Genomic DNA, 57,671 nt, shown 5'->3' on the forward strand with positions numbered 1-57,671 from the left:
TGCGCGCGAGGATCTGCGCGACGGGTTGATGGAATATCTTCAGGACCTTTTGCATGTGGACAGGGCGGCGCAGTAAGCCCGCGTTCCGGGCCGGAGGGCAATCGTGACGACAGTTCTGGTAACGGGCGGAGCGGGTTATATCGGCTCGTAATGGAGTGGCAAATTGGCGGGCACGGAGCGTTGGGTACTTATTCTTCTGTGGAGCTTGCGGGAGGAGTTATGATGAAAGTTCACATTCGGGTCGGCTTTTGTCACTGGGGAGTGGAAAGAACGTGGGGATTAGGTGTTCAGTCCCGGCATCTGGTGGATCGGATTTAGGATGAAACGATCTGGCTCTGAAGTCCAGATCTTGCAGATGTATTCGTAGGGCGTGAGGCCGCTGAGCGTCTTGAGTCTGCGAGCGAAGTTGTATGCGTCCATGAAGTCGCCGAGGTGGGTGCGCAACTGGTCGTGACTGTCGTAGTGGAAGCGTTTGATGGTCGCGTCTTTGATCGTGCGGTTCATCCGCTCGACCTGGCCGTTGGTCCATGGGTGGTTTGGCTTCGTCAGCCGATGCTCGATCCCATTCGCCTCGCAGATCATGTCGAACCGCATCTGCCTTGAATATGCGGTGTTGCGGTTCCGGGGCTGATCGGCGAACTGGATCCCGTTATCGGTCAAGATCGTCTGGATCCGGTAAGGGACCATCTCCAACAGGTGTTCCAGGGACTCCCAGGCCGTCCGCCTATCGGCTTTCTCGACCAGTTAGGTGACCGCGAACTTGCTGGTCCGGTCGATGGCAACGAAAAGATAGAGCTTGCCCTCCGCGGTTTGTACCTCTGCGATGTCGATGTGGAAAAAGCCGATAGGGTAGCGCTTGAACTGCCGCCGCTTTGGCTTGTCACCCTCGACATCTGGCAAGCGCGAGATGCCATGCCGCTGAAGACACCGATGCAGTGCCGACCGTGTCAGGTGGGGGATAGACGGCTGAAGAGCATAGAGGCAATCATCCAGCGGCAGTAGTGTGTGCCGCCGGAATGCGACGATCATTGCCTCCTTCCGCTTCGGTGAGAACGGTCGAACGAGGCTCCTTAGGCCCGGTCTTCAAGTCCTCGACCGTCGCACGCTTGCGCCACTTTGCGACGGTTTTGGAGTTGATGCCCAGCTCCTTGCTCAGTTGCGCGAGCGAAGCTTGCCCCTCTCGGGATCATGCTGCGCATAACCCTGCCGGGCAGTGAATCGCTGTATTGCAGCTCTGACGGCGTGCGTGGTCGTGGCGCTCCCGTGACGAACTTGTCCCATAATGCTTCCTTCCAAGCCTGAGAAAGGATCGCACCATCAAACCGTGGGATCAAACATCTAGGTCGCCTGGCTGATCCCGGCTTTCCGACAGATCTCGGCAACCGGCGTGCCTTCCTCGCCCTGCTTGATGATGAGCGCCTTCTGCACGTCCGAAAACTTCGATACTTTCATGTGATTCCGCTCCTCTTCCAGCGGGGAAACCATAGCGGAAAACTCCAGCATCAAACGGTCCAGTTTTTGGGGATCAGATCACACCTCAATGGCTACCCGGGATTAAAGCTGGCGGCAGCGAAATTAAACCAGCTACTCGGACACTACCCCGAGCGACAGTACGGAAAACTCGCGTCATTGGCGATAAGAATTGTCCGCCAAGTGGACATGCATGGATCGTGTCTTTTCAGGCTTAGCATCATTTCTCCATGATTTATCCAAGAGGAGATGCCATGCTAGACAACAAAAAGCACTCACACGCCGAATACGATGTCGATCTCTATTCGGATGACGCGATCCTGAACCCTTACGACCACTACCGGGAAATTCGTGAGAGAGGGCCTGCTGTCTGGTTGCCTCGCCACAATCTCTGGGCAATCGGACGCCACGCCGATGTCCGCGCGGCCCTGGCGGCGAATGATGTGCTGATTTCCGGTCGAGGCGTCGCCGCCAACGGCAAGGTCAACGAGATCGCGAACAACAATATCCTTGCCACCGACGAGCCGACACACGGTGAACTGCGCAAGGTCATCGCGGCCCCCGTGATGCCACGCGGTCTGGCCGCGGTGAAGGAACGCATCGTGACTACGGCGCAGGAGATGGTCGCCGGGCTCGTCGAGCGAGACGGCTTCGACGGCATGCGCGACCTTGCGCAGATCCTGCCGCTCACGGTCGTCTCGGAACTGCTGGGTCTACCGGAGTCGGGACGGCAGAACATGCTCCGCTGGGCTGCCGCATCGTTCGACGCACTTGGCGGGGCCAACGAAAGGCGCGACGCGGCCTTTCCGACGATCCTTGAGCTGCGCGAGTTCTGCAACAACGGGGCGACGCGGGCGGCGGTAAAACCCGGCAGTTGGGTGGCCGGGCTTTACGACGCGGCAGACGCTGGACTGATTGACCCAGACCTCGTTCCGCAGTTCACCCGCGATTATATCGCGCCCAGCCTTGATACCACGATCTTCGCCACCGGCCATCTGATGTATCATCTGGGCCAGAATCCCGATCAATGGGACGCGCTGCGCGCCAAGCCCCGACTGATCGCCAACGCGATCAACGAGGCAGTGCGGATCGAGGCCCCCATCCGCGGCTTCACCCGCTATGTGGTTGAGGATTACGACGTCGATGGCACGGTCATTCCGAAGGGCGATCGGGTCATCGTTCTTTTTGCGTCGGCCAACCGTGACGAGAGACGTTGGGACACCCCCGAAAAGTTCGACGTGCACCGCGTCGTGACCGATCATGTCGGTTTCGGGCATGGCGTGCATCAATGCATGGGGATGCAATTGGCCCGGCTGGAGATGCGCTCCATCCTTGAGGCCATGATCGACCACGTGGCCCGGATCGAAACCGGCGAACCAGTGTTCGAGATCAACAACGTCCTGCGTGGATATCGGGAATTGCCGATGCGGTTCATTTCCGCTTGAGGTCGCCGCAGCGACGGGCATGTCGGGGACCGCTCAAACAGGGGGGCACGGCCCATGCTGACGTTCTTTCATTCTCCAGGGAGTTGTTCCAACGGAATCCTCTACCTGCTGCACGAGGTTGGAGCGAAATTCCACTACACGATTGTAGATCTGCGCCGGGGCGACCAGCGTCAGGAGAGCTATCTTGCGCTGAATCCCAAGGGCAAGGTTCCGGCGCTGCGTATTCCGGGCGGTGCCGTATTGACCGAGTTCCAGGCCATCGCCACTTGGCTGGCGGACGCCTATCCCAAGGCCGGGCTTCAGCCATCCGATCCGCTGGGAAAGGCCCGGATGATCGAGGCCCTGGATTTCATTGTCGGCTCGGTCCACATGCGCGGGTTCACCTTTGTGAAGATGCCAGGCAAGTTCCATGCCGATCCTGAAGCCCAGGCTGCGATCAAGGCGCATGGACGCGCGGAAGTCGACAACGGCCTGTCCCTGTTGTCCAAATATCTGGGCGAGAAGGATTACCTGCTTGGGCATTTTTCGGCCGCGGACGCGGGGCTGCTCTACATACTCATATGGGCAGAGGAAGAGGGTTTTGCCCTGCCGCCGAACCTTGCCGCCTGCCTGACACGGCTACGCGCCCGGCCCGCATTTACGGCCGCCAAGCCCAGCCTACACCGTCCCTCTGCCCTGTCCGCCCAGTGAACATCTCTGGGGCGTCGATGGACACGCGCATCCGGAGGAGCCGAAAAAGGGGGGGCAAGACCTCCGAATAAGACGAAAGGCAAAGCGATGTCCCAATTCCCGAGCGAGGTTCCGGTGGTGATCGTGGGCGCAGGTCCGACAGGCCTGACAGCAGCGAACCTGCTGGCGGCCTACGGCGTTAGATGCCTGTTGCTGGAACGGGATGCTGGACCGATGAACCTACCACGGGCCATCGTAATCGACGACGAGGGGGCGCGGACCCTGCAAGTCTTCGGGCTGGACCGAAGCTACCTCAGGGATCCGGTGGAGGGGAATGGCTCGCGCTACTACGACGATGCCGGCCAGTGCTTTGCTGCGACGGGGCAGGGGCCCCGCAATTTCGGTTTCGCCAAGCGGATGTTCATCTTTCAGCCTGAACTGGAGGCCGCGTTGCGCGAGCGGCTGGACGAGCAGGCCCCCGAAACGCTGCGCTTCGGCGCGGAGGTGACAGCAATCGAGCAGGCAGAAGATTACGCGATAGTCGAGGCGGTCGAGTTCGACGGGAAGGTGCACCGCATCCGCACGCAATGGGTGTTGGCATGCGACGGGGGGCGCAGCCCGATCCGCGAGAGGCTGGCCATCCCGATGTCAGGCAACACCTACGAGGAGGATTGGATTGTCGTCGACACGTTGAACGATACCGACGATACGCTTTTCTCCAAGTTCTTCTGTAGCGATGTCCGCCCCACGGTCAGCGTGCCCGCGCCGAATGGCGGTCGGCGCTACGAATTCATGCTGTTGCCCGGCGAAACACGCGAGAAGGTACTGGAGGACGCGTTCCTCGAAAAGCTTTTGGCGCCGCTGAGACCGTGGCGGCCGACGGATATCCTGCGGCGGACGGTCTACACCTTTCATGCCCGCATGGCGGAGCGGTTCCGCGAAGGGCGAATCCTGCTAATGGGCGATGCCGCGCACCTGACGCCGCCCTTTGCCGGGCAGGGCATGAACGCCGGACTCCGCGACGCGCACAATGTGGCTTGGAAGCTGGCCTGCATTGTCGGAGGCGGTGCTGCGGACGTGATGGACAGCTACGAGACGGAGCGCCGCAAGCCTGCCTGGGACATGATCCAGCTGGCCGTCGCCATGGGCAGCATCGTGATGCCCGCCGGGCGCGACCAAGTGATGTTCCGCGATCTGCTTCTGCAGGCGCTGGAGCCGTTTCCGAACGTCCGGGACTACTTGATTCACATGCGGTTCAAGCCCAAGCCGCGCTATGGGGCGGGGTTGTTCCTCGGGCTGGAAGCGCCGGAATTCGTCGCCTCGCTGGTAGGCGAGATGATCCCGCAGCCGTTGCTCGCCTCCGACGGGCGACTGGACGACACGCTTGGACCGGGCTTCGCACTGATTGCGCAGGACGAGGCGGGCGCGGCGGCTTTGAAGGCCGTCAGGCACGACAGTTTCATGGGCCTGCCGTTGGCACGGGTTCACCTGGACACGGCGGGCAGGGGGGCCGCGCTGGCGCCGGCCGACCCGGTCATTGCCCGGCCGTTCCGCACGCACCGCGACCAGTTGCTGCTGGTCCGGCCTGACCGCTACTGCGCCGCCGCCTTCGCCCCCGGTGATGTCGAGACGGCGCTCGAAACCTATGCCGCTCGCCTGAAAGCGGCGGGAGCTGTGCGGAAGGTCGATGGCCTGCCGACCTGAGCGTCGGCGGGGTCCATGCCGATCGGCCAGAGCTTGCGCGGCGGGGAGGCCGCGCCAAAGGAGAAAGACGGGGAGGAGAAAGCATGAACATGATTTGGACGCGATCTTTGGGGCTGGCGCTGGTAGGCTTCACCGGGCTTCTTGTACTGGCACTGATGACCACGCTCGACGTGCTTCTGCGCTGGCTCTTCAAGGCGCCGCTGCAGGGGGTAAACGATGTGAGTTCCGTCGTGATGGCGGTGGTGATTGCCGCCTGCATCCCCGCCAACCTCGCGATGAAGCAGAACATCCGGGTGGAGGTTTTCGGAGCGCTTGGCGGACGCTTGGTGCACAAACTTCTCGAAACTCTGTCGAGCGCCCTGACCCTCTTCTTCATCCTGTTGATCGCGTGGCAGTTCGTGCCCTACGCAGCCTCTCTCAAGGCCAACGGCGACCGGACATGGGTGCTTGGCTGGCCGGTTTGGCCGTGGTGGAGCGTGGCCGCCGTGATGATGTGGCTGGCCGCCTTCGTGCAGGCAATGGTTTTTGCCATCGACGCCGCCGCCCTGTTCCGCCGGAGCGACGAGTCACCGTCGCATAACGACACGCCGTCCGCCGCGTGACTGGCTCAAGAGACTCAGGGACATAGACATGGATCCTCTCATCCTCGCCTTGCTGGGCTGCTGCGCCATGATGCTGCTGATTGTGTTGCACGTGCCAATCGGCATCTCCATGGCCCTCGTCGGTGTCGTCGGTTTCGCGCAGGTCGTGGGCTGGGGGCCGGCGTTGTCGCTCATGGCCAGCGAACCCGCCTCGGCGATGAGCTCACTTGACCTCGCCGTCATCCCACTCTTCATGCTTATGGGCAGCCTCGCCGCGGCGGGAGGCTTGGCCACGGACGTCTACGACATGGCGGGCGCGCTCTTTGGGCACAGGCGGGGCGGTCTTGCTACCACAACCGTTGTTGCCAGCGCGGGTTTCGGCGCAATCTGCGGATCGGGAGTTGCGACAACCGCGACCTTCGGTCGGGTCGCCATGCCGGAGATGCTGGCGCACAAGTACCGCCCAGGCCTCGCCTCGGGCGCCATCGCGGCAGGGGGGACGCTGGGTATCATCGTGCCACCCTCGGCGATGATGATCCTATATGCGGTGCTGACCGAGCAATCAGTGCTGGAGCTCTTCAGCGCCGCGATCATTCCGGCGATTCTGGCCGTGGTATTTTATACCGTCGCGGTGCAAGTCACGGTTTGGCGCGATCCGGACGCTGCCCCGAAATCTGAAAAACTGCCGCTTCGCGACAGGCTGGCGGCTATAGGCCGGGCCTGGGGCGTGATCCTGCTGGCCGTGGTGGTGTTGGGCGGGATCTATTCCGGCATCTTCACCGTGAACGAGGCGGCGGCGATAGGCGTCGTCATTGCCTTTTTCTTTGCGCTTCTGCGCAAGCGGCTGGACAGGTCGACCTTTCTGCGGGTGATGGCCGAGGCGAGCGGTTCGACTGCGATGATCTACCTGATGGTTTTCGGCGCGACGATCTTTTCTTACTTCATTTCCGTCACTGGGGGCGCGCACTTCATAGTCTCGGCGATTTCGGACAGTTCGGTCTCGCCGCTTGCGGTAATCCTCGGCATCCTGCTGCTATACATATGTCTTGGCGCCTTCTTCGACGAGGTCGCCGCCATGGTCATTACGCTGCCCTTCGTGATCCCGGTGATCCAGGGCTTCGGCTATGACCTGGTCTGGTGGGGCATCGTCAACGTCGTGGTGATCGGCATCGGAATGATCACCCCGCCGATCGGAATCAACGTGATGCTGCTGAACTCGATGTATCGGGACATCCGCATCACCACGATCTACCGCGGGATCGTGCCTTTCCTGCTGGCAGACCTCGCGAGGCTGATAGTGCTCGTACTGTTCCCGCCGCTCACCCTTTGGTTGCCCGCCATTATCGGATGAAAACTGTTCGCCAGGCGGACAATTTCCACTCGACCGTCGATAGGCTGTCGGGCTGCGGACAAGCTGAAATGCACAAGGAACAGGGAGGAAGACATGAAATTCTTCAACATCGCCATAGCAGCGGCACTGGCGGGTGGCCTGGCCACCTCGGCCAGCCCGGAAGTGCTCCGGTTCTCGAGCTTCGAGCCGCCGGTTGCGCACATCACCAAGAACATCCTCACGGTATGGGCCGAGGATGTGACCGCTGCCTCCGAAGGCGAGCTGGATGTCCAGATGTTTCCGGGCGGTACGCTCGGCCGAAATCCGGCGCAGCAACTGAAGCTGGTCGAAGACGGCGTGGCCGACATTGCCTGGGTGATCCCCGGCTACACCCCTGGTCGATTCAACGAGGGCACGGTGGCCGAGCTACCTTTTCTCGTAGAGAATTCTACGGTCGGGTCGAACGCCATGTGGGCACTTTTCGAATCCGGTCTGTTGAAAGGCGATTACGAGAACTTCAAGTTGATCGGGGTCATGGCCTCGCCGCCCAACGGACTCGCCAGCGCCGTCGAGATGCGCGCGCCCCGTGATCTGCAGGGCCAGAACATCCGCGCGCCTGGTCCCACGATGCTTTCGGCGATCAAGTCGCTCGACGCAGTGCCGGTCGGGGGCATCACGGGGCCGACCCTGGCAGAAAGCCTCAGCCGAGGGCTGATCTCCGGAACTTTCACGCAGTGGGGTGCGCTCGAGACATTCAGCGCCGGCGGGGTCATTGACCACTTCCTAGAGCTGCCGCTCGGTGCGACGCCTATGCTGATCGTCATGAACAAGACGAAGTACGAGAGCCTGTCGGACATGGCGAAGACGGCCATTGACGAGCATTCCGGCGCCGCCTTCTCTGACCGCTTCGGCCGATCCTTCGACGAATACCTGATTGAGGCGAAGGATCGCATCCTGGCCGAGAACGAGATTGCAATCATCGAGCCGGACGAGGCCCTGACCTCTCAATGGCAGGAGGCGATGTCCGTAGCGGCCGACGATTGGATCACGCAGACCGAGAACGGGCAGGTGCTCTACGATACGTTCAAGGCCGAGCTTGAAAAAGCCGCTGCCTCAAACTGAAAGGAACGCGCGGCGCGAGAGTCTCTTCGCGCCGCATGGCTTTGAAGGGCGCGGCATGGCAGACGGCTTTGGCGACATCGTCGCAATCACGCAATTGATCCAGGCATGGGGTCATTGCCGCGACCAGGGCCGCTGGGGCGATCTTGCGCGGACCTTCACCCCGGACGGAACGATCAACGTTACTTGGTTCACCGGTGCCTTTTCTGATTTCGTCGGTGCCTCGCGCAAGGTGCACCAACCGCGGTCGCCTCGGATCAAGCACCTGATCGGCCTTCCGAGCGTTAATCTGCAGGGCGACAGGGCACTGGCTGAGACTAATATTCAGATCCTCGGGCGTTTCCGCTTAGACAACACCGACGTAGATTACACCTCTTACGCCCGTTTCCTCGATCGTTTGGTCCGCACCGCTGACGGCTGGAAAATCTCCGCCCGTACAGCGATCTACGAAAAGGACCGACTCGACCCCGCCGTCCCCTCGGAGGACTTCGTGCGGACCATGTCCGAAACGGATTTCTCGGGGGTGCCTGAACCGTATCGCTACCTCGGGTACCGATTGCTGATCTCGGGCCGACAGCTGCATCCGGACATCATTTGCGACGGCTCGCCGGAGATGGGCCGCCTGCTGTCGAATGCACGACAATGGCTTGCTGTCGGAGGCTAACCTACTGGCAGGTGTGCTCCGCGAGGGCGCGGGAAATCCGTTGCGTCGTTTTCAGAAGCCTGGACCGGTAGAGTTCGATCGCATTGTCGAAGGAAAGGGCACTTGCGGTCCATATGATGGTCAGGCAGGCCACCACGCGGTCCCCGCTCAAAATCGGGGCCGACATGCTCTTGGTTGCCGACCGGAACCCCTCTTTCCGATATCCCACTCCAAGATCTCGCGCCTGCGCCAGAATGTAGTCCAGCGGGCCGTCCTGAAGGACGATCGGTCTCTTCAGGCCAAGCTGGGCCTCCAGCCCCGCAAGCGTCCGTTCGCGCTCTTTGTCGGGGGAAAAGGCCAGGTAGGTACGCCCGCCCGATGTGTCGAGCACGGGCAGTTTCAACCCGACCATCCCATGATCGATGGAATAGGGACTTATGTTGTGGGTCGACTCGCGGATCTCCATTTGGTGGTCGTTGAAGGTGACAAGATCGAGCGGCCAGAGGATCTCCCGGCCCAGCCGGACCATTTCGGGCACCGCGCTCTGGGTCACCCAGTCCTTGTCACGGAACCCGGAGCTGAGCGACTTGGCCTGCAGTGTAGGTCGCCACTTTTCCGACGAATGATCGCGGCTGACAAAGCCCAGCCCCTCGAGCGTTTCCAGCAGGCGATAGACCGTCGGCCGGGGAATGCTGGTATCGACCGCGATCTCGGCTGCCTTGAGGCCGTTGCGCTGGTTTACGGCCTGTAGCACCTGCAGGCCACGCTCAAGCGCTCTGACTGATCCAAACCCCGATATAGCAACTCCTCCCGTTCTAAGTGGTTCGATTTGGTAGATTCACCTAGGCTGTCTGGCAAGTATGTAGCCACATATTTGTCCATACATCGGACAGTCTGGACATCGGCGGAGCGTCCGGGCGTGTAATGGCGTAGCCTGGGGGCAATTACTGCGGCTGTATGCCCGCATGTCCGACTGGAGATACCAGATGGCACTTTCATCGCTCGGCTACATCGGCGTCCGCTCTGCCAGGACGGAGGATTGGAGCGGCTTCGCCACCGGCCTTCTCGGCATGCAGGAGGTCGACCGCGGCGGCAGTTCGCGCACCTTTCGCATGGATGATCGCAAGCAACGCTTGCTGGTTACGGGCGATGGGGACGAAGGGCTCGACTTTCTCGGCTGGGAGGTCGACAGCGCAGAAGAACTCGACCGTCTCGCGGGGCGGTTGGAAGATGCGGGCGTTGCCGTGAAACTTGAAGCGGCGGCTCTGGCCGACCAGCGGCTGGTGGGCCGGCTGATTTCCTTCAAGGACCCGGACGGCAATCATATAGAGGTTTTCTGTAAGCCGCAGGTGGCGAGCGATCCCTTCGTGCCGGGCCGCCCGATCTCGGGCTTCAAAACCGGGACGTTGGGCATGGGGCACGCTGTGTTGCATGTCGAGGACGCGCAGGCGCTGCTTCCCTTCTACCGCGACTTGCTGGGCTTCAACGTGACCGATTACGGGCTGACGCCCTTTCCGCTCTATTTCTTCCACTTGAACGGGCGGCACCACAGCTTTGCCATGGTAGGCTCCGGCCGGAAGGGACTGCATCATTTCATGGTCGAACTGCAATCGCTTGATGATGTCGGACAGGGCTATGACATCGCACAGGCCGAAGACGGACGCGTGGCCTACACACTGGGGCGGCATTCCAACGATCACATGACCAGCTTCTACGCGCACAGCCCCTCTGGCTTCTTCGTGGAATATGGCTGGGGCGCGCGGGTCATCGAGCCTGAGACTTGGGAGCCGCACGAGACCACGGACGGACCGAGCTACTGGGGGCATGAGCGCGTGCACCTGCCCGAAGGCGACCCGGGCCGCGAGCGGATGCGCGAGATGCGAATGGACGCCGCACGGCGCGGCATGCGCGCGGCGGACCCGGTGCCGAACTGTGCCTGGCTCGACAGCGTCGTGAACCGGGAGTAACCGCCGGCCTTGACCGGCCGATCATTCGGAGGCGCGGCCGTGGGCCGCGTGTAGCCATGAACGATGACCAAACCATCCCCCGCGACCAAACCGCGATCGTCATTTCTGCCGCGGGCGGGCCCGAGGTCCTTCAGCCTGCGCAGGTGATCTTGCCGCGGCCGGGGCCGGGGCAGGTTCTGATCCGCGTGGCGGCGGCCGGGATCAACCGACACGACTGCATCCAACGCACGGCCGGGATACACCATGACGGCAGCCCCGTGCCGGGGCTCGAAGCGGCGGGCGAGGTGGTTGGGTGCGGGCCGGATGTGATCGCGTTCAACCGAGGTGACCGGGTGATGGCGCTGCTTCAGGGCGGCGGCTATGCCGAATATGCGGTCGCGGATGCTGCGGTGACAATGCCGGTGCCCGAGGGGCTGACGCTGTGCGAGGCGGCCGCGCTGCCCGAGGCGCTCTTCACCACCTGGTGGAACTTCTTTTCCCTCATGAACCTGCAACCCGACGAATTCGCCCTGCTCCACGGCGGCACCAGCGGCGTCGGACATATCGCCCTACAGGCGATGTCAGCGCTCGGTCATCGAGTCGTGGCGACAAGCGGCACTGCGTCAAAGATCGAGGCATCCAGGCGCTTCGGCGCCTTCGCGGCGTTTGGCTATGCTGACTCGGCCCTCGCAGCCCAGGTGCTCGAGGCGACCGGCGGGCAGGGGATCAGCGCACTGATGGATGTCTCCGCAGGGGCCCATATCTCGGCGGATTTAGAGATGATGGCGCCGGACGGACAGATTGCGCACTTGTCCGCCGGGGGCGGCGCGCATCTGAACGTGCCGCTAAAACCGCTCATGGCCAAGCGCATCCGTATCACCGGATCGCTGCTGCGGCCCCTTGAAGCCGCGCGCAAGGCAGCGGTGGCTGAGATGCTGCGCCGGGATGTCTGGCCTCTTCTTGGGGATCGCGTCCGCCCTGCCATAGCATCCCGTTTTCCTCTCTCCGAAGCGGCGGCTGCGCATCGCGAGATGGAGAAGGGCGCACATGTCGGAAAGATATTGCTCGACGTTCACGGGTAGTGGCCTGTCCACGTCGTGGACAGGCGCGGCGCGGCAAAAGCCTGCGGGCGCGTTCTACGATAGGAAACACATCAAACATTCAGCCAGGAGTCAGGATATGCGCATTGCCTCTTACATCACTTCGGACGGCACGGCCTCTTACGGCGTGGCGGAGAACGGTCGGTTAAAGGATGTCGGCGCGGCGTTTCGGGGGACATACCCCGACCTGCGCGCGGTGCTTGCCGCCGGCTCGCTGGACGAGCTTGCCGCGACTGCGGGGCAGGGGGGCGAGCTGGCCGAGGACGACGTCATGCTGATCTCGCCCTTGCCGAACCCGGACAAGATCATTTGCATCGGTCTCAACTACATGACCCACATCCAGGAGACCGGCCGCGACAAGCCCGCGAAGCCGTCGATCTTCACGCGCTACCCATCCTCGGTGACGGGGCACGGGCAGCCGATGATCCGGCCGAAGGCCTCCGACTGGTTCGATTTCGAGGGCGAGCTAGCGGTGATCATCGGGACGCCCGGGCGCGACATCGCCGAGGCCGACGCAATGAAACACGTGGCGGGCTATAGCTGTTTCAACGACGGATCCATCCGCGACTACCAACGCCACACCTCCCAATTCTGGGCCGGCAAGAACTTTGTCGATAGCGGTGCGATGGGGCCCTGGCTGGTCACGGCGGACGAGCTGACGGCTCCGGCGGCACAGACTATGGAAACGCGGCTGAATGGTGAGGTCATGCAATCGACGCCGATCAGCGACCTGGCCTTCAACATCCCCGAGCTGATCGCCTACCTTTCAATCGTGACCGAGTTGCTGCCGGGTGACGTGATTGCGACCGGCACGCCGAGCGGCGTGGGCCTCTTCCGCGAGCCCAAGCTGTTCATGAAGGATGGAGACCGGATCGAGGTCGAGATTTCCGGCATCGGTACCCTGTCCAATCTGATCCGCGATCAGGCCTGAACGGACGGGCGATAGACGCCCGCACAGGCCTCCGCTTCCTGAGTTATGAGGACCCGAGAATGATCAAAGTGACATTCATCGAGCATGACGGAACCGAAACCACTGCCGAAGGCGACCACGGAGACAGCGTGATGAGCCTCGCCGTGGCCCAGGGCGTCGATGGCATCGTCGCGGAATGCGGCGGCGGGATGATGTGCGCGACGTGCCACTGCTATGTCGATGACGCATGGTTCGGCAAGACGGGACCGCGATCCGAGGGCGAGGAAGACATGCTTGAAAGCGCGGTGACCGAGGTCAAGCCGACCTCGCGTCTGTCCTGCCAGATCACGCTGAGCGACGACCTCGATGGCCTCGTCGTCCGCCTGCCGGAGGTGCAGGTTTGAGCGACGGGCATGTGGTCATCGTCGGGGCGGGACAGGGCGGCCTGCAGGCGGCGATGTCACTGCGGCAGGAAGGCCATGCAGGGCCGGTCACGCTGATCGGCGCCGAGGACGGGCTGCCCTACCAGCGCCCCCCGCTGTCGAAGGATTACCTCAAGACCGGGCAGGCCGAAAAGCTGGTGCTGCGACCTGCGGGTTTCTTCGACAGGAAAGCGATCGACCTGCGGACCGGCATCAAGGTCGACGCGGTCGACCGGGCGGCGAAGAGGGTCCGCATGGGTGACGAAACCCTTGCCTTCGACACACTTATTCTGGCGACCGGAACGCGCAACCTGATCCCGCCGATAGCGGGCATTAGCCGCGCGCTCGGGTTGCGGACACTGGCGGATGCCCAACGGCTTCGGGGCAGCCTTACTAGACCCCGCCGCGTTGCCGTGATCGGCGGTGGGTTCATAGGGCTGGAGTTCGCCGCGGTTGCACGAAGCTTCGGGCATGAGGTTCACATTGCGGAAGCGGCGCCGCGCCTGATGTCACGGGTCGTCTCGCCCGAGATGTCCGCGCGTTTCCGGGCCAAGCACGAGGCTCTCGGCACCCGTCTTCACCTCGGCAATGGCGTGATCGAGGTTACAGAGATCGGCGTGGTACTGGCCAACGGGATGGAGATCGTGGCAGATCTTGTCCTGCTCGCCGCCGGCGTGCGCCCGAATACAGAGCTGGCAGAGGCGGCTGGGCTCACCGTGGACAATGGTGTTGTGGTTGATCCCTTCCTGCGCACGGCCGATCCGCATATCTACGCCCTCGGCGACTGCTGCGCCTTTTCCGATTCACGCAGTGGCATCATGGTGCGCCTGGAAAGCGTTCAGGCGGCGACAGACCATGCGCGCGCCATTGCCAGGACCATCGTGAACGGCCACCAGGCACCTTATGCCGCTGTTCCCTGGTTCTGGTCCGATCAGGCTGACTGGAAGCTCCAGATCGCGGGGCTGGCTGTGCCCGGCGCCACCAGTGTCACGATTGGAGAGGACACCGTCCTGCGGTTTTCCGCAGATCGACTGTCCGCCGTCGAGACAATCAACAACCCCAAGGTTCACATGAAGGCGCGCAAGCTTTTGGCGCAAGAGACGGTTCCGACCTACAGCGACTTGGCCGCCCGAAATTTCGACCTTGCGATGTTCTGAGCAAGCAGGCCGCACATCGTTTGGACCCGTTCACCTGCTCAACGAGCGGATGGGCATGACCTCATTCAGGGCCAATGGGCTCCCGGCGTCATCGCTGTAACGGTTGATCACTGCCGTCCACTTGATGAACATGGGAGCGGTTTTCAGTGACTGACGTTCTCTGGGAATGAAACATGAGACTGGAACTCAGGAGGACAGAGCTTGAATAAACGCATACTGACATGTGCCGTGCTGGGGAACTTCACCAGCCGCACAATGAATCCGAATCTGCCAATCACCCCGGCCGAGATTGCGAGTGATTGCCTCGCAGCAGCCGAAGAGGGCGCGGCAATCGTCCATGTTCACGTCCGAGACCCTGGGACGGAACTTCCGTCGATGGAGGTCGCGCACTACTCCGAGGTCGTCTCGCGCATCCGCGACGCCAATTCCGATCTGATCATCAATCTCACGACCGGTAACGGCGGGCGGTTCGACCCGACGGAAGGCGATCCGGTGAAACCCGGTCCGAAGACCAATCTCCTACCACCGGAACAGCGCGTTCTTCATGTCCAGAAGATCAAACCGGATATCGCGACTCTCGACCTGAACACGATGGTGTTCGGCGGTGAGGTGGTGATCAATTCTCCGGCTTCCATTCGCCGGATGGGTGAATTGATCATGGCAGCCGGATCCAAACCTGAGATCGAGTTGTTCGATTCCGGCGATATCGCGCTTCTCAAGGCGCTACAGAAAGATGGCAATCTTCCCGCCGCACCGCTGTGTTCAATTGTTATGGGTGTGAAATTTGGTTTCGCACCGTCGCCCGAAACTGTCCTCTATGCGCGGGGACTGCTGCCACCGGGTGCGCAATGGACGGCCTTCGGCACAGGTCGGTTCGCCTTTCCGATGGTGGCGCAGTCGCTGCTGGCTGGTGGCCATGTTCGCATCGGATTGGAGGATGCGACAAAGTTGGACGCGAATACAATCGCGCCATCCAATGCGGCTATGGTCGCCAAGGCACGGCGGATGATGGAGGACTTGGGCCACCCACCTATGATCCCGGTCGAGGCGCGGAAGATATTGGCTCTATGATCTACTCTGTTTGTCGGGATTGAAGACTGAGCGTGAACCAGAACGCTCCTGGTGTAGTTCGCTATGGCGGGGCTGAGCGATATTGCGGCAGCTGAGGCGCAAAGACTGAGAGGCGCTTTTGTTTCTACGACGATCACCTATAAATCTCCCCCGCCAACACCGCTCGCCTGTGTACAAACTAGGTACCTGAGGTCACGCCTGTCTCCTCGGTGGTGTCTGTCTGATGGCGCATCTTCTGGTTCCTCTGTTTGATCTGACCCGATTTGGATGGGGCGATAACAGGACCGGCGGCGACTGGGCCGCATCCGCAAGGATCGCAGCGCAGCGGAGAATGCGCCGCGGGCCGGAAAATTGTTCCCGCGAGGAATGCCCTGCCACGGCCATGTGGTCGGGCAGGGGAATTTTCCGGGTCACGAGGCATTGCTGCCCGGGCGAGGGGCGCTTTGCCCCGACCCGCCGGTCCATTGCTCCCGCAATCCAAACGGGATCAGATCGAACCCGCAGACCCTTTGCCCCGTCGGGCACCGCCGAGGGGACTAGCGCTTACCCGCCCTCAATCTCCAGACCTTACACTTTCATGGCCTTCAAAAGGGACCGGCGTAGCACGTCTTTGCCGAATGCCCGCAGACCGCCATAGACGTTCGGGTGATTGTCTAAACTACACTCAAAATGGGTCGAAACGATCCACCAGACGACGCGACTGAACACCCGCCCATGGCAAGGTTAGACCGCGATAATACGCAAAATTCTATTTCGCAAAGTATCTTGCGCCCATTTTTGTTTGAAAACCTGTCACCCCGGTTTTTGAGCCAACTGCTCGCAACAGGCTTAAATACAAACAGAATAGGCTCGACTTTCGGCCCCTGAAATCGTGCGCCGTCACTAAAAGGGGTTTTCAGCCTTGCGAAATGATATTTCGTGCTTCAAGGTAATATGCTATTCTGGACGCCATGGATCGAGTATAGCTGCGAGAGGAATAATGATGAATAGCATGAATGTCCGGCGTCGACGTCCGGTCTCGGAAACGCAGGCCCAGGGGAGGTCGGGCAGCTCGCAGGCATCGGAGGAGGACGGCGGTCGGCAGTTCATCGGGGCGCTGGCGCGTGGGCTCGAGGTTCTCTCGGCCTTCAGGGAGAACGACCGGCAGCTTGGCAATCACGAGCTTGCCGAGCGGACAGGGATTTCGAAGCCGACCGTTTCACGGATCACCTATACGCTTACCCAGTTGGGCTATCTGGTTCACAGCCCGCGGTTCAACACCTACGAACTGGGTGGTAAATCCTTCGCACTGGGCCATGTCGCGCTGGCCAGTCTTGATGTCCGCGAAGTCGCGAAGGACCTGATGACCGATATCGCAACCCGGACTGGCCTGACGGTCAGCCTTGCCGTGCGCGACAAGCTTTCAATGCTGAACCTCGAGGCGCAGGACAGCGATGAGCTGGTTGGGATACGTCTTTATCCCGGTTCGCGGGTGCCGATCGTCAATACTGCGGGTGGTCGTGCATACCTTGCCGTGGCGTCCGAGGACGACCGGCAGGAGATTTTCGAGGGCGTGAAAGACAGCTATGGCGAAGAGTGGCCGTCTCTGCTGCGCGCAGTCGACAGGGCGGCTTTGGAGATCAAAAAGCGCGGATTCTGTATGTGCATTGGTGACTGGCGAAAGGATGTGAACAGTGCCGGTGCCGTCATAGAGATGCCGGACGGACGGGGCATCTATAGCCTAAATGTCGGCGGTCCAGCCTATCTTGTCCCGCAGGAAGACATCGAGATGACCGTGGGTCCAATGCTGGCCGAGGCAGCCGACGAGATGCGAAGACGGCTGGGCTGTGAGGTGTAGCAGCTTCAACGACTTGCGGGTCCCGCCGGACCGGGCAACCTCGGGCTGAACCATGGTCGTCCACCGCTTCACGCTTCCAGAGCACTCGATGCTCGCCTTGCGGGATCAGATTTGCGACGTGATCGGCAAGGCGATCGCCGATGGCGGCCTGGGACAGGGGCAGGCTCTGCCGTCGTGCAGGGTCCTTTCGCGCCAACTCCGTGTGTCGCGCAGCACGGTCTTTCAGGCCTATTCCCGGATGGTCGAGATGGGGATGATCGAAGCCCGCGACCGCAGCGGCTATGTTGTTTCGCACCAGACGAAGACGTCTTCCTTTGGAGCGCGCTCGGAGCCGGATGCCGCGACGCATGTGCCGATCCTCGCCGGTCGCGGCTTGCCGTCCGACCTGCGCAAGATCGACACGCCAGCGGACTGGAGCCGCTACAAGTACCCGTTCATCTACAGCCAGATCGACACGCGCACTTTTCCGATACAGGGGTGGCGGGAATGCATGCGGCTGGCGCTGAATGTCAATCGCATGCCGAACTGGGCCGGCGATGCAAGCGGCAGCGACAGCGAACTGCTGATCGAGCAATTGCGGCAGCGATTGCTTGGCTATCGTGGTATCCGGGCCGGGGCGGACGAAATCATCGTCACCGCGGGGGCGCAGAATGCGCTCTATATCGTCGGGGCGCTTCTGGGGGGCGCGCGCGGTGCCATCGCGATGGAGGATCCGGGCTATCCCGAGGCCCGCAACGCCTTTGCCTTGACCGGAAACAGCTTGATTGGAATCCCGGTGGACCGATACGGCATGAGGGTTGATGATATTCCCGAAACCTGTTCCGCGGTATATGTGACACCCAGCCACCAGTTTCCCACTACCGTAACTCTGGTAATGGAGCGGCGGAAATCTCTGATCGCGATGGCCGTCCGGCGCGACATGCTCATCATCGAGGACGATTACGAGTCCGAGCGCAACTTCATGCGAGACGAGCGCCCGCCAATCCGGTCGCTCGCCCCGTCCGAGAATACCGTTTATGTCGGGTCGTTGTCCAAGGCGCTCTCGCCCGGCCTTCGGCTGGGTTACATGGTGGCACATCCGGCGATCATCCGCGAGGCCCGGGCGATCCGCCGGGCAATGATGCGCAACCCGACTGCCCTCTTGCAGGACGCCATGGCGCATTTTCTCGCGCTTGGTCATCAGGACGCGCACCTGCGCAGCCTGCATCGCCGGTTCCGGCGGCGGTGGGGGGCGATGCGCGTGGCGCTGGCCGAGCATCTGCCGGGTATTCCGGTCGGCGCTGGGCAGGGTGGATCGTCCTTCTGGATCGCTGCGCCGCCGCGCCTTGATGTCTTCCAATTGCAGGCGCGTCTGCAGACCCGGGGCGTCCTGATCGACAATGGCGGACCGTTCTTCATGAACCCGGCGGATGCGGATGGCCAGTTCCGGCTGAGTTTCGGGGCACTGCCTACGGCCGCGATTTCGCCGGGCATTGCCATTGTGGCACAGGAGGTGCGGGCTCTGATCTGATCGCCCGAAACTGTCCATCATTTTTCACGCGACTGTCTCTTACCGGTTGATTTTCTCCGGCCTAGCCTGATGCTGCCGCCCGCGTTTCGCGGTTGGCAGGCAGATATGCAGGAGAACGCAATCGATGAACGAGACTCAAGCAACAACGGTGCCGGTGACCTGGTCGACCGAAGAGATCATTGCGAAACGCAACCGATATTACGCTGCATCACAGCGCGCCTTCGTTCCCTATGAAAAACCGCTGATCATCCGGCGCGGGCAGGGGCAATACGTATGGGACGAACTGGGCAACCGGCTGATCGACCTGCTGGGGATGAACCTTTGCATCAGCGTCGGCCACGCCCATCCCCGCATCGTCGCGGCGGTCAAGGCGCAGGTTGAGGAACTGACCCATTGCACCACCATGTTCTATCACCCGGTTCCTGCCCATTTTGCCGAGGAACTGGCGCGGACGATGCCTGCGGGACACGATTGGGTGGTGCATTTCACCAATTCCGGGGCCGAGGCGATCGACTTGGCACTGATGATGGCACGGATTGCGACGGGCAACCAGGATCTGATCGCGCTGAGGAATTCGTATCACGGCGCAACCTATGGGGCACAGGGTGTGACCGGGGTGATGAACTTCCGCCACAATACCGGGCAACTTTCCAACATCACCTTCACCGCCGAGCCGAACCAGTATCGCGGTGCGTTCGGGTCGGGCACACAGCCCTATCTTGACGATCTGGATCGAGTGATCCGGCACACCACGAGTGGACAGCTTGCCGGGCTTCTGATCGAGCCGGTGCAGGGTTATGGCGGCATCGTGCCAATGCCCGAGGGCTATATGAAGGGCGCCTTCGAGAGGGTCCGCGCGCATGGCGGTCTGTGCATCGTGGACGAGGTGCAGTCCGGCTTTGGCAAGACCGGCGACGCAATGTGGTGCTTCGACGCCCATGACGTGGTGCCCGACATTGTGGTTCTGGCCAAGGGTATAGGCAATGGTTTACCGTTGGGCGCGGTGGTGGCGAAACGCGATGTGGCGAAGGCGATGGACGGAAAGTTCCTGTTCCACACCTATGGTGCCAACCCAGTGGCCTGCGCCGCAGGGCGCGAGGTGCTCCGGGTCATCGAGGACGAGAAACTGATCGAGAACGCCCGCGACGTGGGCGCCAGGTTGCACGAGGGGCTGATGGATCTGAAGGCGCGTTTCTCGATCATCGGGGATGTCCGGGGCCGCGGTTTCATGCAGGCGGTCGAACTGGTGCGCGACCGTGGCACGAAGGAACCGGCGCCGGAGGAGACCGCCTATGTCTTCGAACGCACGCGCGTCCATGGGCTGGTCCTGTCGAAATCGGGCAACGACAAGAACATCCTGCGCATGGTGCCACCGCTCTGCCTAGCGATGGAGGATGTCGAGCCCGTCATCGACGCATTCGCCCAAAGCTTTGCTGACCTGGCGGCGCGGTAGGGTCCGATGTGGCGATCCGTTTATTCATGCATGTCGCGTGGACTGCCCGCCCGGCCCGGTTCGGAGGCGGGACCGGGCGGACCATCGGGTCAGTAGATCGCCTCGATGCCCTCGGCCTTGGCGCCGGTCGCGCGCACCGTCTCGACCGCGTCGCGCAGGTCAGAGAGGTATTCGTCAAGTACCGGGTGGTGAACCAGCGACATCAGCCGGTGAATCGCCTTCGGCTCCTTCAACAGGCCCGGCAGCCAACCGTTGCGCGACATCAGCTCGGCCACGCGGAAGAGATCGACCTCGTCCGAGGTGAAGGCGACGACCGAAAGATGGGGGTCCGCCAGCACCTTCAACCCGGGGATGGCCTTGATCCCCGCACGGTAGTCGTCGACAAACTCCATCAACTCGGTCGCGATGCGTTTGTAACCGTCCAGCCCAAGGTGATGGAATACGGCCCAGGCGGCGGCAATGGCGCCGGCGGGGCGGGTGCCGCAGATCGTGGTCGTATAAAAGCGGCCACTGGGCCAGTTGTCGAAATCGAAGGCGTGGAACTCGGCGCATGTCGTGTCGCGGTAATAGACGGTCGAGGCGGGTTTGGGGCAGAAGCCATATTTGTGCAGGTCTGCGGAGATGGAGCAGACGCCCGGAACCTCGAAATCGAAGGCCGGGATGCTGCGGCCGATCATGCGGGCGAACGGGGCGACATAGCCGCCGACGCAGGCATCGACATGCAGCCAGACGCTGCGTCGTTGCGCCAGCGCGCCCAGGTCAGCGATCGGGTCGATCACGCCGTAGGGGAAGCAGGGGGCCGAGCCGACCAGCATCATGGTGTCGTCATCCATCAACGCCTCAATGGCCTCCGGGTCGGCTCGGTAGTCGGCGCCGACCGGTGCGCGGCGCACCTCGATGTCCATCAGTCGGGCGGCCTTGTCGAAGGCGGGATGAGCCGATGTCGCGGTGACAATGTTGCCGCGAAACGCTGGCTCGCCCCGGTCATGGCGCGTGCGATTTCGGCAGGACTGCACGGCCTGGATAATGCTCTCGGTGCCGCCCGTGGTCATGAAGCCGCATGCGTCCGGGCCGCCGTGCAGCAAGTCGAGGCTCATGTCGACGATGTCGTTCTCCATCTTCAGGACGCTGGGAAAGGCCCGATTCTTGCCCAGTGCGTTCTCCTTGAAGAACTCGAAAAAGGCCGCGCGGCCCATTTCGTAAACGTCGTCTCCGGCATCGAAAACATACAGCGGCGTGCGGCCACGTTTCCAGTCGATATCGTTTTTTCGCAAGGACTTGAGGATATCCAGAACCTCTGTCCTGGACTGGCCTGTTTCGGGAAAGGTTGCTCGGGTCATGGCGTACTCCACTTTAAAATAAGTCTTGACGCAAAAAAGAACTGTCCGCTAGAGTTAGTCAATGAAAAATATTAGTTCACCAAAGGCTAACAATACGCAGACACGGGCCCGATCCGGTCTCAACACCGGTCTGGACGTGATCGAAGTGATCGCCGCGCATGGCCGACCGATGAGCATGACAGAGGTGGCGGGCGCCACCGGCCTGACCAAGGCTAGCATCCACAAGACCCTTGCCACGCTCGAGATACGCCACTTCGTGCGCCGACTCGAGGATCAGCGCTATGTGATCGGGATCAAGGCCTGGGAAATCGGATGCATCGCCGCCCCGTTCGAGATCACGCGACTGGCCACGCCACACATGATCCGCTTGGTGCGGGGGATCGGGGACGGTGTGTCGCTGGGCGTGCTGTCGGGGTCCGAGATGCTGTCGATCCAGTTGATCGAGAGCGACCAGGCGGTTCGGGTTCATGAGAACATCGGCGACCGGACTCCGGTGTACACGCTTTCAAGTGGCCTGGCCTACCTGTCGCTGCTCGACGACGAGGAGATCATGGCGATCCTGCCGCCGGTGCTTGAGCAACGGACCGAACTGACAGTGACCGACCACGCAAAGCTGCTTGGCATGATCCACGAGGTGCGCGCGCGCGGTTATGCGGTGTGCCATGGCATGTGCCGCGCGGATGCGTCGGGCGTGGCAGCGGTGGCGAGGGGGCCCGACGGTCGCCCGGCGGCGACATTGTGCGTCGCGCTGCCGACCTTCCGCGCCACCCCCGAGCGCGTGGCCGAGGTGGTGCCGCAAGTGCTGCATGCGGTCCGGGCCATCGAGCGCGACTTCGGCGCGCCGGACAGCGATTGATGCGCCGGGGCGACCGCCCCGGGACCAAGGAGCAAGACTAAAGACCAGAAACCAGACCTAAACCGACAGGGATCAGACCAATGACAAAGACCGGCCAACTGACCCGGCGCGACTTCGCCCGGATTTCCACGAATTTCGGCATTGCAACGATGGCAGCATCAGTTGCAAGCCTGCCCGGCATGGCGCTTGCGGCCAGCGCCGAGGCGCGACTTGGGCATTTCTCCTCGACCAATCAGCAGAACTATGCGCGGGCCATCGGGTCGATGGAAAAGGTCATGGGGCCGGATGTTGAGGTGACGCATGTCGGTGTCAGCGCAGGACCACAGATCCTCACCGCGATGGCATCAAACGAGATGGATCTGTGCAACCTGGGGTCCAGCCCAATGATCGTCGGCTTTGCCAAGGGGCTGCCGATCACGATGGTTTCGATCCACAAGATCATCAAGGCGGCCGAAGCCCTGGTGGTGAAGCCCGATCAGGGGATCGAGACCATCGCCGATATCAAGGGCAAGCGGATCGGTCTGCCGTTCAACACTACGGTGCATTTCGCGTTGCTCGCCGGGATGAAGACGGTGGGCTTGACCGCGGCAGACGTGACATTGATCAATCTCAAGACCGATGCGATTACCGCGGCATGGGACTCCGGGTCCATCGACGGAGCATATATCTGGTATCCCGCACTGGACATACTTCAACAGTCGGGCGGCAAGACGATCTTCAGCGGTGAGGATTTGATCGCCCAGGGAACCTTCGTCTTTGACGCCATCGTGGTGCGGGACGAATTCAAGCAGAACCATCCCGAACTGGTTGTCGCCTATCTGAAAGAGCTTGTTCGGATCAACAAAGTCTACCGTGACGAACCCGAGGTCATGGCCAAGACCATGGCGCCCTTCCTTCAGATCAGCGAGGAAACGGCGATCCGCTATGCCGGTAACACGCACTCGCTGACGCCGGAAGAAATGCTGACCGACACATGGATGGGACGGCCCGGAAGCACGGCGCATACCGGCGCGTTGAACACGATCGAGCAACAGGCCGCATTCCTGAAGGAGGCGGGACAGATCACCAGCCTGCCGGAAAGTTTCCGTTCCTTCGTTGACAGCTCGTTCCTCGCGCAGCTCGTCTGAGCGTGAATGGTACGGGGACTCAACGAATGATGATCGAGAGGATCGAGCTTGCCACCCCCGACCGGCGGGCCGGATCGAAACTGAACCTCGAAGGTCTGACCAAGACCTTCGGGGCGGGTGCGGAAGCGGTGCAGGCCCTGGCGCCCACCGATATCGCCGTGACGGAAGGTGAGTTCCTGGCCATCGTCGGCCCGTCGGGATGCGGGAAGACCACGCTTCTGAACATCGTGGCGGGGTTCGAGACGCCCTCGGGCGGTTGCGCCGTGCTGGACGGACGGCCGATCGAAGGGCCGGGGTCGGAGCGGGGTGTCGTATTTCAGCAGGGGGCGCTGTTCAACTGGATGAGCGTGTTGGAAAACGTCGCTTTTGGCCCGCGCGCCTGCGGAGTGGCCCCTGATGCAGCGCGCGAAAGCGCGCAGGCAATGTTGGAAAAGGTCGGGCTGGGCGGTTTCGTCGAAAACTACCCCTATCAGCTCTCGGGCGGGATGCAGCAACGGGTCGGCATCGCCCGCGCCTTGGTAAACGATCCCGCGATTCTGTTGATGGACGAACCCTTTGCCGCGCTTGACCAGCAGACCCGTGAACTGCTTCAGGAAGAGGTCCGTGGCATGTGGCGCGAGACCGGCAAGACGGTGCTGTGGATCACCCACTCCATCGAGGAGGCACTGTTCCTAGCCTCGCATATCGTGGTGATGACGGCGCGGCCCGGGCGGGTCAAGGCGGCCTTTCGCTGCCGGTTTTCCGAAAGTCCCGACCTGCTGGTCGCCTCGACGCCCGAATTTACCGCGGCCAAGCGCGAGATCCTTGGGCTGTTGCGCAGCGAGAGCGAAGCAGCACAGCGCCAGGAGAGCATGATATGAGTCGCACCGACATCCTCGCCGAGGGCGAGGCCTATGACGCCGGCACCACGGAACGCAAGGCGACCCGGCGCGACCGCTGGTTGACCGGCACGACGTTCCTCGCCTTCTTTCTCGTCTGGGTCGGTGTTACCGGGGCGGGTCACTGGCCACCGCTGATCCGCCCGATCTTCCTGCCTTCCCCGCTTGCGGTTTGGCAAGCCTTCCTAGCGTTGCTGGAGCATGGGTATCAGGGCAACAGCCTCTGGTATCATGTCGGCATCAGCTTCTACCGGTTCGCCTTTGCCTTCAGCAGTTGCGTGCTGATCGGCGTGCCTCTCGGGCTGCTTCTGGGGATGAACCGCACGGCGCGGGCGATCCTCGAGCCACCGATCCAGGCGATCCGGCCGATCCCCAAGCTGGCCCTGCTGCCGCTTTTCCTGATCTGGTTCGGCATCGGCAATACCTCGAAGATCATCATCATCGCAGCCCCGGTTTTCCCGTTGATCGTGATCGCGGCCATGCAGGCGGTGCGATCTGTCAGCACAAAGAAAATCCAGGCGGCACGCTGTCTGGGCGCGGGCAACTGGACGGTCTTTTCACGCGTGGTCCTGCCGGCCTGCCTCCCGGGGATCTTCACCGGCATCCGCATGGCGATTTCCATCGCCGTGACGATGCTGGTCGCGGCCGAACTGACCGCGACATCGGACGGGATCGCGTGGATGTCCCTGACTGCGGCCGAGTTCCTGTCTACCGATATCGTTCTGGTGGGCGTCGTGATCATGGCTGTGCTTGGGTTTTCGCTTGACCGGATGATCCGCGCCATCGAGCTTCGCATCGTTCACTGGAGCGGGCACGAATAACCCGGCGGTCCGGTCCTTGACCGATCTACCTTCCCCGGCGGGAGGCCGGGGGCGTTGCGTATCATGAAGAGGTCTGCGGACATGTCCTTACCGCCCGGTGACATCTGCCTGACACCCTCCGTCCCGACGTCATTGGCGGCACCTGTCAGACTACCCACGGGTATTGCGGTATGGGATGCGCCGACCGCCGGGGAAGGCTGCCACCCCTCGGCCATGGGCCGATTCGAAGAAGGCCACGACCGAGCAGCAAAACAAGAGACCCGGCGCCGCAGGAGAGGGCGGCGCCGGGTCGGTCAATCCCGCGAAGGGCGACGCGGCGCGGTTTCTCGGCCCGCGCCGCGTAATGTCCTACATCTGCTGATCGATGTTCCAAAACACGGACATCGGCGCCTTGAGCATCCCGCTAACCGATGTCCGGTGTGCGACGGGATAGCGGAACTGGCCGAGCGGCACGATCGGCAGATCCTCGGCGGCGGCTTTCTGGATTTGGCGCGTGATTTCCATCGCCTTCTCCTCGTCAGTCTCGCGCGCCCATGCCGCGAGCAGCTCCTCCATATGCGCGTTGCAGGGCCAACCTTTGAAGGGGTTCTCCTCACACTTGGATTGCAGCCAGAAGTTGCCGATCGGATCGTCGAAGGTGAACGCCATCGCGGTCATCGGGAAAACACTCCAGCCGCCGCCTTCCGGCGCGTCACGGTTGGAGAGCGAACCCAGCATCGACGCGATGTCCGACATCCGAAGATCGACATTCATCCCCACGGATTGCATGTTTTCAGCCAGAACGACCGCGAATTCCTTGAGGACTGTACTGTCCGACGCGCCCAGCACCGCGATCGGCTCGCCGGTGAATCCGGCCTCTTTCATCAGCGCTTTGGCCTTTTCGGGATCGGGGGTCATCAGGTCTTCCATGCCCGCGGTGGATTCCAGCCGTCCGCCGCAGCCGAAGAAACTGTAGCATTCGGACCAAAACTCGCCGCTCACGCCGGCCACCGAGCGCAGGAAGTCCTTCTGATCAATGGCGAGAGCCACCGCCCGGCGGGCGGCCTGGCTGTCCATGTCACGCTGAGTGTGATTCATCCGGAGAAAGCCAATCATGCCTTGTTCGTCGTTCACCTGAAGCCCGACATCCGGGCTGGCTTCGAGTATCGGCAGAAGGTCGAGCGAGGGCCGTTGGACAATGTCGACCTCACCCGCCACCAGCGCATTGATGGCGGAACTCGCATCGGGCAAGACAATCCATTCGACACGGTCGATATGCACCTTCTTGCCACCGGACAGATAGTCGGCCGGTTCGTCCCGCGGCACGTAATCCTCGTTCTTGGCATAGACCAGCTTGGAGCCGGGGCGATGCTCCTCGGGCAGGAACTTGAACGGGCCCGATCCGATGATTGTATCCACCGGCTCGGTGGCCTTGAACTTTCGGGCTTCTTCCTCGCGGAAGACGAACAGGGGGCCGGTCGTAGGTTTGGCGAAGGCGTTCAGCAACCAGAGCGCGGGGGTATCGAGAGTAACCTCGAAGGTCTTTGCGTCGATCACTGTGGTCTTCATGCCGAACTCGACCAGCTTCTTGCCGGCGCTGTCCTTCTGGGCCCAGCGTTCGATCGAGGCGACAGCATCGGCTGCTTCGACGGGCGAACCGTCATGGAATGTCAGGCCGTCGCGCAATGTGAAAGTGTAGTGTGCCTTGTCGTCCGAGACCTCCCATGTTTCGACCATCTGCGGTTGCGGCCGACCTTGGGAATCGCGCGCGAACAGGGTGTCGTAGACCATGTAGCCGTGCTCGAATGTCACCGCGAGCCAGTTGGCCACGGGGTCCAGCGTTTTGGGTTCGGAAAAACCGACATAGCGCACAACCTTGGTATCCTGCGCCGATGCCGTGACGACTCCGAGGCCGACGGCAATGGTGATACCCGCCGAAAGGAGCGCGGCCCGGGCAAGCCCGGCACGCGCGCGTCGTGTCTGTGGTGCCCCTTCGCGGAGCGAGCTTGGTGTGATTTCGTTCATTTCGAACTCCCTGATGGTTCCTGCTCTTCCATGTCTGAAAGATACGGAACTCTATCATGCAAAAATCTATTTCGCAAATTGACATCAGGGAATTTACATGCATTTTGAACATGAAAATACGATATTTAGACCTGATAGAAGTGTCCTTCAGCAGGAGTGTTAGTTAATGCGAAACTCAAACTCGCACGCGAATAGATATGGCGCCGCCGGTCGCAGTCTCGGCAGGTTGGGCGGTGCGATGGCCTCCCGTGCCATCCGTGATTCGCATGCCTCGGGGCCAGGGTGGGAGGTGGGGTCACGATGCTGACATTTCTTCTGGGGCGGATATTCCTGACCATCCCGGTGATGGCTGTCGTTTCGCTCGTCGTCTTCTCGTTGCTCTACCTGACGCCCGGCGATCCGGCCCAGCTCATCGCAGGCGAAATGGCGACGGAGAACGATATCGCCGCGCTCAGGGAACAGCTTGGCCTCGATCAGCCGTTCTTCGTGCGTTTCGCCACCTGGGTGGCGCATGTGCTGTCCGGCGACCTCGGGACGTCGATTTATTCGCAGTTGCCGGTCGGGACCGTGATCGCACAGCGGCTTGGGGCTACCTTGTGGCTGGCCTGCGCGACGGTGATCATCTCGACGGCGCTGGCCGTCCCGGCGGGTGTCGCGGCAGCCTATTGGCGCGGGAGTCGCATGGACAGGATCATCATGGCCATGTCTACCCTTGGCTTCTCGGTGCCCATCTTCGTGGTCGGGTACCTGTTGATCTTCGCCTTCTCGGTCAAGCTAAAATGGTTTCCGGTCCAGGGGTTCGTCCCGCCCGGAGAGAACCTTCTCGGTTTTGTCCGTTCGATTACCCTGCCGGCACTTTCTCTATCGCTCGTGTTCGTGGCGCTGATTGCCCGGATCACCCGGGCCTCAATGATCGAAGTCATGTCCGGAGACTTCGTCCGAACGGCCCGGGCCAAGGGGCTGCGCCCGTCGCGCATCGTCTGGGTGCATTCGCTGCGCAACGCCTCGCTTCCGATCGTTACCACCATCGGTGTCGGAATCGCGAACCTTCTGGGCGGGGTGGTGGTCACGGAAAGCGTCTTCGGCATACCCGGCCTGGGCCGACTGCTGGTCGAGTCCGTCCTGTCCCGAGACTATCCGATGGTACAGGCGCTGATCCTGCTTTTCGCCTTGGCCTACGTGCTGATCAACCTGATCACCGACATCCTCTATATGCTGATCGACCCGAGGCTTCGCACATGAACTCCATGCTATCCCTGACCCAGACCCAGCGAATGCTGAGACACAACAGGGCCGCCGCCATCGGCCTGGTCATCCTGATCCTGTTCGTCCTGGTCGCTATCTTTGCCGATCTCATTGCCCCCTATCCCCCGTCTGCTGCGAATTCCATCGACCGGCTGCAAGGGCCGAGTACCGCACATTGGTTCGGCACCGACCAGCACGGCCGCGACGTGTTAAGCCGGGTGGTGGTGGGTACGCGGTCCTCGATCATCGTGGGTTTCGGCGCGACGGTGGCGACGCTGCTGCTGGGCACTGTGATCGGATTGCTTTCGGGCTATTTTCGCGTGCTCGACTGGGTCCTGATGCGGATCATTGACGGGCTGATGGCAATCCCGGCGATTCTCTTGGCTATCGCGTTGATGGCGATCAGCCGGCCGTCGCTTTTCAACGTGATCGTTGCCATCGCCATCGCGGATTCGCCACGAACCGCGAGGCTGGTGCGATCGATCGTCATGTCGACGCGCGGGGCCTTGCATGTCGATGCGGCGCGGCTGGCGGGGATCGGGCATGTGAAGATCATGCTGAAACATCTTCTGCCCGGAACCTTCGGCGCGCTTGCCGTGAAGGGGACCTATGTTTTCGCCTCCGCTATCATCGTTGAGGCGGTGCTGAGTTTTCTCGGCCTTGGCCTGCCGCCGACCGTGCCGTCCTGGGGCAATATCATCGCCGAAGGGCGGCTCTATTTTCAGATCTACCCCCATATGGTGCTGTTCCCGGCCGTCATCCTGTCGGTGCTCGTTCTGTCGATCAACATGGTCGGCGACGCCCTGCGCGACCTGCTCGACCCGAGAATGAAATGGGAATGACCAGAATGCTGACAATCGTGAAGGAGCGCCGCGATGACGCTGGGCCAGTGATGGAGGTCGAGGGCCTGACCTGTGTCTTCAAGGGGAGCGACGGCGATGTTTTCGCTCTGAACGGGGTCAGCCTGAGGATAATGCCGGGCGAGATCGTCGCGCTGGTGGGTGAATCCGGCTGCGGCAAGAGCGTAACGGCCATGGCCGCGATGGGGCTGGTTCCGGGCGATGCGCTGCGCGAGATGACCGGGTCGATCCGGTTCGACGGGCGCGACGTGATCGGCCTGGAGGACGAACAGTGGCGACAGTTGAGGGGACGGGAGATCGGCATGATCTTTCAGGATCCGATGACGGCCCTGAACCCGATGATGACCATCGGCGATCAGATCGGCGAGATTCTGGTTCGGCACGAGAAGCTCGGTCGAGGGGCGGTCCGAGCAAGGGTGCTCGACCTGCTCAAAGCCACCCGGATTCCCGATCCGGACCGGCGCATCGACGAGTACCCGCATCAACTGTCCGGCGGGATGCGCCAGCGGGTGGTGATCGCAATGGCGATCGCCTGCCGCCCCCGGCTGCTTATCGCGGACGAGCCGACGACCGCGCTCGATGTCACCATCCAGGCGCAGATCCTCCGCCTGCTGGAAGACCTAAGGGAGGAGACCGGCAGCGCGATCATGCTGATCACCCACGACCTGGGCGTGGTGGCCGAGGTCGCGGACAGGACAGCGGTAATCTATGCGGGCCGCGTGGTGGAAAGCGCGGAAACCGGGCAGCTTCTGAGCGCACCGTTGCACCCTTATACCGCGAACCTGATGCGCTCCGCGCCGGATATCGAGGCGATCCTGCGCGCGCCCGATGACGAGGTTCCCCGCATCCCCGAGATACCCGGTATCGTGCCCAGACTGACCGAGCGGCCGCGTGGCTGTCCCTTTGCCCGCCGCTGTGACCGGGCCGAGCAAAGATGCGACACGACGGTCCCGCCGGAAACCGACTGGGGAGATGGGCACATGGTGGCCTGCTGGAATCCCGTTCCGTTCGAAAAGGGGGCGAAATGAACAAGCCGATCAATCCCGAAACCGCGCCGCCGCCTGCGGATGACGACGACCAGCGTGCCGAGGCGCCGCTGTTGCAAATCGACGATCTGGTCAAGCAGTTCACCGTTCGGCGCGGGTTGTTTGCCCGGGCCCGCAAGTTGTCGGCGGTCAACGAAATTTCGCTGAATGTCCGTCCGGGCGAAACCTTTGCGCTGATCGGGGAATCGGGTTGTGGCAAGACGACGGTCGGACGGATGGTCACCGGACTGGAGAAGCCAACCGCCGGAACGATCCGTTATCGCGGAACCGAAATGGTCGGACGCAGTCAGCGCGTGACGGACCTGCGGCGCGAAATCCAGATGATCTTCCAGGACCCCTATGCTTCGCTGAACCCGCGGCTCAGGGTCTGGGAATCGGTGGCCGAGCCGATCTTCGGGTTCAGGCTGATGCCGAAGAGCGCCGCGCGAGGCAGGGTGGAGGAACTGTTCTCGCTGGTCGGCTTGCGGCCGGATCAGATGGACCGGTTCCCGCATGAGCTTTCGGGCGGGCAGAGACAGCGCGTGGGCATCGCGCGGGCTTTGGCAGCCGATCCCAAGCTGATCGTGGCAGATGAGCCTGTCTCGGCGCTCGATGTGTCGATCCAGGCGCAGATTCTTAACCTGATGCGCAAGATCCACGGACAACTGGGTATCGCCTATCTCTTCATCTCGCACGATCTGAGCGTGGTGGCGCATATCTCGACCCGGATCGCGGTGATGTATCTGGGCGAGATCGTCGAGACTGGTGAAACTCGTGCGGTGCTGCGGAATCCGCAACACCCCTACACCCAGGAATTGCTGGCGTCGGTGCCGCGCAGGCGGGTGTCCGACAGGTCCGAGCGTGTTCGCCCGCCCAAGGGCGATCTGCCCTCGCCACTGGATCCGCCGAGCGGGTGCCGGTTCCACCCCCGCTGCCGCCACGCGATGCCGGAATGTTCGGCCTCGGCGCCCGCGCAACGCGAGATGCCGAACGGAGCGAGAGTCCGGTGTCACCTCTACGATTGAAAAACGCGGGCCCGAGCCCGCGTTCGCATTTGTACCAGGCAAGGCCTCCGCCGCAGTCAGGCCGGGGTGATCTCGGTCAGAACGATTGTGGCCTCGTCCACTGCGTCGCGGCTGAAGACCATCGGCAGATAGCCGTAGTCGGCCCAAGTTTCGACGAACTCCCGGTAGCCGGTGCTTTCGGGATCGCCGGACTGACCGGGCAGGTTGATGAACCTGCAACCGTCCCAGTTTCCCACATCAAACACGATCCGGACGGCGGCCCCCGTCAACACCGAGAAATCGCTGCGATAGATGGCATTGGCCGGGGTCGAACCGCTTCCGCCCAAGGGGATCGGACCGATATCGAATCGCCCGGCCTGATCAGGAAAGGCGGTGCTGATCGCGTGCTTCATCGTCAGCTTGTGGATCTTGCCCCATTGCCAGTCGGCAGGATCGCTGCCCATTCGGGAAACCATGTCGCCCCATGCGGACTCGAGCGTGCTGGCGATGACTGCCTTCCGGAACGCTATCGGATCACCGTCGCACCAGGCTTCAGGGCGCTCCATGGCGTCCAGCGCCGATTGCACGTCGCTTATGCGAAGGGCGGGCGGCACCGGCTCGCCTTCGGTCACCGCCTCATAAAGTGCGGGGATCAAGTGCGCCATGAACCACAGCTCGAAAAGGGCGCCGGACGAGCTTTCTGCCGACAGCCAGCAATCCCAGCCGAGGATGTGGTCGGCCGCCCGTGCCGCGACACCGTCCAGCGCCGTTTCTTTCAGGATGGCCTGAAGCCGCCGGGCAGGGATCGAGGTCAGATCCGATTGCAGGGCCTGAGACTCGGCCAGCGTATGTCGGTCGCGGGAATAGAGCACTTCCTGCACCCGCTGCGCCCGGCTTCCGTCGATCCATTCGTTGCCAATCGGGATTCCGGTGCGCTGCCATTCGTCGGTGAGATTCATCTCGTTTGCGGAATAGAGCATGCCGTTCGCGGGGTTGATGCTGTGCGGCATTTCCAGCGGCGAGATGTACCCGTCCCATTCGTAGCGGCCATCGCCCGGGATGGGCAGAAGCCCCTCCCAATTCGGGCGGATCGGACTCCAGCCCACCGATTGCCACACGATGTTGCCGTCGATATCCGCCCACATGTGGTTCATCGTCGGTGCGCCCCAGCCGACGAGGGCGTTGCGGTATTCCTCGACACTGCGGGCACGCATGACCGAGAGCGAGGCCATGTAGGCCGATGTCCCTGCGTCGGACCAGACCGACCGGATTGCATAGGCGCGGTTGTTGTCCGGTTCTTCCAGCATGACCGGTCCGTGGCGCGTGAAATGCAGAGGCAGAGTGACCGGCGCGTGCCCCTTCACTTCGAAGACCTCGTCGACCACCTCCATCCGTTCCCATCCGTCACCATATCGGTAAGAGAGAGGGTCGTCGGGATCGAGGTCGTAGACATAGACGTCCTGTTGATCGGCGCCGTAGGTCGTCAGGCAAAAGGCGGCAAAATCGCTGTGGCCGATGATGATGCCCGGCGCGGCCGGGTCGCCGGCGCCGATCACGTCTATCCCGGGCGCGGTCAGGTGCACCATGTAGCGCAGCGATGGCACGCCGTGGACCCGGTGCGGATCGCTGGCAAGGATTGGCCGCCCCGTCTCGGTCAGTGCGGGCGCGATCGCCCAGTTGTTCGATCCCTCGCTATCGGTGGCCTGCGTCACGTCCCCGGCCGCGCTGGTCGTTCGCCATTTCCAGGCATCGTCCATCGTGGCCGAAAGCCTGTCCGGCGTGAAGGTCGGCGGTGCGACGGCGAGCTGGTAGCGCTGGACCAGGTCCAGCGGGATGGAGCCCAGGTCCAGGTCCTCGGCCGTGGTCGGCGTGACGGGTGGTTCGAGATGCTTGCGCAACGCCTCGGCGCGCTTGCCGGACCGGCTGAGCGTGTAGGCGCGCTGGACCTCGGAGATCGCATTGCGGATCAGGCAATGGGTGCGGGGGCGGACGACGTCTTCGGGATGCCAGTGCGACGGCTTGGTGCCGAACAGCTCGAACTCCGGGGGCAGCGGGGCGCCGCCGGCAAGAACCCGGTCGATATAGGCGTTGATGCCGCGGATGAAGGCCGAGCAGATGGCTTCGGCATCGGGCGCGTAGGAGTCCCATTCAGGGGAGATGTCGCCGCGATAGACGAAATGCCGGGTTGCGTGATCCTGGGCCAGGAAGCCCGGGCCGAAGTCCGCGGCCAGCAGACCCAACCCCTTCTTCCGCCAGAGGTCGATCTGCCAAAGTCGTTCGGACGCGACGTTGTAACCCTGCGCGAAGAACAGGTCGTCCCGGCTTTCGGCGCGGATATGGGTGATTCCCCAGCGGTCCTTCCTGATCTCCGCCTTGGCCGTGAGGCCCGTGACGGGAACCGCCGTGCCGTCCCGGGTTTCGGGGCTCTTCGTCATCTTGCCGTTCCTTTCATGCGCTGTTCTGCGGGTTCTGTACTCGCTTCCATTAAATGAAAAACAATTTCGCATAAGTTGACAAGATATTTTTCGAGAAAATATAATAAATACTGAAGAATGGTGAGGATGTCCTTGACCTTGTGAATTTTGCGAATAAGATTTTCGCATGAACTTGATATCTTTCCTCTTGGCTATCGCAGCTTCGAACTCCTCCGTCGCAGCCGCCGGGATCGGTTCTCTGTCGACGGATTGCAAAGCGCACCACACAAGAAGGAGCCAGGCACGGCCATGACGTTGCCCAATGATTTCAGACCCGATGCAGAAACTCTTGCCCGGTTGCGCGACCGGGCCCGCTTTGTTCGGCTTGAGACGATTCGCCTGATCGAGATCGCCAAGGTAGGGCACTACAGTTCGGTCTTCTCGGCCGCCGAAATCTTTGCGGCTCTATACTACGACGTGATGCGGCTCTCGCCAGATCCGAAGTGGCCAGACCGCGACAGGTTCCTCATGGGCAAGGGGCATGCCGCTGTCGGCCTTTTCCCGATCTATGCCGACAAGGGCTGGCTCGATCCCGCGCTGCTGGACAACTACACCCGGTTGGGCAGCCCGCTTGGCGATCACCCAGACATGAGGAAAGTCCCGGGCGTCGATTTCTCATCTGGCTCCATCGGCCATGCGCTGTCGAATGGCGTGGGCATGGCCTTTGGCGGACGGATGCAGGGGCGTGATTTCACCACCTTCGTGATGCTCGGCGACGGAGAGATGCAGGAAGGTCAGGTCTGGGAGGCCGCGACCTGTGCGGCGCATCACCATCTTTCGCGGCTGGTCGCGATTGTGGACCGCAACGGGTTCCAACTGGACGGCGAGGTTGACCGTGAAATGAGCATCGAACCGCTGGCCGACAAGTGGCGCGCCTTCGGCTGGGAGGTGCACGAGGTCGATGGCCATGACCCGTCCGCGTTGACGGCGCTGCTGCGCCGCGTCAGGGCGGACAAGGACCGCGAGCGTCCCTGTTGCATCGTCGCGCACACCAGCAAGGGCAAGGGGGTCTCGTATATGGAGACCGAGCCGGGCTGGCATCTGGGCTATCTCGCACCCGAGGATGCCGAGGCGGCCCGCCGTGAAATCATCGAAACGGAGATCTGATCATGTCCGGCCTGCTGTCCGACCAATCCTGGCAATATCGCGCCCTTACCGACCGCAATCCCGGGTTGGCCCATCTGTCCGATGGGTTGATCGACCTGATGGAGGACGGGCACCCCGTCGTCGCTGGTTCGGCTGACCTGAAATATTCGAACGGGCTTTACCAGTTCGAGAGACGCTACCCCGACCGCTACATCCAGTTCGGTATATCCGAACAGAACATGGTTTCGGCCGCCGCGGGTCTGGCCAGCACCGGGATGATGCCTTTCGTGGCGACCTTTGCCTCCTTCCTCGGGCTGCTGGCTTGCGAGCAAATCCGCATGGACATTGCATATTGCGCACAGCCCGTCCGGCTGATCGGTCATCACACGGGCATTTCGATGGGGTTCTACGGCACCTCGCATCACGCGACCGAGGATATCGGAACAATGCGTTCGATCGCGGATCTGACGATCGTGTCGCCGGCCGACGGGCCCCAGCTGCGCGCGGCAATCCGGGCGTCGGCCGAACACGACCGGCCGATCTATTTCCGCACCGGCCGATCGCAGGAGCCGGATATCTACGGACCCGACACCACTTTCGAATTCGGCCGGGCGGTGCGGCACGGCGCGGGTCGTGACCTGTCCATCATCGCCTGTGGAATGCCTGTCCATCCGGCACTCGAGGCCGCCGCGATCCTGGGAGCGGAAGGGATCTCGGTCGGCGTGATCGACATGGCCACCATCAAGCCACTCGATCGTGCCGCTGTACTCGATGCCGCCGCCAGAGCGGGCCGTCTCATGACCGTCGAGGAACACAATGTCGTCGGAGGTCTGGGCGCGGCTGTGGCCGAGGTTCTGGCCGATGAAGGTTTGCCGGTCCGTCTGCACCGGCATGGGATCAAGGACAGCTTCGCGCTGATCGCGCCGCCGACGCATCTTTACGCGCATTACCAACTCGACGCCGACGGGATCGCCAGCGTCGCCCGAAACTTTCTAAGACAGGGATGACGGAGTCCGAGATGCAAACACCTGAAAAGACAATTCCCGCCGCGCCGGAATACGAAAGCGGAGCCGCCTATATCGATGGGGCCTTCATGCCCGTAATCCAGGCCGCTATACCGGTGCTTCACGGCGGATACCGGCGATCCGACGTCACCTATGACGTGGTTGGCGTCTGGGACGGGAACTTTTTCCGGCTCGATGATCACATTGCCCGGTTCCGGGCCTCGATCCGAGCCTTGCATATGGAACCCGCCGAAAGCGATGCCGAGATCATCGAGATCCTTCACCGGCTGGTGGCCCTTGCTGGCCTCCGCTCGGCCTATGTTTCGATGGAATGCCTGCGTGGCGCACCCAAACCGGGGCTGCCCCGGCACCCTGCGAACTGCCGCAGCTATTTGTCCTGCCACGCCATCCCTTGGCAGTCTGTCGCCACCCACGAGATGTTCGAGCGCGGCATGCACCTGATGATTTCCAGCGTCTTGCGGATACCGCCGGAAAGCTTCGATCCGACGGTGAAGAATTTCCACTGGGGCGATCTGACCAGAAGCATGTTCGAAGCCAAGGCGGCAGGGGCGGACTACTCGGTCCTGCTGGATTCCGATGGAAATATAACCGAAGGTCCCGGTTTCAACGTGTTCTGTATCCGGGATTCCGTGGTGGTGTGCCCTGCGCGTGGGGCGTTAAAGGGGATCACGCAGAAATCGGTTCTCGAACTTTGTGACGAACTGGGGCTGAAGAGCGAGGTTCGCGACATCACGGCCGAGGAATTCCGCAATGCCGATGAGATTTTCACCTGTACGACGGCTGGCGGGGTGATGCCCGCCTCGCGGATCGACGGTAGGAGACTGAACAATGATCGGCCGGGGCCGATCTCGACCAGGTTGAAAGACTTGTTCTGGTCGAAACGGACGGAAGGCTGGCACGCAAGCCCCGTCAGATACGAACTGGCTGCAAAGGTGGCTTCCTGCCCCGATCCATCCTAGCCTGAAAGCCTGTCCGACCCGACGCAGGGCCGGGCGGGCTGCGCGGGTGCGTCGCTGACTCTGCTCACCGGGTATCCATACAAAGCGTTGACATTGTATTCGCATACATATTATTCGCATGCGTATCAATATTTGACCACATGCTGGCAAAAAATTCGAAGGGAGAGGAAGGGTGATCGATTACGACAAGTTGCTGGCACGACGTTTCGAGCCGGTCAAACAGGGTTACACGACGCGCGACACGATCCTTTACGCCCTGGGCCTCGGGCTTGGCGCCGATCCGCTGGATCCGGCCCATCTGCGCGCAACCTACGAGCGCGCAGCCGGCTTCGCCGCACTTCCCTCGATGGTCAATGTGCTGGCCGGACCTGGTTTCTGGGCGATGGAGTCCGATACCGGGCTGACGTGGCAGAAGATCCTGCATGGCGAGCAGAGTTTCACCCTGCACGCGCCCTTGCCAGCTGAAGGCACGCTGGTTGGCGAGACAAAGATCACCGGCCTAATCGACAAAGGGGCCGACAAAGGCGCCCTGATCTATTCCGAACGCAGCCTGACTGACATGGCCAGCGGCCAGCTTATCGCGACGGTGTCGGGAACCAGCGTTGCCAGGGGCGATGGTGGTTTCGGTGGCCCGACCGGGCCGGTCAAGGCGGTTCACAAGCTGCCCGAGAGCCCCCCAAAAACGGTGTTCGAGCACAGGACCCAGTCGGGGCAGGCGTTGATCTACCGCTTGAGCGGGGACAATAATCCGCTCCACGCCGATCCCGAGGTGGCCCGCGAAGCGGGGTTCGATCAACCCATACTGCACGGGCTTTCCACGCTCGGCGTCGCATCGTGGTCTATCACGGCGGTTCTGGCGGATGGCGATCCGACGGCCCTGAAGCATCTGCAACTGCGGTTCTCGTCACCCGTCTACCCTGGCGAGACGATCCGCACCGAGATGTGGCAAAGTGGCGACGAGGTCTCGTTCCGGTCCCGTGCCGTGGAGCGCGACGTGATCGTGTTGAACAACGGTCTGGCCCGGCTGGGCTGAGGAGGGTCAGATGAACCAAAGACAAATTCCGACGATCCATCCAGAAACCCGGTTCTACTGGGACGGTGCGAGACAGGGCAGGTTGTTGTTGAACAGCTGCCCGGCTTGCGACAAGGCCTATTTTCCGCCGCGCCCGTTCTGCCCGACCTGTGGGTCACGTGATGTCACGGTGATCGAGGCGTCCGGCAAGGGCCGACTATATTCCTATGTTATCAGCCATCTGCCGGCCCCAGGATATGAGCCGCCCTTCACGGTCGCGGTGGTCCAGCTTGAAGAGGGGGTGAAGATGGTGACGAACATTGTCGACTGCCCCGCCGAGCCCGAGTTGCTGGTGCTCGACATGGCGTTGGAAGTAACCTTCGAGAGTCGTGGCGACGTGACCGTTCCCCAGTTCAGGCCCGCAGGAGGTGGCACATGAGTCGTGCAAGTATCGCCATCGTCGGTGCCGCCGAGTCCACCCGGATGGGCAAGGTTCCCGAACTCAGCCAGACCGGCCTTCACGCGGATGCCGCGCTGAATGCGCTAACGGATTGCGGGTTGAGACCCGACGACATCGACGGGGTCGCTACCGGCGGGCACGATGTGGCCGAGATCTGCCAATATCTCGGCATCACGCCCACCTGGTATGATGGCACCTCGGTTGGTGGCTGTTCGTTCATCACGCTGGTGCGCCATGCGGCTGCGGCGATCCGGCAGGGGCTTTGCACCACGGTGTTGATCACCCACGGGGAAAGCGGGCGGTCGAACAACCGTAACCACCGCCCGATCTTCCCCTCGATGCAGCAGCAGGAATTCGAGTCGATCTATGGCCCGCTGATCCCGCCTTCGCGTTTCACGCTTCCTGTCTTGCGCAAGATGAAGGATGACGGTCTGACCCTTGAGCAACTGGCCATGGTTGCTGTGGTGCAGAGGGAATGGGCCGCATATCATCCCCGCGCCACGGCGAGGGATCCGATTACGGTGGATGACGTGCTGTCCTCCAAGATGATCGCCTGGCCTTTCCGCAAGTTGATGTGTTGCCTTGTCTCAGATGGCGGCGGTGCGTTGATCCTGACAAGCGCCGAGCGGGCCAGGGACTTTCCGACGAAACCCGTCTACCTGCGAGGGGCGGGGGGCGAAAGCATCGAGGGTCCGATGATCAGTCAGATGGAGAGCTTCTCGTCCTCCAAGGCGTTCCGCGTTTCGGGCAAGGCGGCGTTCGACAGCGCCGGAATCAGCCACGCGGAAGTCGATCACCTCATGATCTACGATGCCTTCGCGCATCTTCCGGTCTACGGGCTGGAGGATCTGGGCTTTGTCGGTCGGGGCGAAGGTGGCGCCTTTATAGCCGAGGGTCACACCCGGCCCGGGGGTAAGTTGCCGTTGAACACCAATGGCGGGGGGCTCAGCTACATGCATTCGGGGATGTATGGCATGTATGCATTGCAAGAGGCGGTCCGCCAGATGCGCGGCGTCTCTCCGGGACAGGTCGAGGGGGCGAAGCTCTCCGTCGTCCATGGTGTCGGTGGCATGTTCAGCGCGGCGGCGACCGTGGTGATGACAACGGAAGACGGCTGGTAGGTGGGTAACCGGGTCGACGGCAAGGGCGCGGCGGATCAACCCGTCGCGCTCGTCCTGTTTCAGGAACGGGTGGGCTTGGGCTTGCGTGATGTCCGCGTCAATCGCCGTGTCGTGCCATTATCGCCGCGCGGATCGCCGCCTTGTCGATCTTGTTCGTAGCCGAGAGCGGCAGCGCCTCACTCCAGAAGGTCACGCTTCGTGGTGCCTTGAAATGGGCGATGCGCTCGCGGCAGAAAGCGATAAGCTCGTCCGCCCCGGCGCTCTGCCCCTCGCGAAGCGCAACGACAGCATGGACCGTCTCTCCCCATTTCTTGTGCGGCAGCCCGATCACTGCCGCCTGCGCGACCGCCGGATGCTTGCTCAGGCAGTTCTCCGTCTCGATCGGATAGACGTTCTCGCCACCCGAGATGATCATCTCCTTGGTTCGACCGACCAGAAACAGATACCCATCCCTGTCGAGATAGCCCGCATCGCCGGTGTAATAAAAACCGCCCCGCATGGCTTGCGCCGTCTCCTCGGCCCGGTTCCAGTAGCCGCGCATGATCTGCGGCCCGCGCACGATGATCTCGCCTCGCTGCGTGGCGGGCAAGAATTGTCCATCCTCACCGACGATCCGTATGTCGCAATGGGGCAGCGGTGTGCCCACTGAACCCAGCTTGCCGGTCATCGGATTGCCGGGCTTGTGGTCCTCGGGCGGCAACATGGACAGAACCGGCGAGGCCTCGGTCATGCCATAGCTTTGGCAAAAGGTGAGGCCCGGAATTTCGCCGATCGCGTTTTCCAACAGCGCCTGAGGCATCGGCGCTGCACCATAGGTCAGTAGGCGCAGAGATGAGAAATCAAATTTCGGGAAGTCCGGGTGATCGAGCAACATGCGCAGCATCGTCGGCACGAGAGTGGTGGTCGTAATCTTCTGCTCGGCGATCATACGCGCCGTCTCGACGACTTCGAAACGGGCCTGCACAACCATTGCCATGCCGTAGATGACCGAGGTGTAGATTCGCGATCCGGTTCCCAGGTGAAACAGCGGCCCGGAGAGCAGGATCGAATCCGCCGGGCCGAAGTTCATGGCCGACCCGGTGCCCATGGCGTTGACCATGAGGTTCTGATGCGACAGCATCACGCCCTTGGGTTGGCCGGTGGTGCCCGAGGTGTAGAACAGCGCCATGGTTTCGTCCGAAGCGCTGGCGCTCTCGTCGAAGGCATCGTCGGCAGGCCGTGTTCCCTCCGCGATCAGACTGTCGAGATGCAGCGCACCATCGGGAGTGCCGGTGTCATTCCAGTCCGCGATGACCAGGTGCCTGAGCGTCGGGCACAACCGGGTCAACCGCGCGCCCTGTTCGGCATGGTGTCGGTCCGCCACCAGAATCTCGGGCGTGCAATCCGCAAGAACGGCGACAAGCTCTTCCTCGGCGAGGCGGAAGTTCAGTGGAACAAACACACCCCCGATGGCGCAGGGCGCGAAGTAGAGCTCCACCAGCCAATGCGAGTTGTGTCCGAGATAGGCCACGCGGTCGCCCGGCTCCACGCCCAGGTCACGCAGAACCCGGGCCATGCGGTGAAGCCGGTCACTGAAGTCGGCCCAGGTGAAATCCCGCCCCTCGAAATGCAGCGCCCGGGCCTGCGGTCGCTGAAAGGCGTGCTTCCGGATGTAGTCGGGAAACCGGATCATCAGCGCGTCCCGGTCACCTGGCGGCCGATGATCTCTCGCATGATCTCTCCGGTGCCGCCGGCGATCCGGCCCATGCGCGCATCGGCCCAGGCACGGGCGATCGGATATTCCCACATGTAGCCGTAGCCACCGAAAAGCTGGAGGCAATCGTCAAGGCATTCGCAGAGGGTTTCGGCGGTGAACATCTTGGCCATGGCGGCATCGACGGAATCGAGTTCCCCCTTCATATGCATCTGCATGCAATGGTCGGTGAAAATCCGCATCACCACAACCTGGGTCTTCACTTCGGCCAGCCGGAACCGGGTGTTCTGAAAATCCGCGATGCTGCCGCCAAAGGCCTTGCGTTCGCGGGTATAGTCCACCGTCCATTCAAGCGCGGATTCGAGGACCGAGGTCGCCCGGATCGCCTGCATCAGGCGTTCCTGTGGAAGTTGCTCCATCAGCTGGACGAAGCCGCGCCCTTCGACGCCCAGAAGATTCGTGGCGGGAATCCGCACGTCGTCGAAAAAAAGTTCGGCCGTGTCCTGCGCTTTCCAGCCGACCTTTTCCAGAAGGCGGCCCTTTCGGAAACCGGGGGTGTCGGCTGGGACAAGGATCAGGCTGATGCCCTTGGCACCCTTGGACGGGTCGGTCTTGCAGGCAAGGATCAGCAGGTCACAATTCCCGCCATTGGTGATAAAGACCTTCTGACCATTGATGACGAAATCGTCGCCATCTCGGATCGCCGTCGTCTTGATGTTTTGCACGTCCGATCCGCCCGAAGGCTCGGTCATGGCAATCGCGCCGATGATCTCGCCGCGCGCCATCCGGGGCAGCCAGGCCTCTTTCTGTGCCTCGGAGCCATAATGGACCAAGTAAGGCGCGACGATATCGGAATGCAACGTAAAGCCCGGCCCCATGGCCCCGGCCCCGGCAAGCTCTTCCATCACCACCATAGAGAACAGGAAATCCGCGCCGGCGCCGCCATATGCTTCGGGGACCATGGCGCACAGCAACCCATTCTCGCCCGCTTTCAGCCAGGCATCGCGGCTGACACGGCCGTCCTTTTCCCATTGCGCGTGATAGGGCAGGATTTCGGTCTGCACAAAGCGTCGCACCTGATTGCGGAATATTTCGTGGTCTTCCGAGAAAATCGTGCGGGTGAACATGAGCCTGACCCTCCCTTAGGCTTCTGGCCCTGGAAGGCGGGCCAAACACACCGCTGATATAATTCGCTTGTGAATAATACGCAAGGGAATTAAATATGATTCCGAACGGATATGGAAAGGAACAGTTTCATGCTGGATGGAAAAGTCGTCATTGTCACTGGTGCGGGTCGCGGGATCGGACGGGATATCGCGCTGATGATGGCAAGCCATGGTGGAAAAGTGATCGTCAACGATCTTGGCGGGGCGGCCGACGGTGGCGGCGCCGACAACACCCCGGCCCAGGAGGTCGTGGACGAGATCAAGGCGACGGGCGGCGAGGCCGTCGCCAACTTCGGCAACGTGGCCAAGGCCGCCGACGCCAAGGGCATGTACGAACAGGCAATGGACGAGTTCGGCGCCATAGATGTGATCGTGAACAATGCCGGCATCCTGCGCGACGTGATCTTTCACAAGATGACCGAGGAGGATTGGGACAGCGTGATCGCCGTCCATCTCAAGGGCAGTTTCAACATGGCCAAGGCCGTGGCGCAGCAGTTCAAGATGCAGGCTTCGGGCTGTTTCATCAACTTCACGTCCACCTCCGGCCTGATCGGCAACTTCGGACAGGCAAACTATGCCGCAGCCAAGATGGGCATCGTGGGCCTGTCAAAGTCGCTTTCGCTGGACATGGCGCGGTTCAACGTGCGGTCGAACTGCATTGCGCCCTTTGCATGGTCGCGACTCATCGGGACCATTCCCGCCAGGACCGAGGCCGAAATGGCCCGCGTCGCCCGGATTAAGGAGATGACCCCGGCCAAGATCGCCCCGCTCTGCGTGGCTCTGGCCGCCCCGGATTGCGACGTGTCGGGGCAAATCTTCGGCGTGCGCAACAACGAGATATTCCTGTTCAGCCAACCGCGCCCGATCCGGTCTGCGCATCGGTCCGAAGGCTGGACGCCAGAAACCGTCCGCGATCATGCGCTGCCGGCGATGAAGTCGGACTTTTACCCGCTCGAGCGGTCGGGCGACATCTTCACCTGGGACCCGGTGTGATGTGCCCGGGAGTAAGCAGGACAGTTGGGGGCACCATTTGACAGCCCCATCCGAAGCACCCCTCGCCGGACTGCGGATCGTCGAGTTCGCGGGCATCGGACCCGGGCCATTTGCCGGGATGATGCTGGCCGACATGGGCGCCGAGATCATCCGGGTGGACCGGCCCGGCGCCCGGGTCGACCAGCCGGATCTCGACTTCCTTGCCCGTGGACGTAAGTCAGTCACACTCGACCTGAAATCTGCGGAAGGGATCGAGGCCGCTCTGCGGTTGATCGAAACCGCCGCCGGCTTGATCGAGGGCTTCCGCCCCGGCGTAATGGAGCGGCTGGGACTGGCCCCCGAGACCTGCCTCGCCCGCGCCCCGCGGCTTGTCTATGGCCGGATGACCGGTTGGGGTCAGACCGGTCCTTTGGCACAAGCGGCGGGGCATGATTTGAACTACATCGCGATCACAGGGGCGCTGTGGGCCAGCGGCCCTGCCGACCGGCCTCCGGCTTTCGCGATGAACCTGCTGGGTGACTTCGGGGGCGGTGGCATGTTCCTGGCCTTTGGCATGGTGACGGGCCTGCTCCGGGCCGCCCGCACCGGCGAGGGCGATATCATCGACGCCGCGATCTGCGACGGCACCGCCGCACTGATGGCAATGACGGCCTCGCGCAGGGCGCAAGGGCGCTGGACGGATGCACGCGAAAGCAACCTGCTGGATGGCGGTGTGCCCTGGTATGGGGTCTATGAATGCGCCGACGGTGAATGGATCACCATCGCCCCGGTCGAGCAGAAGTTCTGGATCTTGCTGCTGGATCTGTTGGGTATCCCCGAGAGGGAGGCCGGAGACCGGAGTGATCCCGCGACCTGGCCCGCCTTGCGCCAGAGGTTGACCCAAACATTTCTCGGCCAGCCCCAGTCTCACTGGACCGGCCTTCTGAACGGCACGGACGCCTGTTTCGCGCCGGTGCTCAGCCCGGCCGAAGTGGCGGGCTGTCCGCAGGTCGAAGCGCGGGGAATCCTTGGCGCAGCCGGCGCACCGCAGCCGGCACCACGCTTCGCCCGGGCCCAAACGCCCTTGCCCCCTCCGGGCAGGGCTCCCGGGGCGGATACGGATGAGGTGCTGGGAGATCTCGGTCTGGATGCCCGGACGCTGGCACGCGCCACCGGGCGGACGGGGTGAGATGCGGCGAAAGACAGGACAGGACGCGGATGATGCGGAAGGCGCTCACCTCCGGTATCGACGGTGTGGCCGACAATATGGCAAGACATCGTGCAACAGAACAGAAATTGGTGACAGCGACATGAGTGATCAGAAACAACAGGATCTCGAGCCGGGATTCATCTTTCAGCGGGTCGCGCGCCAGCGCCTGAGGCTTTCCGACAAGCGGCTTGCCCCGCATAACCTGACCTCGGCGCAGGTCTTCCTGCTGAACTGGTTGCTGCACAAGGACGGGATGACGCAGAAGGAACTGGCGGAAAGGCTTTCGATCGGCACCGTGGCCGTTAGCGGCATGGTTGACCGGCTGGAAGCGATGGGTCTGGTTTATCGTGGCGAGGATCCAAACGACCGGCGGGCCAAGAAGGTCTGGCTGAAGGATGCGGTTCGAACCAACAGAGAACTGCTGTCGGAAGTCGCGAAAGAGATCAACGACGTCTCGTTCAAGGGAATGTCCGCGGACGAGATCAAGACCCTGCTCGGCCTGATGGACAGGATGCGCCGCAATCTGTCCGAGGCCCTGGATGCCGACGACGTGAGCGAATGGATCAACCAGCAACCGATCCGGCGGTGAAGGGTCCGGCAGTTCAGATCGAGCGGTCCACACCTTCCCAATAGGGCGCGCGCAGGCGCCGCTTCTGAAGCTTGCCCGACGGATCCCGCGGCAAGGTACCTGTCCTGACATAGAGTTTTGGCAGCATGTATTTCGCGACCAGTTGTGACAGATGCGCGTCCAGATCCGCCTCGCTCGCCGGGTTCTCGGCCGTGGTCTCGTAAATCACCGCAACCTTTTCCCCCAGGTCGGGATCGGGGATGCCGAAGACGGCGCAATCGACCACCTTGTCATGCTGAAGCAGCGCGGACTCAACCTGCGCCGGATAGATGTTCACACCGCCCGAGATGATCATGTCCCGCTTGCGGTCATTGATGAAGACATACCCGTCCTCGTCGATATAGCCGATGTCGCCGGCGGTGATCATCCCGTCCTGCATCACCTCGTCCCGCGCGCCGGGGCGATTGAGATAGGTGAACTCGGGGTAGTCCAGCCGCACGCCGAAGATCTCTCCGGTGGTCCCGGGAGGGCAGGCCTGGCCCGCCTCGTCCAGGATGGCGAGCCTGGCATTCGGCAGGGCTCGCCCGACCGTGCCCGGCCGTCTCAGCGCGTCCTCGCTGGTGCAATGCGTGATCGCGCCGGTTTCGGTCGAGCCGTAGAATTCGTAGACGACCGGCCCCCATAGGTGGATCAACTGCCGCTTGACCTCGGGTGGGCAGGGTGCGCCTGCGGTCACGACGTGGCGCAGGGAGGACGTGTCGTATCGGTCCCGCACCTCTTGGGGCAATTGGAGGATTCGCCGCATCATCGTCGGGACGAGGAAGGTTGTGTCGATCCTCCATTCGTCGATGAGCGCCAGCGTGCGTTCCGCATCGAACCGGCTGGCAAGGACAAGAACACCGTCGGCCCGCAGGGTCATCTGGGCAAAGCGATTCGGCGCGGCATGATACAATGGGGCCGAGAGTAGCGTCCGTACCCTGGGCTTGAAAAAGCTGTCCGTCCCGTAGGGCGAAGGGCCCGAGGAGGGTCCGAGCCGTAGCACGCCCTTGGGATGGCCGGTTGTGCCCGAGGTGTATATGACCGGATAGGCGGCTCCGGTCTGGACCGGCGGCACAGCCGTCCCATCCCCGCACAGGTCGTCCCAGGTGGTCACCCCTTCCGGCGGCGTGGCGCGGTCGGGCGGGATGCCGAACGCCGATTGCATGTCGTCGGGCGTGGGAACCCAGACCAGGGTCTTGCCGGGCCCCAACCCCGCCAGAAAGTCATCGCCGAGCGCATGCAGGATATCGGCATGGGCAAGGATGATATCCGCCCCACAATCTTCCAGCACATAGGCGACTTCGGTGGCGGTGAAATGCCAGTTGATTGGCACTGGCACCCGTCCGGCCATGCGCGTCGCCTCGGCTGCCGCGACGAACTCCACGCCATTGCGCAACAGCAGCGCCACGCGTTCGCCCGACCGGCTGCGCATCATCATGCCGTGCGCCGCCCTTTCGGCCGTCTCGCGCAATTCGCTCAATGGGCACGAGTTGCCCCCGCTCGCCACAAGTCCTGTCGTCATGCCTGCAATCTTACCTGCCTTGGAAAACCGCTTTGCGTTTCTCGGAAAACGCCGTGACGCCTTCCTCGAAATCATGCGAAGCGAACGCTCTGGCCTGGCATTCCGCCTCAAGCGCCAGATAGCGCGGATCGGCGGCGGGTAGCATCGCGTTCACCAGCCGCTTGGTGTTGCCGTAGGAAATCGTCGGACCTTGCGCCAGGCGAGCGGCCAGCTTGCTGGTTTCCTCGCTCAGTTGCCCCGGCGTGGTCAAAAGGTGGGCAAGGCCCAGCCGCTCGGCCTCGTCCGCTTTCAGGCTTCCACCAAGCATGGCGAGTGTGCTGGCCCGCGCTGCGCCGATCTTGTGAACGAGTTGCGCAATCACGCCCGCATCCGGGCTGGCACCGATCCTCGCGAAGGCCAGCTGAAACTCAGCCCGGTCCGAGACGATCATGAAATCCGCCGCCAGAGCAAGGCCGACACCCGCGCCCGCTGCCGCCCCGTCCACGGCCGCGATCACCGGCACCGGGATTTCGCGCAAAAGCGCGACGATCTGGTTGATACCGGTCTTCATTGTGCCTTCGATCGTGGAGCGGCGCGACAGAATCACTGCCGGATCAAGATCGGCGCCCGAGCAGAAGCTGCCGCCCGACCCGGTGAGGACAAGGGCGCGATGGCGTAGCGTGTTGCGCTCCTCCACCAAGGCCATCAGCAACCTCTCGCGCATCGCCGGCGAAAGCGCGTTGCGTCTTTCCGCCCGGTTGAAAGTGAAGGTCAGCACACCGTCGGCACTGTTTTCCAAGAGATCGGGCATGGCAAGCCTTTGCGTCATTTCGCAGTTTATGATTATATACGTATAATTCACTTACGAACTAAATTCAACAGCCTTATCCATTTGAATAGGAGGTGATTCATCATGGGAATGCACGGATCAGGCTGCGAATAGGATTGCGACGCAGTCCGCCGAAACATCCCGCGACTGCCATCGGAAAGCCAGGGAAGTCGTCTCTGCGGCTGCAGAGAGTGAATAGGCCGGCAGGCCGACAGGCTCGGCACCGTGGCACCGGCAAATGGGGGCGCGCCTCTCATGTGACACAGAGGAATGGAGGAGATCAGATGATGACGTTTTCGAGAGGCCTGACCGCGATCGAGACGATCGCGGCGATTGGCTGGGCCGGGCTGGTCCAGGCCCAGACCGTTCTGTGCTATAACGAGGGCGGGCCCAACCGCGGGGCCCGCGTCGCCGCGCTCCAGTATTTCGCCGACAGGGTCGAAGAACTTTCCGGCGGAGACATGAAGATCGACATCATCTGGGGTGGCGCGCTTCTGAAATTCAAGGCAACCGCCGATGGTATCAAGAACGGCGTCGCGGATTTGGGAACTGTGCTGGCCGCCTATGCGCCGAACCAGATGAAGGCGCTGTCGATCGATGATCTGCCCATCGCCGAATCCTCGGATGCCTGGGTCGGGATGCGATCCATGTTCGAACTGATGACGACAAATGAACAGTTGCGGAAATCCCTTGCGCAGCAGAACGCCGTCTACATCACCAACTTCCATTCGACCGCGCTCCAGATCAACTGCCGCGATGGTGTGGAATTGAACAGTGTCGAGGACATCTCCGGCCTGAGCCCAATTCAGACAGGGTTTGAAACTCAGGTCGACGCTTTGGCGACCGTCTTACCCTGCGCCGGATCGTACAGTCCGCCACCCAAATGTGCGTGCCCCCAGCCCATGATCTGCAACAAGGTTGGCTCAAGTTCGCGCCCCCGGTCGGTGAGTGTGTAACGATAGCGGACCGGCCTGTCCTGATAGGCTTGCCTCTCGACCAAATCCCAATCCATCAGCCGCTTCAAGCGCTGTGATAGTAGGTTCGGCGGTAAGTGCTCCTCGCTGTTCTGCAATTCCTGAAAAGTATGCTTCCCGTGCCACATCAGGTCGCGCACTACCAGAAGGGTCCATTTGTCACCAAGAATTTCGAGGCTGCGTGCAATCGAGCAGCGGGATCGGAATTCATGCTTTGGCTTGGTCATCTCAGCCTCAGGGCTGGCATCGTTCGGTCCACTTTAACTCAATCACTTACAAAATGGAAGTTTGACTTAAATGATCACTTAATTTATGGAAGTGACTCACGGTGCACCGCAAAAGGCCCTATCATGATCGCCATTGGCAACACACCCCTCGTCAAGCTGTCCCGCCTGACCGGGTCGGATCACGCAGATATCTACGTGAAATGGGAAGGTGCCAACCCTACCGGTAGTATGAAAGACCGTATGGCCCTATCGATGATCGAGGGGGCCGAAAGGCGCGGAGAGCTGAAAGCCGGCGGACGTGTTGTCGAATACACCGGAGGCAGTACCGGAAGCTCGCTGGCGATGGTCTGCGCTACCCATGGATACAAAGCATATTTCGTGTCTTCGAACGGGTTTTCCGAGGAGAAGCTAAAGACTATGCGCGCTTTCGGGGCGGAGGTCGAGATTATCCATGCCGAGGGCGGTGTGCTGACCGCCGATGTGATCAACCGAATGATCGCCCGCGCCAGGGAGTTGGCTGGCAAACCGGGCACTTTCTGGCCGGATCAGGTGAATAACATGGATAACAAGTTGGGTTATCACGGCATGGCACAGGAAATCCTGAGCCAGTTGAACGGCCCCGTGGATGCCTTCGTCATGGCAGCGGGAGGAGGCGGGTGTATCTCCGGCAACGCCGAAGTGTTGAAAGAGCACAATCCCAACACCGAGATCGTCGCCGTGGAACCGTATTACGTGCGCAATGTCTCTGGCGGTGACACTAGCGGCACGCACAAGCTTGAAGGGATCGGCCTATCCTTTGTGCCTAAGATCTTGCGCGATGACCTTATCGATACGGTTATTCCGGTGAAGGATGAAGACGCGTATTGGGGCAACCGGTCACTCGCCCGCCAAGAAGGTATGCTTGGAGGTGTTACATCGGGTGCAAATATCTGGGCAGCCCTGCAGAAAGCCAAAGAACTGGGGCCGGGCAAGACGGTTGTGACCGTGATCATCGACACCGGCCTGCGCTACCTGAACGATGACTTGTACAGGTAACGGGACACAATCACTGGCCCGCCCCCGTTGATCCCTCGTTCATAGCAAGAGTCTGCAGCAATTGCCGGATGGCCGCTTCGTCTAAGATTTGTGACTGCTGTCAGCGTAAGCTACAGCGGCGACAAATCTGCCACCGAATTCAAGCTCAAGATTGACGGATCGTAGCAGTTGCAGCCCCCATTGCGACGAGAGCGCCCCCGCCCAATCTGGTTAGCTGTTCAGTCCCAGCGTGAGATGGTCTACTGATCTGTGACCATCAGAAGGACGCACTATGGGACAAATTCTTCACGGCAGCGCCACGACCACGCACGCGATCCGAGCAGCAATACAGCGATCGTGCGCTTTGTACGCGGCGCTGAGCCGGGAGTTGGGCATCATCGTCAAGACCGTCGCCAAGTGGCGCAAGCGTCGGACGGTTGAGGACGTGCGGATGGGGCCGAAGGAAGCGCATTCGACGATTCTCAGCGTCGAGGAGGAAGCCGTGATTGTCGCTTTCGGCGCCACACGCTGCTGCCGCTCGATGATTGTCTCTATGCCCCGCAACCGAGCATCCCACATCTGACGCGTTCTTCGCTGCATCGGTGCCTGCAGCGTCATAACATCAGCCGCCTGCCGGGCATGGAGGGCGACAAGCCGAAGAAGAAATTCGGGTGCTATCCCATCGGATATGTCCACATCGACATCGCCGAGTTGCGCACGGCCGAGGGCAAGCTTTACATGTTCGCGGCCATAGACCGAACCTCCAAGTTCGCCGTCGTGCGGCTGGGGAAAAAGGCCGGGCTGCCCAATTCCTGTGCAATCTCATCGCGGCGCTGCCCTACAGGATCCATACGATCCTCACCGACAACGATATCCAGTTCACAAACCGTAAACAGAATCGCTATGCTATGGAGCACATCTTCGACCTGGTCTGCTCGGAGCACGGGATCGAGCATCGCTTGATAAAGGTGAACCATCTCTGAATCAATGGCCAGGTTGAGCGAATGAACCGCACGATCAAGGACGCGACCGTCAAGCGCTACCATTATGAGGCACACGCTCAGCTCGAAACCCACGTCGGCGACTCCATCGCAGCCTACAATTATGCGCGTCGCCTCAAGACGCTGCAGGGCCTAACTCCATTCGAATTCATCTGCATAATCGGGACATGAGAGCCAGAACGATTCACTGTCGATCCAACCCATCACATGCTGGGACTGAACACCTTACGTGTCTTGGCCCTGATATAGCTTCCCCGTCGCCGCTCCCGTCCAGGACCGGCGACGAGATTGGATACAGCGCTCAACACCTTGTGGCAAGATCACGTCATCTAGCAGGCTGATCCTGCCTCTCTTCACCGTCTCGAACAGTTGACGGCGGCTCGTTTTGCGGGACCGCGAAGCATAAGCAAGAGAGAGTGACATGATATCTGAGACAACCATCCTTGGGATAGACGTATCTCGCGACTGGCTGGACGGGTTCTGCCTTCCTAGCCAAAAGCGGTTCCGGCAACCCGACACGGCGGATGGCCATAGTGCGTTGGTCGAGATGATCCAGCAGCTATCAGGCCCCGTTAATGTGGGATTTGAAGCTACGGGTGGCCATGAATGGGTGCTCTGGACGGAACTTGTCGATGCAGGGATTCTCGCTGTCCAGCTGTCTCCGGCACAAATCAAGGCGTTCGCGCTTGGTCGTGTCGCGGAGTTGGTGGAAATTTGAGGGCGGCGTAATCTCCGGGTGAACATGCAACCACCCAACCGGCGGCGCCAACCGCCAGGGAGATCACGTGGAAAAGGCAGGACAGGGCCTGATCAAAGAACCGACGGTAGACTGCTTAAGGTAAGCCGTCCAACGCAAGGACACCCCTGTGATCGAGATCGAACACCGGATCCGGATCGAGTGTGACCTCGAGACTGTTTGGAGGATACTGGCTGACATTCCGAGCTGGCCCGGCTGGACACCAACCGTTAGCGGGGCCTCGGTCTTGCCGGGCGACGGCCTGAAACGTTTCGTCCTGAAACAGTCCATGCAGCGCGCCGCGACCTGGACAGTGACCGATTGGCGCCAAGGAAACGGGTTCATTTGGGAGCGAGTGGATGGACGCTTGTGCTATCGGGCCGAGCACTCGCTTTTGTGCGAGGAGAAGAACGTCATCAGTATCGCAAGGCTTTGGGTGACGGGCGCCGGTGTTGTGACGCGGCTGCTGATGGCTCCGATCTTTAAGACGGTTGTTGCCGTCGAAAACCGGGCATTGAAGCAGCGTTGCGAAACAGCCGGCACGCTGGGAGGCGGTGTGCAAGAGCGGCCGTCAGAAGACAAAAACGATGTCTAGGCACTCTCAATTGCTGGTAAGGAGCATCGCACCTTCGTCAAGCCATGCATACACTTGGATGGGACGGTACGCGCTCCATAGCGGTCGTCTCGGACGGGAAACCCGCGTTGCCAATGGGAAGACACGATCAACAATCTCGAGACTTGGGACGGTGTTGAACTGAAGCGGGCAACGTAGCGCGTCGGCCCGGCTACTAAGGAACCGTTTTCACCAATCTTGTTACATGATCGTCATATAATTTTTGCATAGATATCACAGAATCTCTTTAGCCACGCCTCAGCGGCCGACTGCTCCGGCCCGAAATGAAATCAGGAGATACCATGTCTTTCACCAAGCTTTCCGTGTCGGCTCTGGCACTTGTTGCCGTGTCCGCCACCACCGCCGCCGCGCGTGACGAAATTCGCATCGTTGGTTCGTCAACCGTGTTTCCATACACTCAGGCAGTCGCCGAACAGTTCGCCAACAACACCGGCGCGCCTTCGCCAATCGTCGAGTCTACCGGAACCGGTGGCGGCATGAAGATTTTCTGCGGCGGAATCGGTGAACAGCACCCGGACATCACCGGTGCGTCGCGTGCCATGAAGGCCTCCGAGTACGAACTGTGCCTGGAAAACGGTGTCACGGAGATTTCCGAGGCGATGATCGGTTTTGACGGTCTGTCGCTGGCCGTCTCGCGCAACAACGATTTTGCCTGGGACCTGACGCTGGCCGAAATCTACCTCGCCCTGGGTGCCCAGGTTCCTGTCGATGGCGAATGGGCCGACAACCCCTACACCACCTGGGACCAGATCAACCCCGATTTCCCGGCCGTGGAGATCCTTGCCTACGGCCCCCCGCCGACCTCCGGCACCCGTGACGCATTCGTTGAACTGGCGATGCACGTCGGTTGCGAAGAGCTGGACTTCGTCAAAGAAGGCGGCTTCGGTGGTGACTGGGTCGAAGAGAATTGCTCGCGCATGCGCACCGACGGGCCCTTCGTCGAAGCCGGCGAGAACGACAACCTGATCGTTCAGCGCCTGGAAGCAGACGTAAACGCCATGGGCATCTTCGGCTACTCGTTCCTCTACGAGAATCTGGACAATCTGAAAGGCGTTATGATCAACGGCGTAGAACCCTCGACTGACACCATTGCCGACAAGTCCTACCCGGTGTCGCGTCCGCTGTTCTTCTATGTGAAGAATGCACACCGCGGCGTCATCCCGAATCTCAACGAGTTCATCGACGAGTACATGTCGGATGACGCGCTGGAGGCCGGTGGCTATCTGGCAGAGCGTGGCTTGGTCGCCTTGGCCGACGAACGTCGTGCTGCCCTTCAGGACGCGGTCCTGAACGGAAAGTCGATGGAAGCTCCGGAATAAGATCCGACCGTGGATCAAAGGCCCGGGGTGCAAGACTGCGTCCCGGGCGCTTCTTTTGAAAGAGCAGGCCGATGACAGCTGTTCCCTTTCTTTTTCTCATCCTCGCCGTGGTTGCCGGATATGTGATCAACCGTCGCGCAGCGCGTCTGATCCGAGACGGAGGCAGCAGGCTTCATTCGATGACGTCCTATCATGGCATGTTCTCTGCCCTGCTCATCCTTGTGCCGGTGCTGACATTTATCCTGCTTTGGATCGCGCTCCAAGGGCCTGTCGTTGATCGCATCACAATGGCCGGATTGCCTGAAGGCGTTCTGGACGGGCTCGACTCCGGCGGTGTTCAGCTTGTCCTGGCCGAGATCAAATCCGTTTCGCGAGGTCAGATTTTCGGAACACCGGAAGACTGGAAGATTGCAGCGGCGGGCCGCTACGTCATTCTCCACGACCGGGCGGACTGGTGGCTTTTTGCTGCGGTCACTATCCTGTCGCTTGCCTTGCTTGCTTTTGCACGGTCACGGGTTGCCGCCGATTTCCGCGCCCGCCAGGGCGTCGAGGGTATCGTCTCTGGGTTAATGATCTTTTGTTCGACCGTCGCGATTTTCACCACGATCGGTATCATTGCTTCACTCTCCTACGAAACATGGCGTTTCTTCGAACGCGTGCCCGTTGCCGAGTTCCTGTTCGGCCTGAACTGGGAACCGCAGATTCCGCTGCGCGAAGACCAGATCGCTGCCAAAGGCGCATTCGGGTGGTTGCCGGTCATCCTCGGTACGATTGTCATTACGGTTGTCGCCCTTGTCGTTGCAGTACCGGTTGGACTTTTCTCCGCAATCTACCTGAACGAGTTCGCCCCGAAACGTCTGCGGTCCATTGTCAAGCCGGTACTCGAAATTCTCGCGGGTGTTCCGACGGTCGTCTATGGGTTCTTTGCCATTCTTGTGGTCGCACCGGCCATTCGCAGCTTTGGACAATCCATCGGTCTGGACGTGGCACCCAACACTGCTCTCGCCGCAGGCGGGGTCATGGGCATCATGCTCATCCCCTTCATTTCTTCTTTCGCGGATGATGCACTGTCCGCCGTGCCGCAGGCGATGCGCGATGGCGCGCTTGGTCTCGGCTCTACGCGTGGGGAAATGATGACAACGGTGCTGTTTCCAGCAGCTCTTCCCGGGATCGTCGGCGGCGTCCTTCTAGCTGTCAGTCGGGCGATTGGCGAAACGATGATCGTTGTCATGGCGGCGGGTCTGATTGCAAAGATGACGATCAACCCATTGGACAGCGTCACGACCGTCACGGTTCAGATCGTGACCCTGCTGATCGGCGACACGTCCTTTGACAACCCCAAGACTTTGGCAGCCTTTGCTCTCGGCATGATGCTGTTCCTCGTCACCCTGATGATCAACATTCTCGCGTTGCGCATCGTGCGCAAGTATCGCGAAGCATACGATTGAGGCCAAGTACATGACGGATATCACAAACGCGCCTGCCGTCCCACGCAAGGCCACGTCAACGGAATTGGTCGCCGCGTCCCTCAAACGCCGCCGCCGCAAACAGATTCGCCTGCAATGGATCGGCCTGGGCGCGATCTCGATTGCCTTCCTGATGCTCTTCATCCTCGTGGCGTCGCTCGTATCGACCGGTTGGCAGGCATTCACGCAAACGCATGTGACGCTTGAAGTCTATGTTGATCCTGAGGAGGTTCCGGAAGATCGTCTGCCGCGCGGGGGGTTCCGGGACGTGCTGGGTGCCTCGATGGGTCAGATGCTGCCCGATGTCGACATGAGCGCCCGGGAAACCGCCCGTGCGGTTGAAGGGATCTTGTCGAACGGTGCGCAGTTTGAATTGCGGGATCGTGTCGTTGCGGACCCTTCCTTGATCGGCCAGACGTTCACGATGACAGTCCCGGTCTCCGATCCCTACGACCAGCTCAACAAGGGTCTGATCGAGAGGGAAACGGAAGAGGTCAACCGACGCGTCAAGGACAACGAAATCGCCTGGTTCGACACTCTGGCAGACAGCGGCGCCATATCGAAGCCGTTCAATTGGGGCCTGTTCACCAATGCGGACTCGCGGTTTCCGGAACTCGCCGGGCTTAAGGGCGCCCTTGTCGGTTCGTTCTGGGCGCTCCTGACCTGTTTCCTGATCTCGTTTCCGCTTGCTATCGGTGCCGCGATCTACCTTGAAGAGTTCGCGCCAAAGAACAAGCTGAGCGACTTTATCGAAGTGAACATCAACAATCTCGCCGCGGTGCCCTCGGTGGTGTTCGGTCTGCTCGCGTTGGCGGTGTTCATCGGCTGGTTCGGCATGCCACGCTCGGCACCCTTTGTTGGTGGTCTAACACTGGCGCTCATGACGATGCCAACGATCATCATCGCGACGCGAGCCGCCCTGAAGGCCGTGCCACCTTCGATCCGGGAGGCGGCGCTCGGGCTTGGTGCCTCGAAACAGCAGGTTGTGTTTCAGCACGTGCTTCCCCTAGCGATGCCCGGAATTCTGACCGGAACGATCATCGGGCTGGCGCAGGCTCTGGGTGAAACAGCCCCGCTGCTTCTGATCGGCATGAACGCCTTCATCACATCCGCTGCCAGCAGCCCTTTCGACAGCTCCACAGCCTTGCCGACCCAGATCTTCATCTGGGCCGACAGCCCGGAGCGTGGCTTTGTCTCGCGGACCTCGGCGGCGATCCTTGTCCTGCTTGGGTTTCTCGTGACGATGAATGCCATCGCCATCTACTTTCGGCAGAAATTCGAACGCAAATGGTAAGCGTCCCGAAACAGAGGACATTTGAAATGAACAACATGAGAAAGATCGAACGGGACGTAAAAATGACCGACACGAAAATCACGGCACGCAGCGTCAACGTTCACTACGGCGACACACACGCAATCAAGGACGTGGATGTCAACATCGCGGACAAAACGGTTACCGCCTTTATCGGCCCGTCCGGATGCGGCAAGTCGACCTTCCTGCGTTGCCTCAACCGGATGAACGACACGATCGATATTTGCCGGGTGACCGGTGAAATCAAGATTGATGACAAGGACATCAACCACAAATCGGTCGATCCGGTCCAGTTGCGTGCCCAGGTCGGAATGGTGTTCCAGAAGCCGAACCCCTTCCCCAAGTCGATCTACGACAATATCGCCTATGGCCCGCGCATTCATGGCCTCTCGAAATCGAAGTCCGAACTGGATGAGATTGTCGAGAGAGCCCTCCGCCGCGGCGCGATCTGGGACGAGGTCAAGGACCGCCTGGACCAACCCGGCACCGGGCTTTCGGGCGGGCAGCAGCAGCGGCTTTGCATCGCCCGGGCAGTTGCCACCGAACCCGAGGTTCTGCTCATGGACGAGCCTTGTTCGGCCCTCGACCCAATCGCCACGGCCCAGGTCGAGGAGTTGATTGACGAACTGCGTCAGGATTACTCCGTCGTGATCGTGACCCATTCGATGCAGCAGGCGGCGCGTGTTAGCCAGAAGACCGCTTTCTTTCACCTCGGTAACCTTGTCGAGTTCAATGACACAGGTGAGATCTTCACCAATCCAAGCGATCCGCGCACGGAAAGCTATATCACCGGCCGGATCGGGTAAGGACAAGACCATGAACGAAAAACATATTGTGTCTTCATTCGACCGCGACCTGGAGAGTATTCAGGCGACAGTCATGAAGATGGGCGGCCTTGTCGAAAAGGCCCTGATGGATGCGGTCCGGGCTCTCAAAACCCACGATGTCGAACTGGCAGAGGCGGTGCGCAAAGGCGACAAAGTCGTTGATGAACTCGACCTGACAGTCAAGACCGACACCGCGCAACTTCTGGCGCTGCGCTCCCCGACTGCGAGCGATCTGCGGACGGTCTTGTCCGTGATGGAGATTGCATCTCACCTCGAGCGTTGCGGCGATTACGCAAAGAACATGGCCAAGCGGACGATTGCCATGGCAGAGAGTGGTGAAATCAACGGATCGCTCGCCGCGCTTGGCCGCATGTCCACGTTCGTCGAGGCGATGGTCAAGGATGCGCTGGATGCCTACATCCAACGAGACACGGAAAAGGCGGCAGAGATCATCGAACGGGATCTTGAGGCCGATCAGATCTACAACACGCTGTTCCGGTCGCTTCTGACACACATGAT

General features: G+C 61.5%; 50 protein-coding genes and 4 pseudogenes (1 of these 54 running past the window's edge). 43 read left to right on the plus strand and 11 right to left on the minus strand.

Features of this window, described 5'->3' with window-relative positions; genetic code table 11:
* Window positions 1–279 precede the first annotated feature (279 nt).
* Both FLO80_RS18650 and FLO80_RS18660 read right to left on the minus strand, forming a co-directional pair.
* Window positions 280–1,281: pseudogene (locus tag FLO80_RS18650) on the minus strand (IS481 family transposase).
* A gap of 60 nt (window positions 1,282–1,341) precedes the next feature.
* A pseudogene (locus FLO80_RS18660) lies at window positions 1,342–1,452 on the minus strand (transposase); the annotation flags it as partial.
* A 272-nt stretch (window positions 1,453–1,724) separates the two neighbouring features.
* On the opposite strand from FLO80_RS18660, the gene FLO80_RS18665 reads away from it, so the two are divergent.
* The 7 genes from FLO80_RS18665 (at window position 1,725) to FLO80_RS18695 (ending at window position 8,982) form a co-directional block, all read left to right on the plus strand.
* Window positions 1,725–2,915 carry a cytochrome P450 gene (locus tag FLO80_RS18665; RefSeq protein ID WP_111368969.1) on the plus strand — a complete coding sequence of 397 codons (1,191 nt, stop codon included), beginning with the start codon at window positions 1,725–1,727 and terminating at the stop codon, window positions 2,913–2,915.
* 54 nt (window positions 2,916–2,969) lie between these two features.
* A complete protein-coding gene (locus FLO80_RS18670; protein ID WP_111368967.1) occupies window positions 2,970–3,605 on the plus strand; it encodes a glutathione S-transferase family protein in 636 nt (211 codons plus the stop codon).
* 87 nt (window positions 3,606–3,692) lie between these two features.
* Window positions 3,693–5,288, plus strand: a complete 1,596-nt coding sequence (gene mhpA / locus FLO80_RS18675) for a bifunctional 3-(3-hydroxy-phenyl)propionate/3-hydroxycinnamic acid hydroxylase MhpA (RefSeq protein ID WP_111368966.1) — start codon at window positions 3,693–3,695, stop codon at window positions 5,286–5,288.
* Between the two features lie 83 nt (window positions 5,289–5,371).
* Window positions 5,372–5,890 (plus strand): TRAP transporter small permease, encoded by a 519-nt coding sequence (locus FLO80_RS18680; protein ID WP_111368964.1) that lies wholly within the window; start codon window positions 5,372–5,374, stop codon window positions 5,888–5,890.
* A gap of 28 nt (window positions 5,891–5,918) precedes the next feature.
* Window positions 5,919–7,220, plus strand: coding sequence for a TRAP transporter large permease (locus tag FLO80_RS18685; RefSeq protein WP_111368962.1), 1,302 nt, complete (start codon window positions 5,919–5,921; stop codon window positions 7,218–7,220).
* A 93-nt stretch (window positions 7,221–7,313) separates the two neighbouring features.
* Entirely contained in the window at window positions 7,314–8,321 is a 1,008-nt protein-coding gene (locus tag FLO80_RS18690; protein ID WP_111368960.1) for a TRAP transporter substrate-binding protein, read from the plus strand.
* The gene (locus tag FLO80_RS18695; RefSeq protein WP_146611074.1) at window positions 8,296–8,982 is read left to right on the plus strand and encodes a nuclear transport factor 2 family protein; all 687 of its coding nucleotides are present in this window, start codon (window positions 8,296–8,298) and stop codon (window positions 8,980–8,982) included. Before FLO80_RS18690 ends, FLO80_RS18695 begins: the two co-directional genes overlap by 26 nt.
* A 1-nt stretch (window position 8,983) precedes the next feature.
* On the opposite strand, the gene FLO80_RS18700 is transcribed toward FLO80_RS18695, so the two are convergent.
* Complete coding sequence (locus FLO80_RS18700; RefSeq protein ID WP_342781748.1) at window positions 8,984–9,799, minus strand: helix-turn-helix domain-containing protein; 816 nt, start codon at window positions 9,797–9,799, stop codon at window positions 8,984–8,986.
* A gap of 148 nt (window positions 9,800–9,947) precedes the next feature.
* Between FLO80_RS18700 and FLO80_RS18705 the strand changes: the two genes are divergently transcribed.
* The 9 genes from FLO80_RS18705 (at window position 9,948) to FLO80_RS18745 (ending at window position 20,367) form a co-directional block, all read left to right on the plus strand.
* Window positions 9,948–10,928, plus strand: coding sequence for a VOC family protein (locus FLO80_RS18705; RefSeq protein WP_111368954.1), 981 nt, complete (start codon window positions 9,948–9,950; stop codon window positions 10,926–10,928).
* 56 nt (window positions 10,929–10,984) lie between these two features.
* A complete protein-coding gene (locus FLO80_RS18710; protein WP_111368952.1) occupies window positions 10,985–11,989 on the plus strand; it encodes an NAD(P)H-quinone oxidoreductase in 1,005 nt (334 codons plus the stop codon).
* Window positions 11,990–12,086: 97 nt separating this feature from the next.
* A complete protein-coding gene (locus FLO80_RS18715; RefSeq protein WP_111368950.1) occupies window positions 12,087–12,938 on the plus strand; it encodes a fumarylacetoacetate hydrolase family protein in 852 nt (283 codons plus the stop codon).
* Between the two features lie 59 nt (window positions 12,939–12,997).
* Window positions 12,998–13,321, plus strand: a complete 324-nt coding sequence (locus FLO80_RS18720) for a 2Fe-2S iron-sulfur cluster-binding protein (RefSeq protein ID WP_111368949.1) — start codon at window positions 12,998–13,000, stop codon at window positions 13,319–13,321.
* Window positions 13,318–14,496 carry an NAD(P)/FAD-dependent oxidoreductase gene (locus FLO80_RS18725; RefSeq protein ID WP_111368947.1) on the plus strand — a complete coding sequence of 393 codons (1,179 nt, stop codon included), beginning with the start codon at window positions 13,318–13,320 and terminating at the stop codon, window positions 14,494–14,496. The genes FLO80_RS18720 and FLO80_RS18725 overlap by 4 nt, the downstream gene beginning before the upstream one ends.
* Before the next feature lie 201 nt (window positions 14,497–14,697).
* Entirely contained in the window at window positions 14,698–15,567 is an 870-nt protein-coding gene (locus FLO80_RS18730) for a beta-keto acid cleavage family enzyme (RefSeq protein ID WP_111368945.1), read from the plus strand.
* Between the two features lie 982 nt (window positions 15,568–16,549).
* Window positions 16,550–17,404, plus strand: coding sequence for an IclR family transcriptional regulator (locus FLO80_RS18735; RefSeq protein WP_188078342.1), 855 nt, complete (start codon window positions 16,550–16,552; stop codon window positions 17,402–17,404).
* A 52-nt stretch (window positions 17,405–17,456) separates the two neighbouring features.
* Window positions 17,457–18,914 (plus strand): MocR-like pyridoxine biosynthesis transcription factor PdxR, encoded by a 1,458-nt coding sequence (pdxR, locus tag FLO80_RS18740; RefSeq protein ID WP_111368942.1) that lies wholly within the window; start codon window positions 17,457–17,459, stop codon window positions 18,912–18,914.
* Window positions 18,915–19,038: 124 nt separating this feature from the next.
* A complete protein-coding gene (locus FLO80_RS18745) occupies window positions 19,039–20,367 on the plus strand; it encodes an aspartate aminotransferase family protein (RefSeq protein ID WP_111368940.1) in 1,329 nt (442 codons plus the stop codon).
* Between the two features lie 89 nt (window positions 20,368–20,456).
* Here the strand turns inward: FLO80_RS18745 and FLO80_RS18750 are convergent, their stop codons facing one another.
* Window positions 20,457–21,707: a pyridoxal phosphate-dependent decarboxylase family protein gene (locus tag FLO80_RS18750; RefSeq protein WP_111368938.1), complete on the minus strand. Its 1,251-nt coding sequence runs from the start codon at window positions 21,705–21,707 to the stop codon at window positions 20,457–20,459.
* Window positions 21,708–21,768: 61 nt separating this feature from the next.
* On the opposite strand from FLO80_RS18750, the gene FLO80_RS18755 reads away from it, so the two are divergent.
* The 4 genes from FLO80_RS18755 to FLO80_RS18770 all read left to right on the plus strand — a co-directional run bounded on the left by FLO80_RS18755 (window position 21,769) and on the right by FLO80_RS18770 (window position 25,389).
* Entirely contained in the window at window positions 21,769–22,563 is a 795-nt protein-coding gene (locus FLO80_RS18755; protein WP_111368936.1) for an IclR family transcriptional regulator, read from the plus strand.
* 80 nt (window positions 22,564–22,643) lie between these two features.
* Window positions 22,644–23,690 (plus strand): taurine ABC transporter substrate-binding protein, encoded by a 1,047-nt coding sequence (locus FLO80_RS18760; protein WP_111368934.1) that lies wholly within the window; start codon window positions 22,644–22,646, stop codon window positions 23,688–23,690.
* Between the two features lie 29 nt (window positions 23,691–23,719).
* Entirely contained in the window at window positions 23,720–24,550 is an 831-nt protein-coding gene (locus tag FLO80_RS18765; RefSeq protein WP_111368975.1) for an ABC transporter ATP-binding protein, read from the plus strand.
* A complete protein-coding gene (locus FLO80_RS18770; RefSeq protein WP_111368932.1) occupies window positions 24,547–25,389 on the plus strand; it encodes an ABC transporter permease in 843 nt (280 codons plus the stop codon). Before FLO80_RS18765 ends, FLO80_RS18770 begins: the two co-directional genes overlap by 4 nt.
* Window positions 25,390–25,737: 348 nt before the next feature.
* Here the strand turns inward: FLO80_RS18770 and FLO80_RS18775 are convergent, their stop codons facing one another.
* Window positions 25,738–27,393 carry an ABC transporter substrate-binding protein gene (locus FLO80_RS18775; RefSeq protein WP_111368931.1) on the minus strand — a complete coding sequence of 552 codons (1,656 nt, stop codon included), beginning with the start codon at window positions 27,391–27,393 and terminating at the stop codon, window positions 25,738–25,740.
* A gap of 300 nt (window positions 27,394–27,693) precedes the next feature.
* On the opposite strand from FLO80_RS18775, the gene FLO80_RS18780 reads away from it, so the two are divergent.
* The 4 genes from FLO80_RS18780 to FLO80_RS18795 are packed head-to-tail and all read left to right on the plus strand — an operon-like array spanning window position 27,694 to window position 31,548.
* Window positions 27,694–28,635, plus strand: coding sequence for an ABC transporter permease (locus FLO80_RS18780; RefSeq protein ID WP_111368929.1), 942 nt, complete (start codon window positions 27,694–27,696; stop codon window positions 28,633–28,635).
* A gap of 32 nt (window positions 28,636–28,667) precedes the next feature.
* Complete coding sequence (locus tag FLO80_RS18785; protein WP_246156734.1) at window positions 28,668–29,480, plus strand: ABC transporter permease; 813 nt, start codon at window positions 28,668–28,670, stop codon at window positions 29,478–29,480.
* Window positions 29,481–29,485: 5 nt separating this feature from the next.
* Window positions 29,486–30,526 (plus strand): ABC transporter ATP-binding protein, encoded by a 1,041-nt coding sequence (locus tag FLO80_RS18790; protein ID WP_111368974.1) that lies wholly within the window; start codon window positions 29,486–29,488, stop codon window positions 30,524–30,526.
* Entirely contained in the window at window positions 30,523–31,548 is a 1,026-nt protein-coding gene (locus tag FLO80_RS18795) for an ABC transporter ATP-binding protein (RefSeq protein ID WP_111368923.1), read from the plus strand. The genes FLO80_RS18790 and FLO80_RS18795 overlap by 4 nt, the downstream gene beginning before the upstream one ends.
* Before the next feature lie 56 nt (window positions 31,549–31,604).
* Here FLO80_RS18795 and FLO80_RS18800 read toward each other — a convergent pair whose 3' ends face one another.
* Window positions 31,605–33,962, minus strand: a complete 2,358-nt coding sequence (locus tag FLO80_RS18800) for a penicillin acylase family protein (protein WP_111368921.1) — start codon at window positions 33,960–33,962, stop codon at window positions 31,605–31,607.
* Window positions 33,963–34,250: 288 nt separating this feature from the next.
* Between FLO80_RS18800 and FLO80_RS18805 the strand changes: the two genes are divergently transcribed.
* The 6 genes from FLO80_RS18805 to FLO80_RS18830 all read left to right on the plus strand — a co-directional run bounded on the left by FLO80_RS18805 (window position 34,251) and on the right by FLO80_RS18830 (window position 39,664).
* Complete coding sequence (locus tag FLO80_RS18805; RefSeq protein WP_111368919.1) at window positions 34,251–35,108, plus strand: transketolase; 858 nt, start codon at window positions 34,251–34,253, stop codon at window positions 35,106–35,108.
* 2 nt (window positions 35,109–35,110) lie between these two features.
* Window positions 35,111–36,094: a transketolase family protein gene (locus FLO80_RS18810; RefSeq protein WP_111368917.1), complete on the plus strand. Its 984-nt coding sequence runs from the start codon at window positions 35,111–35,113 to the stop codon at window positions 36,092–36,094.
* Window positions 36,095–36,105: 11 nt separating this feature from the next.
* The gene (locus tag FLO80_RS18815; protein WP_111368972.1) at window positions 36,106–37,071 is read left to right on the plus strand and encodes an aminotransferase class IV; all 966 of its coding nucleotides are present in this window, start codon (window positions 36,106–36,108) and stop codon (window positions 37,069–37,071) included.
* 172 nt (window positions 37,072–37,243) lie between these two features.
* On the plus strand, window positions 37,244–38,104 hold the full coding sequence (locus FLO80_RS18820) for a MaoC/PaaZ C-terminal domain-containing protein (protein WP_111368914.1): 861 nt from the start codon (window positions 37,244–37,246) through the stop codon (window positions 38,102–38,104).
* Window positions 38,105–38,114: 10 nt separating this feature from the next.
* Complete coding sequence (locus tag FLO80_RS18825; RefSeq protein WP_111368912.1) at window positions 38,115–38,522, plus strand: Zn-ribbon domain-containing OB-fold protein; 408 nt, start codon at window positions 38,115–38,117, stop codon at window positions 38,520–38,522.
* Window positions 38,519–39,664, plus strand: coding sequence for a thiolase C-terminal domain-containing protein (locus FLO80_RS18830; RefSeq protein WP_111368909.1), 1,146 nt, complete (start codon window positions 38,519–38,521; stop codon window positions 39,662–39,664). Before FLO80_RS18825 ends, FLO80_RS18830 begins: the two co-directional genes overlap by 4 nt.
* A gap of 97 nt (window positions 39,665–39,761) precedes the next feature.
* Here FLO80_RS18830 and FLO80_RS18835 read toward each other — a convergent pair whose 3' ends face one another.
* The gene (locus FLO80_RS18835; RefSeq protein WP_111368906.1) at window positions 39,762–41,336 is read right to left on the minus strand and encodes a long-chain-fatty-acid--CoA ligase; all 1,575 of its coding nucleotides are present in this window, start codon (window positions 41,334–41,336) and stop codon (window positions 39,762–39,764) included.
* Window positions 41,336–42,484 (minus strand): acyl-CoA dehydrogenase family protein, encoded by a 1,149-nt coding sequence (locus FLO80_RS18840; RefSeq protein WP_111368904.1) that lies wholly within the window; start codon window positions 42,482–42,484, stop codon window positions 41,336–41,338. Before FLO80_RS18840 ends, FLO80_RS18835 begins: the two co-directional genes overlap by 1 nt.
* Window positions 42,485–42,613: 129 nt before the next feature.
* Between FLO80_RS18840 and FLO80_RS18845 the strand changes: the two genes are divergently transcribed.
* The 3 genes from FLO80_RS18845 to FLO80_RS18855 are packed head-to-tail and all read left to right on the plus strand — an operon-like array spanning window position 42,614 to window position 45,294.
* Window positions 42,614–43,516 (plus strand): SDR family NAD(P)-dependent oxidoreductase, encoded by a 903-nt coding sequence (locus FLO80_RS18845; RefSeq protein WP_111368901.1) that lies wholly within the window; start codon window positions 42,614–42,616, stop codon window positions 43,514–43,516.
* Between the two features lie 37 nt (window positions 43,517–43,553).
* Complete coding sequence (locus tag FLO80_RS18850; protein WP_111368899.1) at window positions 43,554–44,684, plus strand: CaiB/BaiF CoA transferase family protein; 1,131 nt, start codon at window positions 43,554–43,556, stop codon at window positions 44,682–44,684.
* Window positions 44,644–45,294 (plus strand): MarR family winged helix-turn-helix transcriptional regulator, encoded by a 651-nt coding sequence (locus FLO80_RS18855; protein WP_188078343.1) that lies wholly within the window; start codon window positions 44,644–44,646, stop codon window positions 45,292–45,294. Before FLO80_RS18850 ends, FLO80_RS18855 begins: the two co-directional genes overlap by 41 nt.
* A 13-nt stretch (window positions 45,295–45,307) precedes the next feature.
* On the opposite strand, the gene FLO80_RS18860 is transcribed toward FLO80_RS18855, so the two are convergent.
* Window positions 45,308–46,834, minus strand: coding sequence for an AMP-binding protein (locus tag FLO80_RS18860; RefSeq protein WP_188078344.1), 1,527 nt, complete (start codon window positions 46,832–46,834; stop codon window positions 45,308–45,310).
* Window positions 46,835–46,844: 10 nt separating this feature from the next.
* Window positions 46,845–47,624 (minus strand): enoyl-CoA hydratase-related protein, encoded by a 780-nt coding sequence (locus tag FLO80_RS18865; protein ID WP_188078345.1) that lies wholly within the window; start codon window positions 47,622–47,624, stop codon window positions 46,845–46,847.
* A 305-nt stretch (window positions 47,625–47,929) separates the two neighbouring features.
* On the opposite strand from FLO80_RS18865, the gene FLO80_RS23255 reads away from it, so the two are divergent.
* Entirely contained in the window at window positions 47,930–48,598 is a 669-nt protein-coding gene (locus FLO80_RS23255; protein ID WP_281287036.1) for a type 2 periplasmic-binding domain-containing protein, read from the plus strand.
* Here the strand turns inward: FLO80_RS23255 and FLO80_RS23480 are convergent.
* Window positions 48,583–48,843, minus strand: a pseudogene (locus tag FLO80_RS23480) (winged helix-turn-helix transcriptional regulator); the annotation flags it as partial. The gene FLO80_RS23255 and the pseudogene FLO80_RS23480 sit on opposite strands and share 16 nt — an antisense overlap.
* Before the next feature lie 123 nt (window positions 48,844–48,966).
* Between FLO80_RS23480 and FLO80_RS18880 the strand changes: the two are divergent.
* The 9 genes and pseudogenes from FLO80_RS18880 to phoU all read left to right on the plus strand — a co-directional run.
* Window positions 48,967–49,878 (plus strand): PLP-dependent cysteine synthase family protein, encoded by a 912-nt coding sequence (locus tag FLO80_RS18880; RefSeq protein WP_111368884.1) that lies wholly within the window; start codon window positions 48,967–48,969, stop codon window positions 49,876–49,878.
* Window positions 49,879–50,149: 271 nt separating this feature from the next.
* Window positions 50,150–51,029, plus strand: a pseudogene (locus FLO80_RS18885) (integrase core domain-containing protein).
* A 250-nt stretch (window positions 51,030–51,279) separates the two neighbouring features.
* On the plus strand, window positions 51,280–51,576 hold the full coding sequence (locus tag FLO80_RS18890; protein WP_188078346.1) for a hypothetical protein: 297 nt from the start codon (window positions 51,280–51,282) through the stop codon (window positions 51,574–51,576).
* Between the two features lie 148 nt (window positions 51,577–51,724).
* Window positions 51,725–52,189: an SRPBCC family protein gene (locus FLO80_RS18895; protein ID WP_111368881.1), complete on the plus strand. Its 465-nt coding sequence runs from the start codon at window positions 51,725–51,727 to the stop codon at window positions 52,187–52,189.
* A 320-nt stretch (window positions 52,190–52,509) separates the two neighbouring features.
* Window positions 52,510–53,547 carry a substrate-binding domain-containing protein gene (locus FLO80_RS18900; protein ID WP_111368879.1) on the plus strand — a complete coding sequence of 346 codons (1,038 nt, stop codon included), beginning with the start codon at window positions 52,510–52,512 and terminating at the stop codon, window positions 53,545–53,547.
* A gap of 71 nt (window positions 53,548–53,618) precedes the next feature.
* The gene (gene pstC, locus FLO80_RS18905) at window positions 53,619–54,995 is read left to right on the plus strand and encodes a phosphate ABC transporter permease subunit PstC (RefSeq protein ID WP_111368876.1); all 1,377 of its coding nucleotides are present in this window, start codon (window positions 53,619–53,621) and stop codon (window positions 54,993–54,995) included.
* A gap of 10 nt (window positions 54,996–55,005) precedes the next feature.
* Window positions 55,006–56,307 (plus strand): phosphate ABC transporter permease PstA, encoded by a 1,302-nt coding sequence (pstA, locus tag FLO80_RS18910; RefSeq protein ID WP_111368874.1) that lies wholly within the window; start codon window positions 55,006–55,008, stop codon window positions 56,305–56,307.
* A gap of 62 nt (window positions 56,308–56,369) precedes the next feature.
* Window positions 56,370–57,131: a phosphate ABC transporter ATP-binding protein PstB gene (pstB, locus tag FLO80_RS18915; protein ID WP_370331705.1), complete on the plus strand. Its 762-nt coding sequence runs from the start codon at window positions 56,370–56,372 to the stop codon at window positions 57,129–57,131.
* Between the two features lie 10 nt (window positions 57,132–57,141).
* Window positions 57,142–57,671 carry the 5' portion of a phosphate signaling complex protein PhoU gene (gene phoU, locus FLO80_RS18920; protein WP_111368869.1) on the plus strand. 187 nt of this gene lie beyond the right edge of the window, so 530 of the gene's 717 nt are visible here — the first part of the coding sequence; its start codon is at window positions 57,142–57,144; its stop codon lies beyond the right edge, outside the window.

Origin of the sequence: Aquicoccus porphyridii (assembly GCF_008369105.1) — a bacterium.
GTDB classification, from domain to species: Bacteria; Pseudomonadota; Alphaproteobacteria; order Rhodobacterales; family Rhodobacteraceae; genus Aquicoccus; species Aquicoccus porphyridii.

Coding starts and splice junctions, on each gene's coding strand:
- FLO80_RS18685 (WP_111368962.1), top strand. CDS start 5,919: ATGGATCCTCTCATCCTCGCCTTGCTGGGCTGCTGCGCCATGATGCTG.
- mhpA (WP_111368966.1), top strand. CDS start 3,693: ATGTCCCAATTCCCGAGCGAGGTTCCGGTGGTGATCGTGGGCGCAGGT.
- FLO80_RS18845 (WP_111368901.1), top strand. CDS start 42,614: ATGCTGGATGGAAAAGTCGTCATTGTCACTGGTGCGGGTCGCGGGATC.
- FLO80_RS18720 (WP_111368949.1), top strand. CDS start 12,998: ATGATCAAAGTGACATTCATCGAGCATGACGGAACCGAAACCACTGCC.
- FLO80_RS18805 (WP_111368919.1), top strand. CDS start 34,251: ATGACGTTGCCCAATGATTTCAGACCCGATGCAGAAACTCTTGCCCGG.
- FLO80_RS18840 (WP_111368904.1), bottom strand. CDS start 42,484: ATGTTCACCCGCACGATTTTCTCGGAAGACCACGAAATATTCCGCAAT.
- FLO80_RS18680 (WP_111368964.1), top strand. CDS start 5,372: ATGAACATGATTTGGACGCGATCTTTGGGGCTGGCGCTGGTAGGCTTC.
- FLO80_RS18745 (WP_111368940.1), top strand. CDS start 19,039: ATGAACGAGACTCAAGCAACAACGGTGCCGGTGACCTGGTCGACCGAA.
- FLO80_RS18670 (WP_111368967.1), top strand. CDS start 2,970: ATGCTGACGTTCTTTCATTCTCCAGGGAGTTGTTCCAACGGAATCCTC.
- FLO80_RS18790 (WP_111368974.1), top strand. CDS start 29,486: ATGCTGACAATCGTGAAGGAGCGCCGCGATGACGCTGGGCCAGTGATG.
- FLO80_RS18775 (WP_111368931.1), bottom strand. CDS start 27,393: ATGAACGAAATCACACCAAGCTCGCTCCGCGAAGGGGCACCACAGACA.
- FLO80_RS18800 (WP_111368921.1), bottom strand. CDS start 33,962: ATGACGAAGAGCCCCGAAACCCGGGACGGCACGGCGGTTCCCGTCACG.
- FLO80_RS23255 (WP_281287036.1), top strand. CDS start 47,930: ATGACGTTTTCGAGAGGCCTGACCGCGATCGAGACGATCGCGGCGATT.
- pstA (WP_111368874.1), top strand. CDS start 55,006: ATGACGGATATCACAAACGCGCCTGCCGTCCCACGCAAGGCCACGTCA.
- FLO80_RS18880 (WP_111368884.1), top strand. CDS start 48,967: ATGATCGCCATTGGCAACACACCCCTCGTCAAGCTGTCCCGCCTGACC.
- FLO80_RS18755 (WP_111368936.1), top strand. CDS start 21,769: ATGAAAAATATTAGTTCACCAAAGGCTAACAATACGCAGACACGGGCC.
- FLO80_RS18710 (WP_111368952.1), top strand. CDS start 10,985: ATGAACGATGACCAAACCATCCCCCGCGACCAAACCGCGATCGTCATT.
- FLO80_RS18750 (WP_111368938.1), bottom strand. CDS start 21,707: ATGACCCGAGCAACCTTTCCCGAAACAGGCCAGTCCAGGACAGAGGTT.
- FLO80_RS18665 (WP_111368969.1), top strand. CDS start 1,725: ATGCTAGACAACAAAAAGCACTCACACGCCGAATACGATGTCGATCTC.
- pstC (WP_111368876.1), top strand. CDS start 53,619: ATGACAGCTGTTCCCTTTCTTTTTCTCATCCTCGCCGTGGTTGCCGGA.
- FLO80_RS18795 (WP_111368923.1), top strand. CDS start 30,523: ATGAACAAGCCGATCAATCCCGAAACCGCGCCGCCGCCTGCGGATGAC.
- FLO80_RS18770 (WP_111368932.1), top strand. CDS start 24,547: ATGAGTCGCACCGACATCCTCGCCGAGGGCGAGGCCTATGACGCCGGC.
- pstB (WP_370331705.1), top strand. CDS start 56,370: ATGACCGACACGAAAATCACGGCACGCAGCGTCAACGTTCACTACGGC.
- FLO80_RS18780 (WP_111368929.1), top strand. CDS start 27,694: ATGCTGACATTTCTTCTGGGGCGGATATTCCTGACCATCCCGGTGATG.
- FLO80_RS18765 (WP_111368975.1), top strand. CDS start 23,720: ATGATCGAGAGGATCGAGCTTGCCACCCCCGACCGGCGGGCCGGATCG.
- FLO80_RS18825 (WP_111368912.1), top strand. CDS start 38,115: ATGAACCAAAGACAAATTCCGACGATCCATCCAGAAACCCGGTTCTAC.
- FLO80_RS18835 (WP_111368906.1), bottom strand. CDS start 41,336: ATGATCCGGTTTCCCGACTACATCCGGAAGCACGCCTTTCAGCGACCG.
- FLO80_RS18810 (WP_111368917.1), top strand. CDS start 35,111: ATGTCCGGCCTGCTGTCCGACCAATCCTGGCAATATCGCGCCCTTACC.
- FLO80_RS18865 (WP_188078345.1), bottom strand. CDS start 47,624: ATGCCCGATCTCTTGGAAAACAGTGCCGACGGTGTGCTGACCTTCACT.
- FLO80_RS18705 (WP_111368954.1), top strand. CDS start 9,948: ATGGCACTTTCATCGCTCGGCTACATCGGCGTCCGCTCTGCCAGGACG.
- FLO80_RS18830 (WP_111368909.1), top strand. CDS start 38,519: ATGAGTCGTGCAAGTATCGCCATCGTCGGTGCCGCCGAGTCCACCCGG.
- FLO80_RS18860 (WP_188078344.1), bottom strand. CDS start 46,834: ATGACGACAGGACTTGTGGCGAGCGGGGGCAACTCGTGCCCATTGAGC.
- FLO80_RS18715 (WP_111368950.1), top strand. CDS start 12,087: ATGCGCATTGCCTCTTACATCACTTCGGACGGCACGGCCTCTTACGGC.
- FLO80_RS18890 (WP_188078346.1), top strand. CDS start 51,280: ATGATATCTGAGACAACCATCCTTGGGATAGACGTATCTCGCGACTGG.
- FLO80_RS18785 (WP_246156734.1), top strand. CDS start 28,668: ATGCTGAGACACAACAGGGCCGCCGCCATCGGCCTGGTCATCCTGATC.
- FLO80_RS18735 (WP_188078342.1), top strand. CDS start 16,550: ATGAATAGCATGAATGTCCGGCGTCGACGTCCGGTCTCGGAAACGCAG.
- FLO80_RS18900 (WP_111368879.1), top strand. CDS start 52,510: ATGTCTTTCACCAAGCTTTCCGTGTCGGCTCTGGCACTTGTTGCCGTG.
- FLO80_RS18760 (WP_111368934.1), top strand. CDS start 22,644: ATGACAAAGACCGGCCAACTGACCCGGCGCGACTTCGCCCGGATTTCC.
- FLO80_RS18815 (WP_111368972.1), top strand. CDS start 36,106: ATGCAAACACCTGAAAAGACAATTCCCGCCGCGCCGGAATACGAAAGC.
- FLO80_RS18855 (WP_188078343.1), top strand. CDS start 44,644: ATGCCCGGACGCTGGCACGCGCCACCGGGCGGACGGGGTGAGATGCGG.
- FLO80_RS18690 (WP_111368960.1), top strand. CDS start 7,314: ATGAAATTCTTCAACATCGCCATAGCAGCGGCACTGGCGGGTGGCCTG.
- pdxR (WP_111368942.1), top strand. CDS start 17,457: ATGGTCGTCCACCGCTTCACGCTTCCAGAGCACTCGATGCTCGCCTTG.